The organism is Salmonella sp. SJTUF15581, assembly GCF_043356775.1.
Taxonomy (GTDB): domain Bacteria; phylum Pseudomonadota; class Gammaproteobacteria; order Enterobacterales; family Enterobacteriaceae; genus Salmonella; species Salmonella enterica.
In genome coordinates this window covers 288358-345255 of sequence record NZ_JBEUJY010000004.1, presented here as the reverse complement: position 1 = coordinate 345255, position 56898 = coordinate 288358, and the positions used below count along the sequence as shown (strand labels likewise).

At 53.1% G+C, this 56898-nt stretch carries 54 protein-coding genes and 2 pseudogenes (1 of these 56 only partly in view); 32 read left to right on the top strand and 24 right to left on the bottom strand.

Going from position 1 to position 56898, the window contains the following annotated elements:
- Together mntR and ABVN36_RS10650 are read left to right on the top strand one after the other, a co-directional pair.
- On the top strand, nucleotides 1-405 hold the 3' portion of the coding sequence (gene mntR, locus ABVN36_RS10655) for a manganese-binding transcriptional regulator MntR (RefSeq protein ID WP_000533542.1). 69 nt of this gene lie to the left of the window's left edge; the window shows 405 of its 474 coding nt (coding positions 70-474); the start codon falls outside the window, past its left edge; the stop codon is at nucleotides 403-405.
- Entirely contained in the window at nucleotides 402-1514 is a 1113-nt protein-coding gene (locus ABVN36_RS10650) for an anion transporter (RefSeq protein ID WP_023138450.1), read from the top strand. Before mntR ends, ABVN36_RS10650 begins: the two co-directional genes overlap by 4 nt.
- Before the next feature lie 43 nt (nucleotides 1515-1557).
- Here the strand turns inward: ABVN36_RS10650 and ldtB are convergent, their stop codons facing one another.
- The gene (gene ldtB / locus ABVN36_RS10645; RefSeq protein WP_001056404.1) at nucleotides 1558-2478 is read right to left on the bottom strand and encodes a L,D-transpeptidase; all 921 of its coding nucleotides are present in this window, start codon (nucleotides 2476-2478) and stop codon (nucleotides 1558-1560) included.
- 218 nt (nucleotides 2479-2696) lie between these two features.
- On the opposite strand from ldtB, the gene ABVN36_RS10640 reads away from it, so the two are divergent.
- Both ABVN36_RS10640 and ABVN36_RS10635 read left to right on the top strand, forming a co-directional pair.
- Nucleotides 2697-4289: an ABC-F family ATPase gene (locus ABVN36_RS10640; protein WP_000961479.1), complete on the top strand. Its 1593-nt coding sequence runs from the start codon at nucleotides 2697-2699 to the stop codon at nucleotides 4287-4289.
- 399 nt (nucleotides 4290-4688) lie between these two features.
- Nucleotides 4689-5432, top strand: a complete 744-nt coding sequence (locus ABVN36_RS10635) for a DUF4261 domain-containing protein (RefSeq protein WP_077908618.1) — start codon at nucleotides 4689-4691, stop codon at nucleotides 5430-5432.
- A gap of 28 nt (nucleotides 5433-5460) precedes the next feature.
- Here the strand turns inward: ABVN36_RS10635 and ABVN36_RS10630 are convergent.
- Nucleotides 5461-6175, bottom strand: a pseudogene (locus ABVN36_RS10630) (Cof-type HAD-IIB family hydrolase); the annotation flags it as partial.
- On the opposite strand from ABVN36_RS10630, the pseudogene ABVN36_RS10625 reads away from it, so the two are divergent.
- Nucleotides 6166-6249: pseudogene (locus ABVN36_RS10625) on the top strand (hypothetical protein); the annotation flags it as partial. The pseudogenes ABVN36_RS10630 and ABVN36_RS10625 sit on opposite strands and share 10 nt — an antisense overlap.
- A gap of 121 nt (nucleotides 6250-6370) precedes the next feature.
- On the opposite strand, the gene ABVN36_RS10620 reads toward ABVN36_RS10625, so the two are convergent.
- Nucleotides 6371-7636 (bottom strand): DUF1479 domain-containing protein, encoded by a 1266-nt coding sequence (locus ABVN36_RS10620; protein WP_023138447.1) that lies wholly within the window; start codon nucleotides 7634-7636, stop codon nucleotides 6371-6373.
- A 261-nt stretch (nucleotides 7637-7897) separates the two neighbouring features.
- Here ABVN36_RS10620 and ABVN36_RS10615 point away from each other — a divergent pair, with 261 nt between their 5' ends.
- On the top strand, nucleotides 7898-8707 hold the full coding sequence (locus ABVN36_RS10615) for a Cof-type HAD-IIB family hydrolase (RefSeq protein WP_000217910.1): 810 nt from the start codon (nucleotides 7898-7900) through the stop codon (nucleotides 8705-8707).
- 77 nt (nucleotides 8708-8784) lie between these two features.
- On the opposite strand, the gene ABVN36_RS10610 is transcribed toward ABVN36_RS10615, so the two are convergent.
- From ABVN36_RS10610 to moeA, 4 genes are all read right to left on the bottom strand, one after another.
- Nucleotides 8785-11217, bottom strand: coding sequence for a glycyl radical protein (locus ABVN36_RS10610; RefSeq protein ID WP_023138446.1), 2433 nt, complete (start codon nucleotides 11215-11217; stop codon nucleotides 8785-8787).
- 5 nt (nucleotides 11218-11222) lie between these two features.
- Nucleotides 11223-12122 (bottom strand): glycyl-radical enzyme activating protein, encoded by a 900-nt coding sequence (locus ABVN36_RS10605; RefSeq protein WP_000576954.1) that lies wholly within the window; start codon nucleotides 12120-12122, stop codon nucleotides 11223-11225.
- Between the two features lie 277 nt (nucleotides 12123-12399).
- Nucleotides 12400-13149, bottom strand: a complete 750-nt coding sequence (gene moeB, locus ABVN36_RS10600) for a molybdopterin-synthase adenylyltransferase MoeB (RefSeq protein ID WP_000829280.1) — start codon at nucleotides 13147-13149, stop codon at nucleotides 12400-12402.
- Nucleotides 13149-14384, bottom strand: coding sequence for a molybdopterin molybdotransferase MoeA (moeA, locus tag ABVN36_RS10595; protein ID WP_000395790.1), 1236 nt, complete (start codon nucleotides 14382-14384; stop codon nucleotides 13149-13151). Before moeA ends, moeB begins: the two co-directional genes overlap by 1 nt.
- Nucleotides 14385-14587: 203 nt before the next feature.
- On the opposite strand from moeA, the gene iaaA reads away from it, so the two are divergent.
- The 5 genes from iaaA to gsiD are packed head-to-tail and all read left to right on the top strand — an operon-like array spanning nucleotide 14588 to nucleotide 20877.
- Nucleotides 14588-15529 (top strand): beta-aspartyl-peptidase, encoded by a 942-nt coding sequence (gene iaaA / locus ABVN36_RS10590; RefSeq protein WP_023138445.1) that lies wholly within the window; start codon nucleotides 14588-14590, stop codon nucleotides 15527-15529.
- Nucleotides 15530-15539: 10 nt separating this feature from the next.
- Nucleotides 15540-17411 (top strand): glutathione ABC transporter ATP-binding protein GsiA, encoded by a 1872-nt coding sequence (gene gsiA / locus ABVN36_RS10585; protein ID WP_001120598.1) that lies wholly within the window; start codon nucleotides 15540-15542, stop codon nucleotides 17409-17411.
- A 32-nt stretch (nucleotides 17412-17443) separates the two neighbouring features.
- Entirely contained in the window at nucleotides 17444-18982 is a 1539-nt protein-coding gene (gene gsiB / locus ABVN36_RS10580; protein WP_000191439.1) for a glutathione ABC transporter substrate-binding protein GsiB, read from the top strand.
- 60 nt (nucleotides 18983-19042) lie between these two features.
- Complete coding sequence (gene gsiC, locus ABVN36_RS10575; RefSeq protein ID WP_000936066.1) at nucleotides 19043-19963, top strand: glutathione ABC transporter permease GsiC; 921 nt, start codon at nucleotides 19043-19045, stop codon at nucleotides 19961-19963.
- A gap of 2 nt (nucleotides 19964-19965) precedes the next feature.
- Nucleotides 19966-20877 carry a glutathione ABC transporter permease GsiD gene (gsiD, locus tag ABVN36_RS10570; protein ID WP_001236024.1) on the top strand — a complete coding sequence of 304 codons (912 nt, stop codon included), beginning with the start codon at nucleotides 19966-19968 and terminating at the stop codon, nucleotides 20875-20877.
- A gap of 90 nt (nucleotides 20878-20967) precedes the next feature.
- Here the strand turns inward: gsiD and rimO are convergent, their stop codons facing one another.
- Nucleotides 20968-22293, bottom strand: a complete 1326-nt coding sequence (gene rimO / locus ABVN36_RS10565) for a 30S ribosomal protein S12 methylthiotransferase RimO (RefSeq protein ID WP_000073317.1) — start codon at nucleotides 22291-22293, stop codon at nucleotides 20968-20970.
- A gap of 230 nt (nucleotides 22294-22523) precedes the next feature.
- Here rimO and bssR point away from each other — a divergent pair, with 230 nt between their 5' ends.
- Both bssR and ABVN36_RS10555 read left to right on the top strand, forming a co-directional pair.
- Entirely contained in the window at nucleotides 22524-22907 is a 384-nt protein-coding gene (gene bssR, locus ABVN36_RS10560; RefSeq protein WP_000259651.1) for a biofilm formation regulator BssR, read from the top strand.
- Nucleotides 22908-23024: 117 nt separating this feature from the next.
- Nucleotides 23025-24146: a PQQ-dependent sugar dehydrogenase gene (locus tag ABVN36_RS10555; RefSeq protein ID WP_017441945.1), complete on the top strand. Its 1122-nt coding sequence runs from the start codon at nucleotides 23025-23027 to the stop codon at nucleotides 24144-24146.
- Here the strand turns inward: ABVN36_RS10555 and ABVN36_RS10550 are convergent.
- Nucleotides 24143-24769, bottom strand: a complete 627-nt coding sequence (locus tag ABVN36_RS10550) for a glutathione S-transferase family protein (RefSeq protein ID WP_000631907.1) — start codon at nucleotides 24767-24769, stop codon at nucleotides 24143-24145. The genes ABVN36_RS10555 and ABVN36_RS10550 overlap by 4 nt on opposite strands.
- A gap of 243 nt (nucleotides 24770-25012) precedes the next feature.
- On the opposite strand from ABVN36_RS10550, the gene dacC reads away from it, so the two are divergent.
- The gene (gene dacC, locus ABVN36_RS10545) at nucleotides 25013-26215 is read left to right on the top strand and encodes a serine-type D-Ala-D-Ala carboxypeptidase (protein WP_000195712.1); all 1203 of its coding nucleotides are present in this window, start codon (nucleotides 25013-25015) and stop codon (nucleotides 26213-26215) included.
- Nucleotides 26216-26259: 44 nt separating this feature from the next.
- On the opposite strand, the gene deoR is transcribed toward dacC, so the two are convergent.
- A complete protein-coding gene (gene deoR, locus ABVN36_RS10540; protein WP_000450106.1) occupies nucleotides 26260-27018 on the bottom strand; it encodes a DNA-binding transcriptional repressor DeoR in 759 nt (252 codons plus the stop codon).
- 71 nt (nucleotides 27019-27089) lie between these two features.
- Nucleotides 27090-27698: an undecaprenyl-diphosphate phosphatase gene (gene ybjG, locus ABVN36_RS10535; RefSeq protein WP_001531378.1), complete on the bottom strand. Its 609-nt coding sequence runs from the start codon at nucleotides 27696-27698 to the stop codon at nucleotides 27090-27092.
- Between the two features lie 312 nt (nucleotides 27699-28010).
- On the opposite strand from ybjG, the gene ABVN36_RS10530 reads away from it, so the two are divergent.
- Nucleotides 28011-29243, top strand: a complete 1233-nt coding sequence (locus tag ABVN36_RS10530) for an MFS transporter (protein ID WP_001181284.1) — start codon at nucleotides 28011-28013, stop codon at nucleotides 29241-29243.
- 53 nt (nucleotides 29244-29296) lie between these two features.
- Here the strand turns inward: ABVN36_RS10530 and ABVN36_RS10525 are convergent, their stop codons facing one another.
- Together ABVN36_RS10525 and ABVN36_RS10520 are read right to left on the bottom strand one after the other, a co-directional pair.
- Complete coding sequence (locus ABVN36_RS10525; RefSeq protein WP_000023554.1) at nucleotides 29297-30112, bottom strand: Cof-type HAD-IIB family hydrolase; 816 nt, start codon at nucleotides 30110-30112, stop codon at nucleotides 29297-29299.
- Nucleotides 30109-31320, bottom strand: a complete 1212-nt coding sequence (locus tag ABVN36_RS10520) for an MFS transporter (protein WP_023138444.1) — start codon at nucleotides 31318-31320, stop codon at nucleotides 30109-30111. Before ABVN36_RS10520 ends, ABVN36_RS10525 begins: the two co-directional genes overlap by 4 nt.
- Nucleotides 31321-31487: 167 nt before the next feature.
- Here ABVN36_RS10520 and ABVN36_RS10515 point away from each other — a divergent pair, with 167 nt between their 5' ends.
- The gene (locus ABVN36_RS10515) at nucleotides 31488-32108 is read left to right on the top strand and encodes a TetR/AcrR family transcriptional regulator (RefSeq protein ID WP_023138443.1); all 621 of its coding nucleotides are present in this window, start codon (nucleotides 31488-31490) and stop codon (nucleotides 32106-32108) included.
- A 116-nt stretch (nucleotides 32109-32224) separates the two neighbouring features.
- On the opposite strand, the gene ABVN36_RS10510 is transcribed toward ABVN36_RS10515, so the two are convergent.
- Nucleotides 32225-33910, bottom strand: coding sequence for an aspartate:alanine antiporter (locus tag ABVN36_RS10510; RefSeq protein WP_001024853.1), 1686 nt, complete (start codon nucleotides 33908-33910; stop codon nucleotides 32225-32227).
- A gap of 270 nt (nucleotides 33911-34180) precedes the next feature.
- Between ABVN36_RS10510 and ABVN36_RS10505 the strand changes: the two genes are divergently transcribed.
- Nucleotides 34181-34558, top strand: coding sequence for an inner membrane protein YbjM (locus ABVN36_RS10505; RefSeq protein WP_000680850.1), 378 nt, complete (start codon nucleotides 34181-34183; stop codon nucleotides 34556-34558).
- Between the two features lie 31 nt (nucleotides 34559-34589).
- Here the strand turns inward: ABVN36_RS10505 and ABVN36_RS10500 are convergent, their stop codons facing one another.
- Nucleotides 34590-34853, bottom strand: a complete 264-nt coding sequence (locus ABVN36_RS10500; protein ID WP_000495513.1) for a GrxA family glutaredoxin — start codon at nucleotides 34851-34853, stop codon at nucleotides 34590-34592.
- A 169-nt stretch (nucleotides 34854-35022) separates the two neighbouring features.
- On the opposite strand from ABVN36_RS10500, the gene ABVN36_RS10495 reads away from it, so the two are divergent.
- The 13 genes from ABVN36_RS10495 (at nucleotide 35023) to ABVN36_RS10435 (ending at nucleotide 47241) form a co-directional block, all read left to right on the top strand.
- Nucleotides 35023-35313, top strand: a complete 291-nt coding sequence (locus ABVN36_RS10495; RefSeq protein WP_023138442.1) for a YbjC family protein — start codon at nucleotides 35023-35025, stop codon at nucleotides 35311-35313.
- Nucleotides 35297-36019 carry a nitroreductase NfsA gene (nfsA, locus tag ABVN36_RS10490; RefSeq protein ID WP_000075300.1) on the top strand — a complete coding sequence of 241 codons (723 nt, stop codon included), beginning with the start codon at nucleotides 35297-35299 and terminating at the stop codon, nucleotides 36017-36019. The genes ABVN36_RS10495 and nfsA overlap by 17 nt, the downstream gene beginning before the upstream one ends.
- Nucleotides 36020-36076: 57 nt before the next feature.
- Nucleotides 36077-36979, top strand: coding sequence for a 30S ribosomal protein S6--L-glutamate ligase (gene rimK / locus ABVN36_RS10485; protein ID WP_000684361.1), 903 nt, complete (start codon nucleotides 36077-36079; stop codon nucleotides 36977-36979).
- Nucleotides 36980-37075: 96 nt separating this feature from the next.
- Nucleotides 37076-37552: a YbjN domain-containing protein gene (locus tag ABVN36_RS10480; protein WP_001578844.1), complete on the top strand. Its 477-nt coding sequence runs from the start codon at nucleotides 37076-37078 to the stop codon at nucleotides 37550-37552.
- A gap of 348 nt (nucleotides 37553-37900) precedes the next feature.
- Entirely contained in the window at nucleotides 37901-39013 is a 1113-nt protein-coding gene (potF, locus tag ABVN36_RS10475; RefSeq protein WP_023138441.1) for a spermidine/putrescine ABC transporter substrate-binding protein PotF, read from the top strand.
- An 87-nt stretch (nucleotides 39014-39100) separates the two neighbouring features.
- On the top strand, nucleotides 39101-40234 hold the full coding sequence (gene potG / locus ABVN36_RS10470) for a putrescine ABC transporter ATP-binding subunit PotG (RefSeq protein WP_001000698.1): 1134 nt from the start codon (nucleotides 39101-39103) through the stop codon (nucleotides 40232-40234).
- A 9-nt stretch (nucleotides 40235-40243) separates the two neighbouring features.
- Nucleotides 40244-41197, top strand: a complete 954-nt coding sequence (gene potH, locus ABVN36_RS10465; RefSeq protein ID WP_000105453.1) for a putrescine ABC transporter permease PotH — start codon at nucleotides 40244-40246, stop codon at nucleotides 41195-41197.
- The gene (potI, locus tag ABVN36_RS10460; RefSeq protein ID WP_001061629.1) at nucleotides 41194-42039 is read left to right on the top strand and encodes a putrescine ABC transporter permease PotI; all 846 of its coding nucleotides are present in this window, start codon (nucleotides 41194-41196) and stop codon (nucleotides 42037-42039) included. Before potH ends, potI begins: the two co-directional genes overlap by 4 nt.
- Before the next feature lie 73 nt (nucleotides 42040-42112).
- On the top strand, nucleotides 42113-42586 hold the full coding sequence (locus tag ABVN36_RS10455; protein WP_000505788.1) for a YbjO family protein: 474 nt from the start codon (nucleotides 42113-42115) through the stop codon (nucleotides 42584-42586).
- Between the two features lie 42 nt (nucleotides 42587-42628).
- Nucleotides 42629-43756 carry a 23S rRNA (uracil(747)-C(5))-methyltransferase RlmC gene (gene rlmC, locus ABVN36_RS10450; RefSeq protein WP_001149792.1) on the top strand — a complete coding sequence of 376 codons (1128 nt, stop codon included), beginning with the start codon at nucleotides 42629-42631 and terminating at the stop codon, nucleotides 43754-43756.
- 294 nt (nucleotides 43757-44050) lie between these two features.
- Entirely contained in the window at nucleotides 44051-45394 is a 1344-nt protein-coding gene (locus ABVN36_RS10445; RefSeq protein WP_000399323.1) for a PTS sugar transporter subunit IIC, read from the top strand.
- Nucleotides 45395-45423: 29 nt separating this feature from the next.
- Nucleotides 45424-45744, top strand: a complete 321-nt coding sequence (locus ABVN36_RS10440; RefSeq protein ID WP_000655399.1) for a PTS sugar transporter subunit IIB — start codon at nucleotides 45424-45426, stop codon at nucleotides 45742-45744.
- Nucleotides 45745-45753: 9 nt separating this feature from the next.
- The gene (locus tag ABVN36_RS10435; RefSeq protein ID WP_023138440.1) at nucleotides 45754-47241 is read left to right on the top strand and encodes a sulfatase; all 1488 of its coding nucleotides are present in this window, start codon (nucleotides 45754-45756) and stop codon (nucleotides 47239-47241) included.
- A gap of 218 nt (nucleotides 47242-47459) precedes the next feature.
- Here the strand turns inward: ABVN36_RS10435 and artJ are convergent, their stop codons facing one another.
- From artJ to ABVN36_RS10405, 6 genes are all read right to left on the bottom strand, one after another.
- Nucleotides 47460-48191, bottom strand: coding sequence for an arginine ABC transporter substrate-binding protein ArtJ (artJ, locus tag ABVN36_RS10430; RefSeq protein WP_000737538.1), 732 nt, complete (start codon nucleotides 48189-48191; stop codon nucleotides 47460-47462).
- Between the two features lie 236 nt (nucleotides 48192-48427).
- Entirely contained in the window at nucleotides 48428-49096 is a 669-nt protein-coding gene (gene artM / locus ABVN36_RS10425) for an arginine ABC transporter permease ArtM (protein ID WP_000895396.1), read from the bottom strand.
- The gene (artQ, locus tag ABVN36_RS10420; protein ID WP_001001677.1) at nucleotides 49096-49812 is read right to left on the bottom strand and encodes an arginine ABC transporter permease ArtQ; all 717 of its coding nucleotides are present in this window, start codon (nucleotides 49810-49812) and stop codon (nucleotides 49096-49098) included. Before artQ ends, artM begins: the two co-directional genes overlap by 1 nt.
- Nucleotides 49813-49818: 6 nt before the next feature.
- On the bottom strand, nucleotides 49819-50550 hold the full coding sequence (gene artI, locus ABVN36_RS10415) for an arginine ABC transporter substrate-binding protein ArtI (protein WP_000756586.1): 732 nt from the start codon (nucleotides 50548-50550) through the stop codon (nucleotides 49819-49821).
- Nucleotides 50551-50567: 17 nt separating this feature from the next.
- Entirely contained in the window at nucleotides 50568-51296 is a 729-nt protein-coding gene (gene artP, locus ABVN36_RS10410; protein ID WP_000027186.1) for an arginine ABC transporter ATP-binding protein ArtP, read from the bottom strand.
- 229 nt (nucleotides 51297-51525) lie between these two features.
- Nucleotides 51526-52041, bottom strand: a complete 516-nt coding sequence (locus ABVN36_RS10405; protein WP_001270724.1) for a lipoprotein — start codon at nucleotides 52039-52041, stop codon at nucleotides 51526-51528.
- 127 nt (nucleotides 52042-52168) lie between these two features.
- Between ABVN36_RS10405 and ABVN36_RS10400 the strand changes: the two genes are divergently transcribed.
- Nucleotides 52169-52492 (top strand): heavy metal-binding domain-containing protein, encoded by a 324-nt coding sequence (locus ABVN36_RS10400; RefSeq protein WP_001160725.1) that lies wholly within the window; start codon nucleotides 52169-52171, stop codon nucleotides 52490-52492.
- Entirely contained in the window at nucleotides 52489-53319 is an 831-nt protein-coding gene (locus tag ABVN36_RS10395) for an N-acetylmuramoyl-L-alanine amidase (RefSeq protein ID WP_001202294.1), read from the top strand. The genes ABVN36_RS10400 and ABVN36_RS10395 overlap by 4 nt, the downstream gene beginning before the upstream one ends.
- Here ABVN36_RS10395 and ABVN36_RS10390 read toward each other — a convergent pair.
- The 3 genes from ABVN36_RS10390 to ltaE form a co-directional block, all read right to left on the bottom strand.
- A complete protein-coding gene (locus tag ABVN36_RS10390) occupies nucleotides 53316-54329 on the bottom strand; it encodes an NAD(P)-dependent oxidoreductase (protein WP_023138438.1) in 1014 nt (337 codons plus the stop codon). The genes ABVN36_RS10395 and ABVN36_RS10390 overlap by 4 nt on opposite strands.
- A gap of 95 nt (nucleotides 54330-54424) precedes the next feature.
- A complete protein-coding gene (locus ABVN36_RS10385; protein ID WP_023138437.1) occupies nucleotides 54425-55858 on the bottom strand; it encodes an SDR family oxidoreductase in 1434 nt (477 codons plus the stop codon).
- Between the two features lie 10 nt (nucleotides 55859-55868).
- Nucleotides 55869-56870: a low-specificity L-threonine aldolase gene (gene ltaE / locus ABVN36_RS10380; protein WP_000566421.1), complete on the bottom strand. Its 1002-nt coding sequence runs from the start codon at nucleotides 56868-56870 to the stop codon at nucleotides 55869-55871.
- Nucleotides 56871-56898: the final 28 nt, after the last annotated feature.

The following is a 56898-nucleotide window of genomic DNA, read 5'->3' as shown; positions in this document are numbered from 1 at the left end:
GAAGGATTTCGTCAGGTCAGAGAGGCGCATCGCCGTGAGTTGATAGACGATTACGTTGAGCTGATTTCCGATTTAATTATTGAGGTAGGGGAAGCGCGTCAGGTGGATATGGCGGCGCGGCTCGGCGTCTCCCAGCCGACTGTGGCCAAAATGCTTAAGCGCCTGGCATCGTTAGGATTTATTCAAATGATCCCCTGGCGCGGCGTTTTTCTGACGCCGGAAGGGGAGAAGCTGGCGCAGGAAAGCCGCGAGCGGCACCAAATTGTCGAAAATTTTTTACTGGTATTAGGCGTAAGTCCGGAGATCGCGCGTCGTGATGCGGAAGGGATGGAACACCATGTCAGCCAGGAGACATTGGATGCCTTTTTGGCCTTCACGCAACAGCATGGAACATCTGCAGAATGAATCTGGCTTTTTTACGGGCGCTGCGGCGTGACCGTTTTTTTCAGTTGTTGATCATTGTGGGGATGGCGTTAAGCCTGTTTGTTCCTTTTGCGCCCCGCGCCTGGCCTGGCGCGATTGACTGGCACACCATTATTACCCTCAGTGGGTTAATGTTGCTCACTAAAGGCGTTGAGCTGAGCGGCTATTTTGATGTGCTGGGACGCAAGATGACGCGCCGATTTCATACCGAGCGGCAACTGGCGATGTTTCTGGTGCTGGCTGCGGCGGCGCTGTCGACCTTTCTGACAAACGATGTCGCGCTGTTTATCGTTGTGCCGCTGACGATAACGTTAAAAAAACTGTGCGCGATTCCGGTCAACCGATTGATTATTTTTGAAGCGTTGGCGGTGAACGCTGGTTCGCTGCTGACGCCTGTCGGTAATCCGCAAAATATTCTGTTATGGGGACGCTCCGGCTTAAGCTTTGCTGAATTTAGCGGGCAAATGGCGCCGCTTGCCGTCATGATGATGCTGACGTTACTGCTCCTGTGCTGGTTTTGTTTTCCGGGTAGGGCGTTACAGTATCATACCGGTACGCGTTCGCCGCAGTGGCAGCCCCGTCTGGTGTGGAGTTGCCTGGGATTATATGTCGTTTTTCTTACCGCGCTGGAGCTCAGGCAAGAGTTATGGGGATTGGTGTTGGTGGCGGCTGGGTTTATTGTGCTGGCGCGCAGGGTGATAGTCAGCGTGGACTGGACGCTGCTGCTGGTATTTATGGCGATGTTTATTGATGTCCATCTGCTAACGCAATTGCCGGCGTTGCAGGGCGTTTTCAACCAGGTTGGCGCACTGTCTCACCTGGGGCTTTGGCTAACCGCTATCGGCCTGTCGCAGATTATCAGTAATGTGCCCAGTACCATTCTCCTGCTGAACTATGTACCGGCCTCGACGCTGCTGGCGTGGGCGGTGAATATCGGCGGGTTTGGTCTGCTGCCGGGGTCGCTGGCAAATCTTATTGCTTTACGGATGGCGAACGATCGCCGAATCTGGTGGCGATTTCATTTCTATTCGCTGCCGATGCTGGCATGGGCGGCGCTGGTGGGATATGGATTATTGCAACTGATGCCGTAAGAGAAGCCCGATAGTATCTATCGGGCTTCGCAGGCAGAGTCTGTCAGTTCAGACGAACCGGCATCCCGGAACGATCCTGAACCGCCTGTTGTACGACGGTCTGATCAACGTCAGGCTCGTTGGTGACGGCCAGGATACTCTTATTAAGCGTGATCGGCACCGCTTCCTTACCTTCAAACTGCGCTTCCGTCGTTGACAGCGGGTTATGCACCTCAATGTAACGGCTACCGTCCGGCTCGGTGGTGGCTTTTACCGGTTCATCGATAAACTGCACGCGGGTACCGACCGGCACATTTTCAAACAGGAATTTGATATCGTCGTTGCGCAGACGTACGCAGCCGTGGCTCACGCGAAGCCCGATGCCGAAGTTGGCGTTGGTGCCGTGAATAGCATACAGGCGACCGATGTACAGCGCGTACAGGCCCATCGGGTTATCCGGGCCCGCAGGTACGACGGCAGGCAACGGCTCGCCGGCGGCGCGATATTCAGCGTGCATTTTTGCCGTAGGCGTCCAGGTCGGACCGGCTTTTTTACGTTCAACTTTGGTCGTCCAGTTGATAGGCGTGTCTTTACCTAACTGACCGATCCCAATCGGCAGGACGATAACGGTGTTTGTGCCTTTCGGGTAGTAATAGAGGCGCATTTCCGCGCTATTGATGATAATGCCTTCGTGTACGGTATCCGGCAGGATCAGCTGCTGCGGAATATTCAGCACGGTACCGCCCTTCGGCAGGAAGGTATCCACGCCCGGGTTGGCTTCCAGCATGTTGGAGAGCCCCATCTGATACTCCGCGGCAAAATACTCCAGCGGCTGGGTATTGCCCTCCGGAACGGTGATGACCTGATTTTGCCCAATTAAACGGCTACCATCGGTAGGCAGCGGGTAAGTGACTGCTGAGGCTGTTTTACAAAAACCAACTACAGCGAAAGCCGCCGCGAAAAGCGTTGTTAATTTCATATTCATGTTATGCGAGATTCTGTGCCAAGCAGGCTAGTAGGTTGAGAATTCTGTCATGTTGGGAGCGCATTATAGGTGCATTCCAGTAAACAGGGAATTCAGATGTGTACGAAATCACGTTTTTTTCCCTTACGGTTCAGTGTAGCCCTTTGTACAGGGCGCGATCTTATTTCAGACTTGTGGCATAATAAGCGGTTTGTCACATCTTTTTTCAGGATAAGCCTGTGTTAGTTTCCAGCAACGTTACCATGCAGTTCGGCAGTAAGCCGCTGTTCGAAAACATTTCCGTCAAATTTGGCGGCGGCAACCGTTACGGCCTGATCGGCGCCAACGGTAGCGGAAAGTCCACTTTTATGAAAATCCTCGGCGGCGACCTGGAGCCGACGCTGGGCAATGTTTCCCTCGATCCGAATGAGCGCATCGGTAAGCTGCGTCAGGACCAGTTCGCTTTTGAAACATTCACCGTACTTGATACTGTCATTATGGGGCATGGCGAACTGTGGGAAGTCAAGCAGGAGCGCGACCGTATCTACGCCTTGCCGGAAATGAGCGAAGAAGACGGCTATAAAGTCGCCGATCTGGAAGTAAAATACGGCGAGATGGACGGTTATTCCGCTGAGGCGCGCGCGGGCGAACTGCTGTTGGGGGTGGGCATCCCGCTGGAGCAGCATTACGGTCTGATGAGTGAAGTCGCGCCAGGCTGGAAATTGCGTGTGCTACTGGCGCAGGCGTTATTCTCTAATCCGGACATCCTGTTGCTCGACGAACCGACCAACAACCTGGATATTGATACTATCCGTTGGCTGGAGCAGGTGCTGAACGAGCGCGATAGCACGATGATCATCATTTCGCACGACCGTCACTTCCTGAACATGGTTTGTACGCATATGGCGGATCTGGATTACGGCGACTTGCGCGTCTATCCGGGTAACTATGATGAGTATATGACGGCGGCGACCCAGGCGCGTGAACGTCTGTTGGCCGATAATGCGAAGAAAAAAGCGCAAATTGCCGAGCTGCAATCTTTTGTTAGCCGTTTTAGCGCCAATGCCTCTAAATCGCGTCAGGCAACGTCGCGCGCGCGGCAGATCGATAAAATCAAGCTGGAAGAGGTGAAAGCCTCCAGCCGTCAGAACCCGTTCATCCGTTTTGAGCAGGATAAAAAACTGTTCCGTAACGCTCTGGAAGTGGAAGCGTTGACGAAAGGTTTTGATAACGGTCCGCTGTTTAAAAATGTCAATTTGCTGCTCGAAGTCGGCGAGAAGCTGGCAGTACTCGGCACCAATGGCGTGGGTAAATCTACGCTGCTGAAGACGCTGGTTGGCGATCTGGACGCCGATCATGGCACCGTTAAATGGTCGGAAAACGCGCGTATTGGTTACTACGCGCAGGACCACGAATATGAATTCGAAAATGACCTGACGGTGTTTGAATGGATGAGTCAGTGGAAGCAGGAAGGCGACGACGAGCAGGCAGTGCGCAGTATTCTGGGCCGCCTGCTATTTAGCCAGGATGATATCAAAAAGCCTGCGAAAGTCCTCTCCGGTGGCGAGAAGGGCCGTATGCTGTTCGGCAAACTGATGATGCAAAAGCCGAATATCCTGATCATGGACGAACCGACTAACCACCTGGATATGGAGTCGATCGAATCGCTGAATATGGCGCTGGAGCTGTATCAGGGCACGCTGATCTTTGTTTCGCACGACCGTGAGTTCGTCAGCTCGCTGGCAACCCGCGTCATTGAAATTACGCCGGAGCGCGTGGTGGACTTCAGCGGCAACTACGACGATTATTTGCGTAGTAAAGGGATCGAGTAAGTTATTGTCTGTAACCCCGATAGCGTCGGGGTTACAGAATGTTAACAAGATAATTTTTATTTTTTCCGAATGCAATGTGAAAATTATATATACTCTTAATATTCGATTTTAAAATTAAATGAAAGAAGAGGAACTATCATAAAAATTGCGAATATATTTTGTGGTAAACATATTGTAATGTTATTTTCTTTATAAGAATTCAAGTGCTATTTTATATTCCTTTATTGTTCAACAAAAGGAATAAATATGAGCATTTTGGAACGCTTTTTTGGCCGTAAAGAAAAAAACTCATCTAATATACAAGGTGTTTTAGTAGCGAATGCTGAAATTGATAACCCACTAAGTTTAGTTGTTGTATTTGATACTCTCCCGGAAAATAATTCAAAAGAACTCACCCGCTTGTTGCGTAATTATCATTCCAGTATGAAACAGGCAACGTGTGAACTTGTCCCTGAACTGGATTTTTTTGGTTTAGCAGGATGGGGTAAGCATGTAATATCGATGGTTGGATTTAAAACGCCTTACCCCCAGGAATCAATCGAACAATGTGTCGCGCCAGCTCATTATCCCCAGGAAGTAAAAGAGCAAGTACAGGCAACCAGTGCAAATATTATTTTATATTATAAGGGGTATGATACTTCACCTTTAGAGCAATATGTTGCGTTGGCTGTGGTTGCAGGTGCATTAAGTAACATGGGGGCTGTCGCTGTATTAAATGAATCGGCTCACACTTCATTACCTGCGGGGGTATTTAAGTCTCAGGAGTTGGGTAAGCATAGTCTGGAAATGTTGCGTGAAGGTTTCCCGCTGACCTCTCTATTTTGTGGATTTGTGAAATATGAAGTGGAGGATATCGAAGGCGTATGGATGCGTACCTATGGTGCTGATTGCTTTGGACTACCAGATTTCGCAGCACACGCACAAGGTCATCACGAAGGGCAAAAATATTCTGATATTTTCAATAATGTTCTGCGTTACCTGCTTGAAAGTGGAGCAGAAATGGCTGCCGGGCATACCATGCAAGTCGGTAAAACGACATTTATGAAACTGCGCGATCCCCTTGACGATGAATATTACTTACAGGGGCCTGGAACCACATTAGTGGTTGAACTGATTGAAGAAGATGAGTGTAATGCTCATTGAGAAATCGGGGCGATTGCCCCGACTCTCGTTAAAGTGTAAACGGCACCTTATTTTCCAGCATAGCCTGAATCACATTCAGTGCGCCTTCATGCTTATTATTATCGGTAGCGTAACGGGCGATTTGTTTAATGTTTTCTGCGGCATTGTCCATCGCAAAGGAATAATGCGCCATTTTAAGCATCTCTGCGTCATTGCCGCTGTCGCCAATCGCTACCATATTTTGTGGCGACAGATCCCAGCGTTTCAGTAACCGCGAAATACCGTTTACTTTATGCAGTCCCGGGATAATCAGGTCGATAAAACCGAAGCCGCTGGTGACGGGCTTCATAATGCCATCGAGCGTAACGTGTAGTTTGTCGATCACTAACGGGATTTGTTCATCCGGTAGGTTGAGCGAAAACTTGAACAGTACGTCATCAATCTCCTGATAATCTTTTACGGGTTTCAGGCGATGGTAGTGTTTTGCCATCAGGGTAACGAATGCTTCTGGCGCATTTTCGCTGACATATGCACTTTGCAGACCGCAGGCGACAAAATTAAGTTGCTTATCTTTCAGCAACTCGCCAATAACAATCCGCGGGTCAGTTCGCCGTGGAACAGTTGCTTGCCATGTTCGTAAACCAGTGCGCCGTTTTCCGCGACAAAAGAGATCTCATCCTTTAGCTCAGGAAAGAGCGAAATAAGCTGGTAATACTGACGCTGGCGACAACGAACTCAATGCCGCGCTTTTTCAGTTCCTGAAATTACGCCGGAGCGCGTGGTGGACTTCAGCGGTAACTACGACGATTATTTGCGTAGTAAAGGGATTGAAAGCTAAACACTGACGCCCGGTGGCGCTGCGCTTACCGGGCTAACGTATCCTGGCGCGTAGGTTCGGTAAGACGGGTGCGCCCAGGTAAAGGGCACACCGCAGGTGAGCGGGAAGGGCGGTACGACCGTCAAACGTCCATACCTAATGCCCGCTTGCCGTGAATATTCAGATCGCGCAGCGTGAAGCGCCCTTCCCAGGTGGTTTCATAGTCCTCGCGCGGGAAATCGCCCGGTGATGCGCCTGTCTCCAGCGCCGCTTTCACCTTACGCGCATAGGCCAGGTTTTTCTCACACATTGGCGCGGCAGGAATGTACATCACATTGCCCCAGCCCTGCTGATTTTCGACGGGGGCGACGGAGTGGATGACATCGCAATGCCACCATACGGAATCCCCGGCTTCCAGCGGCGGAATGCTGGTTAACGCCGCCATCAGTAAAGGATGCCACTGTTCAGAAATCGGCAGCACCCGGCCCGGCGCGACGCCGCATAATTCATCTTCCGGGACATCATCCAGCAGCGGGCGCAGCAGAATATACGCCATCGCCTCCGGGATAGGGACGACATGAAGCAACCCCTGACCGGGCAGCATATCGGAGAGCGCGGTCCAGCCCTGGAAGGTGCGAAATACCGAGCATTTGGTGGTGTTATCCACCGTATACTCTTCAACTTCGGTACGGTGTGCCGCATTCCACGGATCGTACTGCTCGACGTTGCCGTTAAACACGCTGGCAAATACCCGCTGATAGGCTGGCAGCAGCCAGCGCTCCAGCGCGCCGGAGTCGGTATGCGCTCCCAGTCCTTTGGATGTGGTGCCCGGCGGGCGGCGACGGATGCGATCCGGGTAAATGATGCTGATATCCGGATTAAACCATCGCTTGCCGTCGTGCTCTACCTGCCATAGACGGTTGAGGAACGACTGCGCCAGCGCCATCTCTTCACTTTGGCGGGCCTGCATTTGCGCCTGCGACCAGTAGACAGGATAGATTTCAGGCCGGGAGGCGCTCAGCGTACCGAAAAAATTATCCCCCGGTCCTTTATACACCGCGTCAAAATGGTTCTTGTCCAGATAGTCGAGCATCGACTGGTCCCATGCCAGCGCCTGTTCGCGTGGAAAATGACCTTTAATCACCGCGCACCCGCGGCGCTTAACCTCGGCGCGGGTGGCATCGCTAATGTTGCCCATCGCCAGTTCGCTAAAAGGGATAATTGGCCATACCGGCTGTCCCTGCGCCTTCAGATCGTTAATTTCCGCCACCCGGGCTGCTATGGTGGCGCTCAAACGGTCGAACACCGCCTGTACGTCGCCGATTTGCGCGCGTAGCGCCTGCTTCATCTGACGAATGGCCGCTTTTGGGTCGGCGGGCAGCGTTTCGTGGGTAAAAGGAGTCGTCATATCAACCTCATCATCTTTCGTTCGAAAGTAAAATTAGTTACATGTGATACTTTAAGTTAAAATAAGGTTAATGCAAGTTTAAAATATTGCAGGGGCGCACAAAGAGGGAAGCGAGAGGAAAACGTAAGGTGGCCAGGACGCCTTAATGTCTTATGCGGCTATTCCTTTCGTTCAGCTACTTTTCATTCGAAATAAATTTGTGGTTCTGCTCACATTGTTATTAAAATGTTTCTGGTCGCAGTTACAGCCAGGAGCTTAAGTATGACCGTTAACGTTGTCGTTACCGATATGGACGGCACTTTTCTCGACGATGCCAAGCAGTACGATCGTGTACGCTTCATGGCGCAATACCAGGAACTGAAAAAACGTAATATCGAATTTGTGGTCGCCAGCGGTAATCAGTACTACCAGTTGATCTCCTTCTTCCCCGAGCTGAAAGACGAAATTTCCTTTGTCGCAGAAAATGGCGCGCTGGTGTATGAACATGGCAAGCAGTTGTTTCACGGGGAGCTAACCCGGCATGAATCGCGTATTGTGATTGGCGAACTGCTGAAGGATAAGCAGCTTAACTTCGTCGCCTGCGGTCTGAAAAGCGCTTATGTCAGCAAAAACGCTCCCGAGACTTTCGTGGCGCTGATGGCCAAACATTATCACCGCCTGCAGCCGGTAAACGATTATCACGACATTGACGATATCCTGTTTAAGTTCTCCCTGAATTTGCCCGATGAACAAATTCCGCTGGTTATCGACAAACTGCATGTATCTCTGGATGGCATCATGAAGCCCGTCACCAGCGGCTTCGGTTTTATCGACCTGATTATCCCGGGACTGCATAAAGCGAATGGCATCAGTCGTCTGTTAAAGCGCTGGAACAGGTCGCCACAGAATGTCGTCGCCATTGGCGACAGCGGTAATGATGCGGAAATGTTGAAAATGGCGCATTACTCTTTTGCCATGGGCAATGCCGCAGACAATATCAAAGCGCTTTCACGTTATCACACTGATGATAATAACCATCAAGGCGCGCTCAACGTCATTCAGGCCGTGCTTGACGGCACCGATCCCTTCTGATTAACAGGCCTGCGTAGGCCTGTTAAACGTAGCGCCATCAGGCAGTTCGGACATATTGCCGATGGCGCCAGGGAAAATTACAGCATATGTTCGGTACGGGCGATGATATCGTCCTGCGCATCCGGCGACAGCGCGGTGAAGAAGGCGGAGTAGCCTGCCACACGCACGACCAGATCGCGGTACTGGTCCGGATGTTTTTTCGCATCCAGCAGCGTTTCGCGTGACACGATGTTGTACTGAATATGCCAGCCTTTATGCACCTCAAAGAACGTCCGTAGCAGAACCATCAGTTTCTGTTTGTCGGACTCGTTTTCCAGCGTCGTTGGGTTCAGTTTCTGATTGAGCAGCACGCCGCCGAGAATGGAACCGGTAGGTAATTTGCCTACGGAACCAATCACTGCCGTCGGGCCGAGATGATCCGTACCCGATGCAGGGCTTGCGCCTTCCGCCAGCGGCGTATGCGCTTTGCGACCATCCGGGGTAGCCATAGTCGCGGCGCCAAACGGCACGTTTGCTGAGATAGAGGACGTACCGGCGTAATAGTTGCCGCCGACAGGGCCACGACCGTAGCGCGGGTTATGATATTGCTTCAGCTCATCAATATAGGTCTGATAAGCGCGCGCCAGCAGGGTATCGACGGTATCATCGTCGTTACCGTACTTCGGCGCGCCGTTAATCAGACGCTGGCGCAGCTGCTCATGGGTCAGCCCGTCAAAGTCATCGGCCAGCGCGGCGGCAAGCTGCTGTTGACCGATAACGCCCTGTTCGAAGACCAGTTTTTTCACGGCGGCGAGGCTGTTGCCCAGGTTTGCGATACCGACCTGAAGACCGGATACCCAGTCATATTTAGCGCCGCCTTGCTTGATACTCTTCGCGCGTTCAATACAGTCGTCTACCAGCGCTGAGCAGAGAATATCGTGGACGTTCTCTTCCAACATGGTGTCGACCACATACTCAATTTCGATCGATTTGCGCGTGTAGTAGCGAATTTGGGTATCCCAGGCGGCCATCACTTCGTCAAAATTGTTAAAGTTGCCTGCGGAGAGCGCCTTTTCCTGCGGCAGAAATACCTTGCCGCTGGTGGCGTCGCGACCGCCTTCCAGCGCCGCCAGCATGACGCGGGCGAAGTTAATAAAGCTCATGCCGGTGCAGCGATAACCCCATTTCCCGCCGACGGCGGTTTCGATACAGCCGATCGCCGCGTAATCGTAAGCGTCCTGCGGTTCGATCCCCAACTTGATAAATTCCGGGATGACGATTTCATCATTGTTAAACGCCGGCATCCCAAAGCCGCAGCGGATGACCTGGACGCAGGCGTCAAGGAAATCGTTACTCATTCCGGCGTGATAACGTACACTGAGGTTGGGCTGGGTAGAACGCAAACGTCCGCAGGACTCCAGAATGGCGTAAGACAGCGGATTCACTGCGTCCATTGGCTGACCGTTGATAAGATTCTGACCGCCAATGGTGACGTTTTGATACAGCGGGCTGCCCGCGGAAGCTTTGGAGTGCGAACCGGAGCGGATCTTGTTTACTTCCAGCAGTTTCAGCCAGCAGCTGTGCAGCAGTTCAATGGCGTGCTCACGATCCAGCGTCTGGTCTAGTTCGACATCGCGACGATAATAGGGGTAAAGATACTGGTCCATACGACCAAATGACACCGAGTGACCGTTAGACTCAATTTGTAGAATCAGTTGGATGAAGTAGCACAATTGCAGTGCTTGCCAGAAGGTCTGCGGCGGTTGGTGGGCGATCACCTCGCAGTTTTCCGCGATGGTAAGTAGCTCTTTACGACGGCTTTCACGGGACTCTTCGCCTGCCATCTGGCGCGCCAGCGCGGCAAAGCGCGTGATGTGCTGGCTTACCGCGTCCAGCACAATATCAATCGCCTTCAGGAACTGCTCGCCATGCAGATCTTCCAGCACGGTCAGGTTGATGCGTGAGCGGCGCTCGGCGACTTTATCGCGCAGGCCATCAAGCCCTTTTTCCAGCAGCAGCGGGAAGTTCACCGCCAGGTGCGCGTCACCGGAGGTCATATTGCCTTCGGCTTTGATAATGCCAGTCGCCAGAAGCCCTTTTTGTTCATCGGTAAACATGCCGTAGCAGCGATCCTGGACGGTTTGACCGCGCCACCACGGACAGACGTCGTGCAGAATACGTTTGTTTTCTTCACTTACGGAAAAACCTGCGCCGGGCCGGTCTGCCAGGTCGTCGATCTCTTTTTCAATCCACGAGACGGTATATTCCGGGAAAATCGGCGCGGCGCGGACTTCACTTGCCTGGTTGCCGACGATCAGTTCATCGTGTTTTATCCAGATAGTGCGTTCCGCCAGGTGATGGGCCAGCGCCAGCGCGCGGCGTACCGGAATCGGTTTATCCAGATGCTGCTGATACATTTCGGTATAATGCTGCGCGCGTTCGGTACAGACCGGCGGTTTCACGATATGTACCAGCGCGGTTTTGTGCGCCTTAATGCGGTCACTGAGCGTGTCCAGTTTCAGTTGGGTCATGATAATTATCCTCGTAGGGTCGCGGTTAAACCTTTTTGGCAGGCGTACTTCTGGGCAAAATCAAGTAACGCCGGCGCATCCAGTGGTTTATCCGGGGCATGATAGGGCTGACTGAGTAAGTGGTATTTATTGATGCCCAGCGTGTGGTAGGGCAGAAAATGAATTTCCCCGACGTGCAGTTCATCGGCGGCAAAGTCGGTAATGGCTTTAATGGTCTCCTCATCGGCATTAAATCCCTGAATCAGCGGGACGCGAATCACCATTTTTTTGCCCGCGGCGGCGAGTTTCCTGAGATTTTCCAGCACCCGCGAGGCGCTACCATCGGTCCACTGCTTAAACGGCCCGTCGGCGACATGTTTCAAATCAGCCAGAAACAGATCGATATAAGGCAGTGAGGGCGCAATGTATTTCCATGGAACATGCAGACAGGTCTCAACCGCTGTATGAATACCGGCGTCATGGCTGGCTTTAAACAGCTCTGCCGCCAGTTCCGGCTGCATAAACGGTTCGCCGCCGGAAAGCGTAAGACCGCCGCCGCTGCGATCGTAAAAAGGTTTATCGCGCAGTACCGTCGCCATGATCTCATCCACGCTTTTTATTTCGCCGCACACGGTTAACGCCTGTGTGGGGCAGCAATGCGCCAGGACTGAAAAATGGGCGTCGGTCAGTTTTTCGCGATGGATGAGCAGGCCGTTTAGCGCGCGCTCAATGACGTCCGGCGCGGCTTGCGCGCACAGGTCGCATCCTTCGAGACACAGCCGCGCGTCGTATAACAGATCCTGAGCGCGGGCGCGGCTTTCCGGGTTCTGGCACCAGCGACAGCCCAACGAACAGCCTTTGAGAAATACTACGGTACGGATACCGGGGCCATCGTGGGTAGAATAGCGCTGAATATTGAAGATCATAAACGGCCTCTCTTATTTCATATAAAGATTAAATTACTTTCGAATGAAAGTTGTCTTGATGTGCGTCAACGAATGGAGAGGTTCTGACAAAGAGGCGTTAAATGAGGTACAACATCACGGTTTGAGGCTGTGATATGGCGTTTAAGATGATGCCGCGCTGCTTGAGCCGATCGTCAGTCGGAGCTTGGGTAAGCTGGCTTTGCGTCTGATGACAGTAATTATCTGTTGATACAGCACGGCCATAAACCGTGCTTTGGTATGTTTATCCGTAAAGTGGCTACTGTCCGCAGACTTCACAGCCGGGGTTGCGCATTAACTTCATTTCGCGGAACTGACAGGTCATCGCATCGTACATGACGATTTTTCCGCTGGCAGGCTGACCGTAATGCGCCAGCAGCTTAATGGCCTCCATTGCCTGTAGCGAACCGATCACGCCAATCAGCGGCGCCATCACCCCTGCCTCTACGCAGGTCAGAGCGTTTTCGCCAAACAGACGGCTCAGGCAGCGGTAACAGGGTTCGTTTTCCCGATACGTAAAGACGGTAACTTGTCCTTCCATACGAATTGCCGCGCCGGAGATTAGCGGCACTTTCGCGGTATAGCACCCGGCGTTAAGTTGATTACGTACGCTAACGTTATCAGTACAGTCCAGTACCAGCGAATGCCCGGCAATCAGGCTGGTCATAGCGTCGTCGTCCAGCCGCGCGTTAACGGGCGTAATGGTAATATGCGGGTTGATTCGCGCCAGCGCGTCGCGGGCGGACTCTACCTTTGGCTGCCCGACCGTGGCGTCGCTGTGCAAGGTTTGACGCTGGAGATTGGAAACGGAAACGGTATCAAAATCGAGTAGCGTCAGTTGCCCGACGCCAGCGCCGGCCAGATACTGCGTTGCCGCGCAGCCGAGTCCGCCCAGCCCGACCACTAATACCCGCGCATCTTTTAACGCTTCCTGCCCTTCAAAATCGAAGCCGCGCAGAATAATTTGTCGGTTATAGCGCAGCATCTCCTGGTCGCTAAGTTCCGCCATTACAGGCCTCCGAACAGAGCATTAAACGGCTCGACTTCCACCCATTCTCCCGGCTCAACATTGCCGCGTTCACGCTCCAGCACAATAAAGCAGTTGCCCAGACTAAACGAGCTGAAAATATGTGAGCCCTGGTGTCCGGTGGTCGTGACCTCCAGTTCGCCGTTGGCGCTACGTTGCAGGATGCCGCGCTGGAAATCGAGACGCCCCGGCGTTTTCTTCAGGCGAGATGCTGTGCGTACACGCTGGCGCGGCGGTACAGCGCTTGCCGTGTTGCCGCCAAGCTTCGCCAGTAAAGGCTGAACCAGTTGATAAAACGTGAGCGCCGCAGAGACTGGATTCCCCGGCAGGCCACAGAACCAGCTATTACTGAGTTTGCCGAAGGCAAACGGTTTGCCTGGCTTGATAGCCAGCTTCCAGAAGGCGATTTCGCCCAGCTCCTCAAGGATGGTTTTGGTATAGTCCGCTTCACCAACCGAGACGCCGCCGGAGCTTATCACTACATCGGCCTGGCTGTCGGCGTCGATAAATGCGGCGCGAAGCTTACCGGGATCGTCAGGAATAATGCCTAAATTGATCACTTCGCAGCCAAGCTGTTGCAGCATCAAATGTATAGTTAGACGGTTAGTGTCATAAATTTGTCCCGCCTCCAGCGGCTGGCCCGGAAGCTGGAGCTCGTCGCCGGTCGAGAACAGCGCTACGCGCACTTTACGTACAACCTGCGCATCGGCAATTCCCAGCGACGCCAGCACCGGCAGTTCGGCAGTAGTCAGGCGCGTACCGGCCGGAAAGACCACCGCATCCTGGCGAATATCCTCGCCGCGGCGGCGGATGTTTTGTCCGCAACGAACATCGGCGGTAAAACGCACGCCGTCATCGGTTTGTTCCGTCTGCTCTTGCATAACTACCGCCTCGCAACCTGCCGGTACCGGGGCGCCGGTCATAATGCGAATGCAGGTGCCCGCAGGCCACTCTCCCTGGTAAGGCTGACCGGCAAATGCTTTGCCGGCGACGGGCAGCGGCTTATCGGCGGACAAATCCGCCACGCGTACCGCATAACCATCCATAGCTGAATTATCAAAGCCGGGGACATCAAGGGGAGATACGATATCGGTCGCCAGGATGCGGCCAAAGCAGTTCACCAGCGGCAACGTTTCTACGGCGGTGAGCGGGGTAATACGTGAAAGCATCTGGGTCAGCGCCGTTTCAAGCGGCATCAATCCGGCGGAAAATTCCATGAACATACTCCTGCGAGGCAAAATCGAATCCGGCTATTATGTCAGAAAACAGTGGCGGGCAGTATGCTACCTCGGTCTTAGAGACGGCCTTGCGCCTTTACATACCTTACGCATCTTTCTATATTCAAAAATCGAATGAATAACTCACAACAATTCTGATAGTTATAGTAAAAGTTGTGTGCCACCGTTAATGGACCCTAAAAATGAATAAAGCAGTGATTGCGATTCACGGCGGCGCAGGCGCGATTGCTCGCGCGCAAATGAGCCATGAGCAGGAGCTACGCTATATCCAGGCGCTGTCAGAGATTGTCGAAAGCGGGCAAAAGATGCTGGAAGCGGGTGACAGCGCGCTTGATGTAGTGACGGAAGCGGTGCGCCTGCTGGAAGCGTGTCCGCTCTTCAATGCGGGTATCGGCGCGGTCTATACCCGAGACGGAACTCATGAACTGGATGCCTGCGTGATGGACGGCAATACCCTGAAAGCCGGAGCCGTCGCGGGCGTGAGTCATGTTCGCCATCCTGTGCTCGCCGCCAGACTGGTGATGGAGCGCAGCCCGCATGTACTCATGGTGGGGGAAGGGGCGGAAAACTTTGCCTTTTCACAGGGGATGGCGCGCGTTTCGCCGGATATCTTTTCCACCCCGGCGCGTTACGAGCAATTGCTGGCGGCGCGTGCGGCGGGTGAAATGGCGCTCGATCACAGTGGCGCGCCGCTGGACGAAACGAAAAAAATGGGTACAGTCGGCGCGGTGGCGCGGGATAAATTCGGTAATCTGGCGGCGGCAACGTCTACCGGCGGGATGACCAATAAATTGCCCGGGCGCGTCGGCGACAGCCCGCTGGTCGGCGCCGGGTGTTATGCCAACAACGCCAGCGTCGCCGTTTCCTGTACCGGAACGGGAGAGGTCTTTATTCGCACGCTTGCGGCTTACGATATCGCCGCATTGATGGAATATGGCGGACTCAGCCTTGCCGACGCTTGTGAGCGCGTGGTGATGGAAAAATTACCGACGCTGGGCGGCAGCGGTGGATTAATCGCCGTTGATCACGAAGGTAATGTCGCGTTGCCGTTTAACAGCGAAGGGATGTATCGCGCCTGGGGATATGCCGGGGATACGCCGACCACAGGAATTTACCGGGAATAAGGAGCCGCAGGTGCCGCACAGCGATGAACTGGATAGCCGCGATGTTCTGTCCGTCAGTGGCCTGAATATCGCGTTTCACCACGAAGGGCAACAGGTAGACGCCGTGCGTAATGTGTCATTACGCCTGAAGCGTGGAGAGACTCTGGCGATTGTCGGCGAGTCGGGATCGGGAAAATCGGTGACGGCGCTGGCGTTAATGCGGCTGATTGAGCAGTCGGGCGCGAACGTGCGCTGCGGCGAAATGCTGTTGCGTCGGCGTAATCGCCAGGTGATTGAGCTGTCTGAGCAGAGTGACGCGCAGATGCGGCGTGTGCGCGGCGCGGATATCGCCATGATTTTCCAGGAGCCAATGACCTCGCTCAACCCGGTATTTACCGTTGGCGAGCAAATTGCCGAATCTATTCGTTTGCATCAGGGCGCCAGTCACGAAGAGGCGCTGGCGGAAGCGAAACGTATGCTCGATCAGGTACGGATCCCGGAGTCGCAGGCGATTTTATCGCGTTATCCGCATCAGCTTTCCGGCGGGATGCGCCAGCGGGTCATGATCGCGATGGCGCTATCCTGCCGTCCGGCGGTATTGATTGCCGATGAACCCACCACGGCGCTGGATGTCACTATCCAGGCGCAAATTCTGCAACTTATCAAAGTGTTGCAGCAAGAGATGTCGATGGGCGTGATTTTTATCACCCACGACATGGGCGTCGTGGCGGATATTGCCGATCGCGTGCTGGTGATGTATCAGGGCGAGGCCGTGGAAACCGGCAGCGTAGAGCAGATTTTCCATGCGCCGACGCATCCTTATACCCAAACGTTACTGGCCGCCGTCCCTCAGCTTGGCGCGATGCGAGGCCACTCGCTGCCACGCCGTTTCCCGTTGATTTCCGCTGACGAACCGGCCCTTTATGAATCGCAGATTGAGCAAGACACGGTGGTGGAAGGCGAACCTATTCTCCAGGTTCGGGGGCTGGTGACGCGATTCCCGCTGCGTAGCGGTCTCTTTAACCGCGTTACGCGTGAAGTTCATGCCGTTGAGAATATCAGTTTCGATCTCTGGCCCGGCGAAACGCTATCGCTGGTGGGCGAGTCCGGTAGCGGAAAATCGACGACCGGACGCGCGCTGCTGCGGTTGGTTGAATCCCGGCAGGGGGAGATTATCTTTAACGGACAGCGCATTGACACGCTGTCTGCGGGTAAACTCCAGCCGTTGCGCCGCGATATTCAATGTATTTTCCAGGACCCTTACGCCTCGCTCGACCCGCGCCAGACCGTGGGGTATTCCATTATGGAACCTTTACGGATTCATGGCCTGGGGCAGGGGGACGCTGCGGCAAAGCGCGTGGCCTGGTTGCTTGAGCGTGTCGGATTACGTCCTGAACATGCCTGGCGTTATCCGCATGAGTTTTCCGGCGGTCAACGTCAGCGCATCTGCATTGCTCGCGCGCTGGCATTGAATCCTAAAGTGATTATTGCTGATGAGGCGGTCTCCGCGCTGGATGTTTCCGTTCGCGGACAGATCATTAATTTACTGCTCGATTTACAACGGGAAATGGGGATCGCCTACCTGTTTATTTCGCATGATATGGCGGTCGTGGAGCGAATTAGCCATCGCGTAGCGGTGATGTATCTTGGTCAAATTGTTGAGATGGGGCCGCGGCGCGCCGTTTTTGAAAATCCGCAGCATCCTTATACGCGTAAATTGATGGCGGCGGTGCCGGTTGCCGATCCTTCCAGACACCGGCCGCGGCGCGTTCTGCTATCAGATGATATACCCAGCAATATTCATAAACGTGGCGAAGAGACGCCCGCCGTTTCATTACAGTTGGTCGGGCCGGGACATTATGTTGCGCGGCCGCTGCAGGATAATGCGCTCTCGCGCTTATAACATTCAGACAGGCAGGGTTTCAGGAGAACAACATGACGCAATTTATTACGCATAAATGGCTGGCGGCGCTGGGACTGGCCTCATCCATTGCGGCTTTTCCGGCCCTGGCGGCCAAAGATGTGGTGGTGGCGGTAGGGTCTAATTTCACCACGCTCGATCCGTATGACGCCAACGATACACTCTCGCAGGCGGTGGCGAAGTCATTTTATCAGGGGCTGTTTGGCCTGGATAAAGACATGAAGGTAAAAAACGTCCTGGCGAAAGGCTATACCGTTTCTGATGACGGTCTGACCTACACCATTACCCTACGACAGGGGGTGAAATTTCAGGACGGCGCGGATTTTGATGCGGCGGCGGTGAAAGCGAATCTCGATCGCGCCAGCAATCCGGATAACCACCTCAAGCGTTATAACCTGTATAAAAATATCGCAAAAACGGAGGTTGTCGACCCGGCAACGGTAAAAATTACCCTGAAACAGCCGTTCTCCGCTTTCATTAATATTCTGGCGCACCCGGCGACGGCGATGATCTCGCCGCAAGCGCTGGAAAAATATGGCAAGGATATTGGTTTTCATCCGGTCGGCACTGGTCCATATCAGCTTGAAACCTGGAATCAGACCGACTTTGTCAAAGTGAAAAAGTTCGCCGGTTACTGGCAGCAGGGCTTACCCAAGCTGGATTCTATTACCTGGCGTCCGGTTACTGACAACAATACCCGCGCGGCGATGCTGCAAACTGGCGAAGCGCAATTTGCTTTTCCTATCCCTTATGAGCAGGCCGCGTTACTGGCGAAAAATAAAAACCTCGAACTGGTCGCCAGCCCGTCCATTATGCAGCGTTATATCAGTATGAATGTGACGCAGAAGCCGTTTGATAATCCTAAGGTGCGTGAGGCGTTGAATTACGCTATCAATCGCCAGGCGCTGGTTAAAGTGGCGTTTGCCGGATACGCCACGCCGGCGACGGGCGTGGTGCCGCCGTCGATAGCCTATGCGCAAAGCTATCAGCCGTGGCCCTATGATCCGGCTAAAGCGCGCGAACTGTTGAAAGAGGCGGGGTATCCAGACGGTTTCAGTACCACGCTGTGGTCATCGCACAACCATAGCACCGCGCAAAAAGTGTTGCAGTTTACCCAACAGCAACTGGCGCAGATTGGCATTAAAGCCCGGATAACCGCGATGGACGCCGGCCAGCGCGCCGCGGAAGTCGAGGGCAAAGGGCAAAAAGAGAGCGGCGTGCGAATGTTCTATACCGGCTGGTCGGCGTCGACGGGCGAAGCTGACTGGGCGTTATCGCCGCTCTTCGCATCACAAAACTGGCCGCCGACGCAGTTTAATACCGCTTTTTACAGCAACAAGCAGGTCGACAGCGATTTAGCGGCGGCCTTAAAAACCAACGATCCGCAGGAGAAAACACGATTGTACAAAGAGGCGCAGGATATTATCTGGAAAGAGTCGCCCTGGATACCGTTGGTGGTGGAGAAATTGGTTTCTGCGCACAGTAAAAATTTGACCGGTTTCTGGATTATGCCGGATACCGGTTTCAGCTTTGACGATGCGGATTTGAAGTAAGTAATGCGATGGGGCTGGATGGCGCGCGCGTTGTCCGCCATCCGGTAAAAGGTTCGTGTGATGCTTAACTATGTTCTCAAGCGCCTGCTGGGATTAATTCCTACGCTGTTGATTGTGGCAGTGCTGGTGTTTTTATTTGTTCATTTGTTGCCCGGCGACCCGGCGCGGCTGATAGCCGGACCGGAAGCCGACGCGCAGGTGATCGCGCTGGTTCGTCAGCAGCTGGGGCTTGATCAGCCGCTTCATGTCCAGTTTTGGCATTACATCACCCATGTTTTACAAGGCGATTTCGGGACGTCAATGGTTTCCCGCCGCCCGGTTTCTGAGGAGATCGCCAGCCGCTTTTTGCCGACGCTGTGGCTGACGATAACCAGTATGATATGGGCGGTGCTGTTTGGCATGGCGATCGGCATCGCCGCCGCCGTGTGGCGTAATCGCTGGCCTGACCGGGTAGGAATGACGCTTGCCGTGACCGGCATTTCTTTCCCGGCTTTTGCGCTGGGAATGTTGTTAATGCAGATTTTTTCCGTGGATCTGGGCTGGCTACCGACCGTGGGGGCGGATAGCTGGCAACATTATATTTTACCCTCCCTGACGCTTGGCGCGGCGGTGGCATCCGTCATGGCGCGTTTTACGCGCTCCTCGTTTGTCGATGTCCTGAGCGAGGATTACATGAGGACCGCGCGGGCGAAAGGCGTCAGTGAAACGTGGGTGGTGTTAAAACATGGCCTGCGCAATGCAATGATCCCGGTCGTCACCATGATGGGACTGCAATTTGGCTTTTTGCTTGGCGGATCGATCGTCGTCGAAAAAGTGTTTAACTGGCCGGGGCTTGGGCGATTACTGGTCGACTCCGTCGACATGCGCGACTACCCCGTGATTCAGGCGGAAGTGCTGCTGTTTTCTCTGGAATTTATTCTTATCAACTTAGTGGTGGATGTCCTCTATGCCGCCATTAATCCGGCTATCAGGTATAAGTAAGGATGCGATTATTTAACTGGCGCCGTCAGGCGATTTTACATGCTATGCCGGTGGTAAAACCCGACCAGATACGCACGCCGTGGCGGGAGTTCTGGCGTCGTTTTCGCCGCCAGCATGTCGCGTTGGTCGCCGGGGGATTCGTACTGGCGTTAATTCTGGTGGCGATTTTTGCCCGTTGGCTGACGCCCTACGATGCGGAAAACTATTTTGACTACGATAGCCTGAACAATGGCCCCTCTTTGCAGCACTGGTTTGGCGTTGACTCGCTGGGAAGAGACATCTTTAGCCGGGTTCTCGTTGGGGCGCAGATCTCACTGGCGGCGGGCGTGTTCGCGGTATTTATCGGCGCGATAATCGGTACGGTGTTGGGATTGCTGGCGGGATATTATGAAGGCTGGTGGGATCGTTTTATTATGCGCATTTGCGATGTGTTGTTCGCCTTCCCCGGCATTTTGCTGGCGATTGCCGTTGTGGCGGTGTTAGGCAGCGGTATTGCTAATGTGATCGTTGCGGTGGCGATTTTCTCTATTCCGGCGTTTGCTCGTCTGGTGCGCGGAAATACCCTGGTCTTAAAACAGCAGACGTTTATTGAGTCTGCCCGCAGTATCGGCGCCAGCGACACGACGATTTTGTTTAGCCATATATTGCCGGGAACGGTCTCGTCAATTGTGGTTTTCTTTACGATGCGTATCGGTACGTCAATTATTTCCGCGGCAAGCCTGTCATTTCTCGGATTAGGCGCGCAGCCGCCAACGCCGGAGTGGGGAGCGATGCTCAATGAAGCGCGGGCGGATATGGTCATCGCGCCGCACGTAGCGCTCTTCCCGGCGGTGGCGATTTTCCTGACTGTGCTGGCGTTTAACCTGTTAGGCGACGGGTTGCGCGATGCGCTGGACCCGAAGATTAAGGGGTAAGCCAGCCCGGTGGCGTTGACGCCTGGCGGGCCTGGAACGGCCTCGTCAGGCGGGATAACACATCCGGCACCCGCGCCGGGGGAGGTGGCGTTAAACCCGACTGCCCCACAAATCATATTCGTCGGCGTTTTCCACTTTCACGCGCACGATATCGCCCGGCTTGACGTTGGTTTCGCCGTTCAAATAGACCGCGCCGTCAATTTCCGGCGCATCCGCCATGCTACGCCCGATAGCGCCTTCTTCGTCAACCTCATCAACGATCACCAGAATTTCGCGGCCCACTTTTTCCTGCAAGCGCTCAGCGGAGATTTGCTGTTGCAGTTGCATAAAGCGGTTCCAGCGCTCTTCTTTCACCTCTTCCGGCACCTGATCCGGCAGCTCATTCGCGCCTGCGCCTTCCACCGGGCTGTACTTGAAGCAGCCTACACGATCGAGGCGCGCCTCTTTCAGGAAGTCGAGCAGCATCTGGAAGTCTTCTTCCGTTTCGCCGGGGAAGCCGACAATAAAGGTGGAGCGTAGGGTCAGTTCCGGGCAGATTTCGCGCCACTGCTTAATGCGCGCCAGCTGGCGGTCAACGGAACCGGGACGTTTCATCAGTTTAAGAATCCGCGGGCTGGCATGTTGCAGCGGAATGTCCAGATAAGGCAGGATTTTGCCTTCCGCCATTAGCGGAATCACATCATCAACGTGTGGGTAGGGGTAGACGTAGTGCAGACGTGTCCAGACGCCCAGTTTTGATAACTGCTCGCACAGGCTCACCATACTGGTTTTCACCGGTTCGCCATTATGGAATCCGGTGCGGTGCTTCACATCTACGCCGTAGGCGGAGGTATCTTGCGAAATCACCAGAATCTCTTTGACCCCGGCATCAACCAGACGTTTCGCTTCGCTTAATACGTCGCCAATCGGACGGCTGACCAGATCCCCGCGCATCGACGGGATGATGCAGAACGTGCAGCGGTGATTACAGCCTTCAGAAATTTTCAGATACGCATAATGGCGCGGCGTCAGTTTTACACCCTGTTCCGGTACGAGGCTTAAAAATGGATTGTGCTTCGGCTTCGGTACGTAATGATGTACGTGCTGCAGAACTTGCTCATAGCTATGCGGCCCGGTGATTTCCAGTACTTTCGGATGCACTTCGCGGATCTGATCTTCTTTTGCGCCCAGGCAGCCGGTGACGATTACCTTACCGTTTTCGTTCAGCGCTTCGCCAATGGCTTCCAGCGACTCTTGTACCGCGCTGTCAATAAAGCCACAGGTATTAACGATAACCATATCCGCATCGTCATAGCGTGGCACAACGTCATAGCCTTCGGTACGCAGCTCAGTCAGGATGCGTTCCGAATCAACGAGGTTTTTCGGACAGCCCAGGGAAACGAAGCCGATCTTTGGCTGGTGGGTTACATTACTCATAGCTTAAAAAGTGTTCATTTATTGGAATGGTCAGGGCAGGGATTCTACAGATATCCGAACAAAAATTGTATCGCAATCTCATCAGGAGCGGCGGCATCAACCGTTGTGGTTATCAGCAAAAGGTGAAAAAGGGCAATTCTAAGAAAATTCTTGATCTCTGACACCCCTTTGTCTAAAAAACGACCATACTATTAAGTTGAACCCTGGTAGAAAAGAGGAGGAAAAAAGGTATGGTCGTTGACAGACTGAGAACCGATCTTCTCAACAAGCTGATAAACGCGCGTATCGATCTTGCCGCTTATCTGCAATTGCGAAAAGCGAAGGGGTATATGTCAGTCAGCGAAAGTGACACTCTGCGTGACAATTTTTTTGAACTGAATCGCGAGCTCCACGATCACGCTTTACGGCAGGGACTGCATCTCGATCAGGAAGAGTGGAACGCGCTGCGCCGTGCCGAAGGCGCGCTTGCAGCCGCCGCCGTTTGTTTAATGAGCGGACACCATGATTGTCCGACCTTTATTGCCGTCAACGCAGATAAACTTGAAAACTGTCTGACAACTTTGACGCTGAGTATTCAGAGTCTGAAAGCACATTCACCGCTTACACAGGTCTGAATAAGGGGGAGGCGACTCCCCCTTTTTACCGGACCGCGCCGCTTAATGTTTTGTAAAAATAAACCGACCTCTTGCGATGCTGACTACGCTTTAACGCAGAGCCCTGAAGGAGGCGGTATGCGTCGAATACTTCTCGCGATAGTTTCATTCTCTCTTTTCTCTTCATGGGCGAACGCCAATCTTGCGCCGGTGAACGTTGAGGTGCTGCAAACCCGACTCGATCACCCGTGGTCGCTGGCTTTTTTGCCGGATAACCGTGGGATGCTCATTACCCTGAAAGGGGGACAACTGCGCCACTGGCAGACGGGGAAGGGACTTTCCGATCCGCTGGCTGGCGTACCGAAAGTGTGGGCAAACGGGCAGGGAGGTTTGCTGGACGTCGTGCTGGCGCCTGACTTTGCCCAGTCGCGCCGCGTCTGGCTGAGCTATGCTGAAGCTGACCGCGAAGGAAACGCCGGTACGGCAGTCGGTTTTGGACGGCTGAGCGACGATCTTCAGCGTCTGGAGCATTTTCGTACCGTGTTTCGCCAGATGCCTAAGCTGTCTACCGGCAACCATTTCGGCGGACGTATGGTATTCGATGCGCAAGGGTTTCTTTTTATTGCCCTGGGTGAAAATAACCAGCGCGCTACCGCGCAGGATTTGGATAAATTACAGGGTAAGCTGGTGCGCCTGACCGGGCAGGGCGAAATTCCGCCGGATAATCCGTTTGTGCATCAGGCGGGCGCGCGTCCGGAAATCTGGTCTTACGGTATTCGTAATCCGCAGGGGCTGGCCATCAATCCCTGGAGCGGCGCGCTATGGCTGCATGAACACGGTCCGCGCGGCGGCGATGAAATTAACATCCCGGAAAAAGGCAAAAATTATGGCTGGCCGCTGGCCACATGGGGCGTCAACTATAGTGGTCTGAAAGTGCCGGAAGCCAAAGGTGAAATTGTCGAGGGAACGGAGCAACCGGTTTACTACTGGAAGGATTCTCCGGCGATCAGCGGGATGGCTTTTTATGCCAGCGACGTTTTTGCGCCGTGGCGGCACAAACTGTTTATCGGCGCGCTAAAAGATAAAGAGGTCATTGTGATGCGCGTCGATGGCAATACGGTGACGGAAGAAGGCCGTATTCTGGGTGACAGAAAGCAGCGTATTCGGGATGTGCGTGTCGGACCTGACGGCTACTTATATGTGTTAACCGATGAGTCCGACGGGCAGTTACTCAAGGTAAGTCCTGCAGCCACGCGTTAGGTCACCGGGATCATCACCACTTTGCGAAAAGCAGGGCGCTCGGTAAGCTGTTGATACCAGCGTTCCAGATTCGGGCGCGGCGTCCATTTCAGACCCACGTTCAGTAGGTTATAGACGAAAGGCGCAATAGCAATATCGCCGGTGCCAAAGTTATCCCCGGAGAACCACGGCTGGTGGGCCAGAGCGTCATCAAGCAGCGCAAACAGGCTATCACACTTTTCGATACCAGCTTCAATTGCCGCCTGGTCGCGTTTTTCCGGCGGGGTTCTGACCAGTCCCATCAGGATCACGCGGTGCGCCGGGCTTAACGTTTGATTCGCCCAGTCCATCCATTTTTCGCCCTCCGCACGCCGCGCCGGATTATCAACCCATAGCCGGTTCTGGCCGTATTGCGCCGCCAGATAGCGGACAATGGCATTGGATTCCCACAATAACAGGTCGGTTTCATCATCTTTAAGCAGCGGCACCAGCCCATTAGGATTCATCGCCAGATAGTCGGCATCCTGGTTAACGCCGAATTTTCCGCCTGCCAGAATTTGATCGTATGGCAGTTCCAGCTCTTCAAGCGTCCACAACACTTTTTTAACATTAGTCGAGTTGTTCCGGCCCCACAGCGTAATCATATTAACCCCTTCTGTTTTATCAGGATGATGACAGTAATCGGCCTACCGTGAGATAAACCTAACATTTACACAATGGTCTGTAAAAAAATCGTTATGAAGGAAGCGTAACGGGATGTTATTGCATAAACTTTAAAAACTTTACCAAGTTACGGTTTCTTTAACGTCGTGAGTGCGTTATTACTCACCGCACTTATTACACGGTGATGTGACGTGTGTTTTTGGAATGGATACTCGGGTGGTACTATGACGCAATACGCTTCTTCCCTTCGTAGCCTCGCGGCAGGTTCGGTTCTCTTATTCCTTTTCGCTTCGCCTGTAAAGGCAGAGGAACAAACGATCGCGCCGCCGGGCGTTGATGCGCGAGCCTGGATCTTAATGGATTACGCCAGCGGTAAAGTACTGGCGGAAGGCAACGCCGATGAGAAACTCGACCCTGCCAGTTTGACAAAAATTATGACCAGCTACGTGGTGGGCCAGGCGCTGAAGGCAGGGAAAATCAAGCTGACCGATATGGTGACGGTGGGCAAAGATGCCTGGGCGACGGGGAACCCGGCGCTACGTGGGTCGTCGGTGATGTTTCTGAAGCCAGGCGATCAGGTGTCGGTTGCGGATCTTAATAAAGGCATCATCATTCAGTCAGGTAATGATGCCTGTATCGCGCTTGCCGACTACGTCGCCGGAAGCCAGGAGTCCTTTATCGGCCTGATGAACGCCTATGCGAAACGACTGGGATTAACGAATACAACCTTCCAGACGGTACACGGTCTTGATGCGCCAGGGCAGTTCAGTACCGCTCGCGATATGGCGTTGCTCGGCAAGGCCTTGATTCACGATGTGCCTGACGAATACGCCATTCATAAAGAGAAAGAATTTACTTTTAATAATATTCGTCAACCAAACCGCAACCGCCTGTTGTGGAGCACCAATCTGCATGTCGACGGCATGAAAACGGGGACAACGGCTGGCGCTGGGTATAACCTTGTCGCCTCCGCCACCCAGGGCGATATGCGCCTGATCTCTGTCGTGCTGGGGGCGAAAACGGACCGTATTCGTTTTAATGAGTCAGAAAAACTGCTGACCTGGGGTTTCCGCTTCTTTGAAACGGTCACGCCGATTAAACCTGACGCGACATTCGTGACGCAACGGGTCTGGTTTGGCGATAAGCGTGAGGTCAATTTAGGGGCGGGCGATGCGGGGTCAGTGACGATTCCACGTGGGCAGCTTAAAAACCTGAAGGCCAGCTTTACGTTGAACGAACCACAGCTCACGGCGCCGTTGAAGAAAGGGCAGGTTGTCGGCACCATCGATTTCCAGCTTAACGGAAAATCCATTGAGCAACGCCCGTTAATGGTGATGGAAAACGTCGAGGAGGGGGGATTTTTCAGCCGGATGTGGGATTTTGTGCTGATGAAACTCCATCAGTGGTTTGGCAGTTGGTTCTCGTAAAATAACTCCGTTGCCGGGTGCGCGTCGCATCCGGCTACGGGCGGTTAATACATCAGAGTAATTTGTTGCGCTTTAGCGTAGGCCACAAAGGCCTCATCGGGACGGCGGTCGCTGATAATCGTATCAAAGCGTGATAATTCCCCCATCCGCGCCGGACGTACCTTGCCGAATTTACTGTGATCCACCACCAGTACATGGCTCTGTGCCATTGTCATTGCCCAATGTTTTACCGGCAGCTCTTCCAGATTAAAGCAGGTAGCGCCTTTACTGGTATGAACGCCGGCGGCGGAATAAAACGCGATATCCGGACAAATATTGTTTAACGTTTCATGGAAATCAAGCGGCTTGAAAATGGCGTTGCTGGCGTGAAACTCCCCGCCGCTGAGGATGGCGCGGCAATGGGGTTTGTCCTGCAGCGCCAGAAAGGTATTAAGTGAATAGCACACCGCCGTAAAGGGAAGGTCATTATCAATGGCTTCAATGATCCACGGCGTGGTGGTGCCGCAGTCAATAAATACTGTCTGATGCGCTTGTACCAGGCCCGCAGCCAACTGAGCGGCTCGGCGTTTTTCTTCCACCAGACGAGATTTTTGATCGCTTAACAGATAATGACTGGCGCTGCGGGGCTCCAGTACGATATAGCCGCCCAGCAACACGACAGGCGCGCTTTTATGGTTCAGGTCGCGACGAATGGTCATTTCAGAGACGCCCAACAGGGTCGCGGCTTCTTTAAGATGAAGTTTATCGCTGCGTTTTAAGGCCTGCAGCAATTGACCAATACGCTCGTCGCGTCGCGTTTCCATAGTTCCCCTGGAGAGTTAAATAAGCGCTCCGCACCATACAGAGCGCTTAATATTACTCTTTTTTTCGCTGGTTAGTCACGTACCCAGCCTTTTCGAATGGGCAATGCGAAACAGAAACGGTAACAACGTTGCAGCGCCTGGTAGAGCGGCGCGCCGTACCATTGCCAGATCAGCTGTGCGCTCAGGCAGCCAAGCATCGCTACCAGCAGCGCGCCAATCATATCTAACGGCCAGTGTACGCCGAGATAGACGCGCGACCAGGCGATGGTAATAGCTATCGCCATCATCACGATGCCTGACCAGAGGCGGTGCCAGAACAAAAACGCCAGTGCAAAGGTAAAAATCACCGTACCGTGATCGCTGGGGAACGAGTCATCGGCGGCATGATGCAGGAAGTTATAGCCGATATGATCGACAAACGGACGGTCGTGCGGGAAAAGGTGTCCCATTGTCCAGGAGACCGCCAGACTGATAATCAGCGCGATGCCGATTTTAACGATCAGCTGGCGCTGGGCGCAGACCCGATCGCGGGGCCCCCACAGCCAGAGTACCACGGCTAAGAGCGGGACGATGTTGATGACATCTTTGGCGATAAAGATAGCGAGCGAAATCGTCCACTGCGCGGAATCAGGCGTGGCGTTAATAAAATAAAACAGCGAGTTGTTAAGGTTTTCCAGCATAACATCCAGGCTCGGAGCAATGAAATCAAAAGGGATAGCCAGCTCATCCCCGTGCAAACTGAGCATAAATGCAGCGTAACAGAGAGGAAAAGCAGTATTGTCTTATTTGGCGGCAACATGAAGAGATTTAAGACAATGGCATAAAATAATGTCGATGATAACGGCGCAAACTTAAATTAACCTTAAAGTACGCAAGCGCTAAGCGGCTTTCTGTAAAAATGTGCGCTATTTCCCTTGCAGCCTCATAATTCGCTATCTCAGTTCCCCGACTTTCATTACACTCTGCGCGGTTTTTATTGGCGAAGAGATGGTATGCAGAATCGTTTACAATCAGGCGGCAGGCTGGGACGTCAGGCGCTGCTTTTTCCTCTCTGTCTGGTGCTGTACGAGTTTTCTACTTATATTGGCAACGACATGATCCAGCCGGGTATGCTGGCGGTGGTTGAGCAGTATCAGGCGGGCCTGGACTGGGTTCCGACGTCCATGACCGCTTATCTGGCGGGCGGTATGTTCTTACAGTGGCTGCTTGGCCCGTTGTCTGACCGGATTGGCCGTCGTCCCGTGATGCTGGCGGGCGTCGTGTGGTTTATTGTCACCTGCCTGGCGACGTTACTGGCGAAAAACATCGAACAATTTACATTCCTGCGTTTTTTGCAAGGGATTAGCCTGTGTTTTATCGGCGCTGTAGGGTATGCCGCGATTCAGGAATCCTTTGAGGAAGCGGTGTGTATAAAAATTACCGCGCTGATGGCGAACGTGGCGTTAATCGCGCCGCTACTGGGACCACTGGTTGGGGCGGCATGGGTGCATGTTCTGCCGTGGGAGGGGATGTTTATTTTATTTGCCGCACTGGCCGCTATTGCCTTTTTCGGGCTACAGCGCGCAATGCCGGAGACCGCCACGCGGCGGGGCGAAACGTTGTCATTTAAGGCGCTGGGCCGGGATTATCGGTTGGTGATAAAAAATCGGCGGTTCGTCGCAGGGGCGTTAGCGCTGGGATTTGTCAGCCTGCCGCTGTTGGCCTGGATTGCGCAGTCGCCGATTATCATCATTAGCGGCGAACAGCTCAGCAGCTATGAATATGGTCTGCTGCAGGTGCCCGTTTTTGGCGCGCTCATTGCCGGTAATCTGGTGTTGGCGCGTTTAACCTCCCGGCGTACGGTTCGCTCGCTGATCGTGATGGGCGGCTGGCCTATCGTCGCGGGGCTGATCATCGCCGCGGCGGCGACGGTGGTTTCATCCCATGCTTATTTATGGATGACGGCGGGATTAAGCGTATACGCTTTTGGCATTGGGCTGGCGAATGCCGGACTGGTGCGTCTGACGCTCTTTTCCAGCGATATGAGTAAAGGAACGGTCTCGGCGGCGATGGGAATGCTACAAATGCTGATTTTTACCGTTGGCATTGAAGTCAGTAAACACGCCTGGTTAAGCGGCGGCAATGGGTTATTTAGCCTGTTTAATCTGGCAAACGGTATTCTTTGGCTACTGCTGATGCTGGTCTTCTTAAAAGATAAGCGGACGGGGAATTTGCAAACAGTCTGAGAGAGCGGCTACGCCTGATAAGCTTTCTGTTATCAGGCATAGAGAGGCATCCGCTAGACGTTGAACGGCGGCTCGTTGTTTAATACGCTGTCGATGATATCCAGCACGCCTTCCTGGTTGTTCGATCCGGCGCGGTATTTCGCCGCCGCCGCGACCGCCTCGCTGGCGTGCGACATGGCAAAACTAAACCCGGCCTGACGCAGCATCTCAATATCGTTGCCGCCGTCGCCGAATACCACCACTTCACTATCATGAATGCCCCAGCGCTGCTGTAACAGACGCAGGCCGTTGGCTTTATGCACGCCGGGAATTATTAAATCAATACTGCCATAGCCGGTATGAACGGGGACCATGATATCGCCAATGGCGTCGTGCAGCGCCGCCTGTACTTCCGGTATCCGTTCATCGGTAATATTAAGGCCGAATTTGAAAAAGACATCGTTGATATTATTAAAATTATCCACAAACTCCAGACGATGATAATACATTGCCGCAACGGCTTTTAACGCATCGTTGTACCGTTTCAGCGTATAGGCGCTGTTTTTTCCACAGGCGATAATCTCCACATCGGCGCGTGTGAGCAGGTGTTCGACAACCGTCTGGAAGTCGGCTTTTGTCAGCTCGCCGTTAAAAATATCCTCTCCTTCGCTGACCACCCAACCGCCGTTTTCCGCGACAAAAGCGATTTCGTGCGCAATTTCCGGAAAGAACGAGATTAACTGGTAATACTGGTTGCCGCTGGCCACGACAAAGCGAATGCCTTGCCGCTTCATTTGTTGGTACTGCGCCATAAACCGGTCACGGTTATAGGTTTTTTGATCGCTCAGAAACGTGCCGTCCATGTCGACGGCGATTAATTTGATACTCATGCGTTATGCTCCATCACCGGTTGCGGAGTCGATACAGGTTTGGCGACGGCCTTCGCCACCAGCGCCGCCAGAATAACCAGCGCCAGCACAACCATCATGGCGCTGCGTAATCCATAATGTTCTCCCAGATAGCCCAACAGCGGCGGCCCGACCAAAAACGCCAGATAGCCGGTCGTGGCGACAACGCTCACGCGCGTCGGCGCGTCGGGACCGGTATCGCTGGCGGCGGAAATGGTCAGCGGGAAGCCGAGCGAAGCGCCTAAGCCCCAAAGAATGACCGAGACGCCGGCGACCCAGTCGCTATCGACAAAAATAATCAGGCCAATGCCCAGCGCTCCCATCAACGCGCTGGCGCGAACAACCGTCACCCGGCTATAGCGGTCAATAAACCAGCCGCCGGTAAAGCGGCCAACGGTCATACCAAGCGTGAAACCGGCGTAGATCAGAGAGCCGGAGGTTGGGCTAAAACCGTGTCCGTCTACCATCAGTAGCGGCAGCCAGTCATTCGCAGAGCCTTCGGCGAATGCCATTGCCAGCACCACCACGCCAATAAGCAAAAGCTGGATGTCCCGATAAAAAGGTAATCCTTTTTCCTGAAGGTGAGCATCTTCCGATGCGTTTTTACCCGTACCGTCAGGGATCGCCCGAATGGCGATAAAAATGGGCGCGATCGCCACGGCAGCCGCGAGGATGATATGGATGTTAGCCGGGACGCTTAATGCGGTTAACGCCATGCCGACACCAGCGCCCGCCAGCGTGCCGAAACTGTAGAAACCATGCATCATCGGCAGAACGGTTTTATTCAGCTCGCGTTCGACCGCCGCGCCTTCGACATTAATCGCCACTTCGGCGGCGCCAAAACTGGCGCCGAAAACGGCTAATCCAAGGGCAAAAATCAGCGGCGAGGCGCACCACAGCGCGACGCTAAGAATAACCATCCCGGTTACTGCGCAGGTCATCGTCGTGCGAATAACCTTCCGGGTGCCAAATCGTTTCACCAGCCAGGCGGAACAAAGAATACCGCTCATTGAACCGATAGAAAGCCCGAATAAGACCGCCCCCATTTCCGCGGTAGAGACGGAAAGAATATCCCGAATAGCAGGCGTTCGGGTTGCCCAGGAGGCCATCAGCAGTCCGGGTAAAAAGAAGAACATAAACAGCGCCCAGGTACGGCGTTTTAAGGTGTTACGTGAGGAGAGGACGGTCATAGCGTCAGGCCAGAAAATAGAAGCGAGAGGTAAACATTAGCAAGCTTGTGTACATTTGTACATATCGTCGTCATACTTCGTTGTGCAGACAGTTTTTACTGTCTGTTTTTTCAGCGTAAGCGGCAGGCTACTATCGCCTGCATCCTGAATGAGATGTGGAACTCATCATGAAAGAAAATGCCGTAAGACGCGCCAATGATCCTAAGCGACGGGAAAAAATAATTCAGGCCACACTGGAAGCGGTAAAGACTTATGGCGTTCATGCCGTGACGCACCGGAAAATCGCCGCTATCGCTCAGGTGCCGCTTGGCTCGATGACCTACTATTTTGCCGGTATGGATGCGTTATTGAGTGAAGCTTTTACACTTTTCACCGAGAACATGTCGCGTCAATACCAGGATTTTTTTGCGCAGGTGACGGATGCGGAGGGGGCGTGCCAGGCGATAACGGAAATGATTTACGGCTCGCAGGTTACGACGCCGGATAATATGGCGTTAATGTATCAGTTATATGCCTATGCCAGCGATAAGCCAGCGTTAAAAATAGTCATGCAAAACTGGATGCAGCGTAGCCAGAATACGCTGACGCAGTGGTTTGACGCACAGACCGCCCGCGCGCTGGATGCGTTTATCGAGGGGATGACGCTGCATTTTGTAACGGATCGAACGCCGCTGGCGCGTGAAGCGATTTTACAGATGGTAAAGCGAATCGCCGGAGCGTCAATGTCGTGTCACTCTGCGTCAGGCAACAAAAAACCCACCAACCTTGAACCGAAATGGCGGGGTTGATGGGCTCCACAAAATGGGGACATCAAAGAAAAGCAGTGGCAATAGGTATGACTGATGCTTTAACGAAAAGTTCGACCTATTGGCAAAATTTTTTCACTTAAAGGCAAACTTCAGTTTTATCCTAACCCCGGCCAGATGATGACAATAAGCGTCCCCGCCAGCGTTAGCAGAACGTTGGCGATAGCGTAAGTCCCCGCATAACCCAGCGCTGGAATATTACTGCGCGCCGTATCGCTAATGATTTCCATCGCCGGGGCGCAGGTACGCGCGCCCATCATGGCGCCGAACAGCAGCGCCCGGTTCATGCGCAGCACATAAGCGCCAAACAAGAAGCAGATCACCACCGGTACCAGGCTGACGACAAGCCCGGCGATCAGCATTTGTCCGCCGACCGCGCCCAGACCGTTGCTGATACCGCTGCCAGCGCTTAAACCAACGCCTGCCATAAATACCATCAAGCCGAATTCTTTCACCATGTTAAGCGCGCCCTGCGGAATATAACCAAAGGTAGGATGGTTAGCGCGCAGGAAACCGAGCATGATCCCGGCGAACAGCAATCCGGCCGCGTTGCCGATGCCGAAACTAAAATTGCTGAACTGGAAGGTAATCATCCCGATCATTAACCCGATGATAAAAAAAGCGCAGAAGGCGAGCAGGTCCGTCACCTGACTATGGATCGAAATAAAACCAATGCGATCGGCGATGGTTTTTACGCGTCTGGCGTCGCCGCTCACCTGTAACACGTCGCCTTTATTCAGCACGACGTTATCGTCGATAGGCATTTCGATCTGGCTGCGGATGACGCGGTTAAGGAAGCAGCCATGATCGGTCAGCTTGAGCTGAGCGAGGCGGCGACCGACCGCATTGTGGTTTTTCACCACAATTTCTTCCGTTACGATGCGCATATCAAGCAGATCGCGATCAAACACTTCCTTACCATTACGGAAGCTGGGATCGAGCCTGGCGTGCGCGTCCGGATAGCCGACTAGCGCAATCTCATCGCCCATTTGCAGCACCGCATCGCCATCCGGATTCGCCAGAATACCGTTACGGCGAATACGTTCGATATAGCAGCCTGTCTGGCGGTAAATACCCAGCTCGCGCAGGTTTTTACCGTCAGTCCAGGCCACCAGTTCCGGACCAACCCGATAGGCGCGGATAACCGGCAAATAAACCTTGCGATTAGCATCGGTATCCAGACCGCGCTCGCGGGCAATTTGCTGGGCGCTGGTTTGCAAATCCTGATGCTGCAGTTTAGGCAAGTAGCGCGCGCCCACGATCAGACTGACCAAGCCAATCAGATAGGTCAGGGCATAGCCCAGGCTCAGATTATCAAGAGCGGAGGAGAGTTGGGTGCTGGCGATGCCGGAATGTCGCAGGGTATCGCCTGCGCCAACCAGCACGGGCGTGGAAGTCATTGAGCCGGCCAGCATACCGGCCGTCAGGCCGATATCCCAGCCGAATAGCTTACCAAGGCCTAAGGCGATTAGCAGAGCGCTACCGACCATGACCAGGGCAAGCATCAGATAATTTTTACCGTCGCGAAAAAAAATCGAAAAAAAGTTGGGGCCAGCCTCGACGCCGACACAAAAAATAAACAGCATAAATCCCAGATTTAGCGCGTCGGTGTTAATACTAAAGTGTTGCTGCCCTAATAATAGAGAGACCACTAAAACGCCAATGGAATTACCAAGTTGGACTGAACCCAGACGTAACTTGCCAAGACACAGGCCAAGAGCCAGGACCACAAATAATAACAGGATGTAATTCCCATTTAACAAATCTGCGACGTTTATATTCACGGAGACTAACTTCTTGTTTACGAGTAAGCTGTTGAAAGAAATGGTAATTTACGCTACTGTTTTTATCATGAATTAAGGGTGCAATCGTATTGCATACAGCATCCAAATAAAAACAACACAACAATATATCCTGCTAGTTTAATCTTATTGCGTACTAACGGCTATAAGAATCGTGCAGGTGTGTTTTTGGCATGGAATGCCACATGACTTTATCTGACTGGATGCCTCACGGCGGAAAGCGTGTTCGATAGAGAGTGTCAGGAGGAACGATTGAAACATAAACACGGGTGGGCAAGCGTTGTCTGCTGCTTTGTACTCTTTATTGTGGTGTGTCTTTCATTAACTATGCATGTACAAGGCGCTTTTCGCGCGGCAGGGCATCCTGAGATTGGACTGTTATTTTTTACGTTACCTGGCGCGGTGGCCAGTTTTTGTTCTCACCGACGCGAGGTGATCCGACCGCTGATCGGGGCGATGCTGGCGGCGCCGTTTTGCCTGGTGTTAATGCGCGTGGTATTTATGCCTACCCGATCGTTTTGGCAAGAACTGGCGTGGTTATTTAGCGCCGTATTCTGGTGTGCGTTAGGCGCGCTCTGCTATTTGTTTATTAGCAGCCTGTTTAGCCACCGGCGAAAAAAACGCCGATAGCGCCCTCCGGCAGAGGGCGTTGCCAGAGCAATCAGGCGAAAAGATTCAGATTTTCTTTTGCCCATGCTTCAAAATCCGTACAGCCGCCGATATGTTTTTGATCGACAAAAATCTGCGGTACGGTTTCTACAGGTTTACCTACGGTTTTTTCCAAATCCGCTTTAGTAATGCCTTCAGCATGGATATCAATATAGCGGTAGTTGAAATCGTCGCGTTCTTTGCTCAGTTTTTCCGCCAACTCTTTTGCACGCACGCAATAAGGGCACCCTGGGCGGCCAAAAATAACAGTAAACATATCTCTCCTCGAACATAAAGCCAGACGGCGAACAGGTGTTATCATGCCGCGATTTACGGCAGATGAAAAGCAGGTTACGCCTGTTCCTTTGATAACCCAGGGCTATATCTGTTAAGCACGCCGGACCAGAACGTTCTACACTGTGCGTCAGTTAACCGGGAGGCTTGATATGCGCACGATTGGCGTGTTACCCAAAAGCATACTGATACTGGAATGCCTCGGTATGATTTTGCTGGCGCTTGCTCTGCTATCGCTTAATCATTACCTTACGCTGCCCGCGCCGTTCAATACGTCGCTGGCTGGCGTATTGATGGTTTTCCTCGGCGTCGTGTTGATCCTCCCCGCCGCGGTGGCGATGATGTGGCGTATTGCGCAGTTACTGGCGCCGCAGTTGATGAAACGTCCACCCGACATTTCTTCCCGTTCAGATAGAGAAAAGCATAATGAGTCCGACCATTGAACTTCTTTGTGGCCATCGTTCTATTCGCCATTTCACCGATGAACCCGTGACTGACGCGCAGCGAGAGGCCATTATTGCCGCCGCGCGCAGCACGTCCAGTTCCAGTTTTTTACAGTGCAGCTCTATTATCCGTATTACCGATCGGGCGCTGCGCGAGGCGTTAGTGCCCCTGACGGGCGGGCAAAAGCATGTGGCGCAGGCCGCTGAGTTCTGGGTATTTTGCGCCGATTTTAATCGTCATTTGCAGATCTGCCCTGACGCGCAGTTGGGGCTTGCCGAACAACTGCTGCTCGGTGTCGTCGATACGGCGATGATGGGGCAAAATGCGCTGACGGCGGCGGAATCACTGGGGTTAGGCGGCGTGTATATCGGCGGCATCCGTAACAATATTGAATCTGTTACAGAACTGTTAAAATTGCCGAAGCATGTATTGCCGCTCTTTGGCCTGTGTTTGGGATGGCCTGCGGATAATCCGGATCTGAAACCGCGCCTGCCTGCCGAGCTTGTGGTTCATGAGAACCAGTACCAACCGCTTGATGAAAAGCTGCTGGCGCGCTATGACGAGCAGTTGGCTGAGTATTATCTGACCCGCGGCAGTAATACGCGACGCGATACCTGGAGCGATCATATCCGTCGCACCCTGATTAAAGAAAATCGCCCATTTATCCTTGAATATTTGCATAAACAGGGCTGGGCGACGCGCTAAAACCTGCGGGCCAGTGTATGATACGCGGGCTTTTCAGGGTTTTCAGCGAGGTGCAGGGTGAAAATTGCCATATTGTCCAGGGATGGAACGCTCTATTCTTGCAAACGTCTGCGCGAAGCGGCGATGCGGCGCGGCCATCTGGTCGAGATACTCGATCCTCTTTCCTGCTATATGAATATTAATCCGGCAGCGTCGTCGATCCATTACAAGGGGCGTCGTCTGCCCCATTTTGACGCCGTTATTCCCCGTATTGGTTCGGCCATTACCTTTTATGGTACCGCTGCGCTACGTCAGTTTGAGCTATTGGGTAGCTATCCGCTGAATGAATCCGTCGCCATTACCCGCGCGCGCGATAAGCTGCGATCGTTACAACTTCTGGCGCGCCAGGGGATCGATCTTCCCATTACCGGGATCGCCCATTCGCCGGATGATACCAGCGATCTTATTAAGATGGTTGGCGGGGCGCCGCTGGTCGTGAAGCTGGTAGAAGGCACGCAAGGGATCGGCGTGGTATTGGCGGAGACGCGTCAGGCTGCTGAAAGCGTTATTGATGCGTTTCGGGGGCTCAATGCCCATATCCTGGTTCAGGAATACATTGCCGAAGCTAAAGGATGCGATATTCGTTGTCTGGTCGTCGGCAATGAGGTTGTGGCGGCGATTGAGCGGTGCGCGAAAGCCGGTGATTTTCGCTCCAATCTTCATCGTGGCGGGGTGGCCAGCATCGCGACGATCACGCCCCGTGAACGGGATATCGCCATCAAAGCCGCACAGACGCTGGGGCTGGATGTGGCGGGTGTCGATATTTTACGCGCCGCGCGCGGGCCGCTGGTGATGGAAGTGAATGCCTCGCCGGGACTGGAAGGTATCGAAAAGACTACGGGCGTGGATATCGCGGGGCGAATGATTCAGTGGATAGAACGTCACGCTACGCCTGAATTTTGCCTTAAAATCGGCGGCTAATCGCAATCGTGGATTCCGCCGTAGTACGAAGCACGCTTTTTGCGTAAGCTGTGCCGGTAATTTTTTCATCGTCATCGTAAGAGGTAGCACATTATTATGATATCACTGGTCGTTCCCACTCTGGATACGTTGCGTCAATGGCTCGACGACCTGGGCATGAATTTCTTCGAATGTGATACCTGCCAGGCGCTGCATTTGCCGCATATGCAGAATTTTGACGGCGTCTACGATGCTAAAATCGATTTGGTGGACAACACCGTTCTTTTTTCCGCGATGGCGGAGGTCAGGCCTTCCGCGTTGCTGCCGCTGGCGGCCGATCTCTCTGCTATCAACGCCAGTTCGTTGACGGTAAAAGCCTTTCTCGATATGCAGGATGATAATCTGCCAAAACTGGTTGTGTGCCAGTCTTTATCCGTTATGCAAGGCGTCACCTACGAACAGTTCGAATGGTTTGTTCGCCAAAGTGAAGAGCAGATTTCTATGGTGATCCTTGAGGCCGGGGCGCATCAGCTTCTGTTTAACGCGGAAGAAGACGCGCAAAAAACCAGCGTGGTTGACCATTTTCTTCACTGATCCCTCCCAATAATCAGGCAGTCGCTGCCAGCGCGGCTGCTGTTTACGTTTTTTTATGCTACCGTTAACCTTTATTTAAAGAATTATTCACCTCCTTTCTGACCATTTCGCTTTATCACATAGACAAAACCTGCATAAAAAATTGATAAAAGGCGTTTTTTAATCTGGGCTATAGCCTCAAACCTTAGCTAAAGTTATTCTTGCGAAGCTTCTATAGCGAGCTTGATGGCAGGGAGGGCGACCTCTCTTCTTCATTTGTATCAAATGAAAAGGTATGCACATTTCAGGCATGTTTTAAACCACGCCTAATGGGTTCATTTGTTAACGGATTTCAGAAGGAAAGCGATGATGACCGCCTTAAAGAAAAAATGGCTATCGGGTCTGGTTGCGGGTGCTCTGATGGTCGTCTCTGTCGGCACGCTCGCTGCCGAACAAAAAACGCTGCACATTTATAACTGGTCAGATTATATCGCGCCGGACACGGTGGCGAACTTTGAAAAAGAGACCGGGATTAACGTTATCTATGATGTCTTTGACTCTAACGAAGTGCTGGAAGGCAAGTTAATGGCAGGCAGCACCGGGTTCGATCTGGTGGTGCCATCGGCCAGTTTTCTTGAGCGCCAGCTCACCGCGGGCGTTTTTCAGCCGCTGGATAAAAGCAAACTTCCCGGCTGGAAAAACCTCGATCCTGAACTGCTGAAACTGGTAGCGAAGCACGATCCTGACAACAAATACGCCATGCCCTATATGTGGGCCACGACGGGCATTGGCTATAACGTTGATAAAGTGAAAGCGGTGCTGGGGGATGATGCGCCAGTGAATAGCTGGGATTTAGTCCTCAAGCCGGAAAATCTGGAGAAGCTAAAAAGCTGCGGTGTCTCTTTCCTTGATGCGCCTGAAGAAATTTTTGCCACCGTGCTGAACTATCTGGGTAAAGATCCGAATAGCAGCAAAGCGGATGACTACACCGGCCCGGCAACCGATCTGTTGTTGAAGCTACGGCCAAACATTCGCTATTTCCACTCCTCGCAATACATTAACGATCTGGCTAATGGCGATACCTGTGTGGCCATCGGCTGGGCGGGCGATGTCTGGCAGGCCGCTAACCGGGCGAAAGAGGCGAAAAATGGCGTCAATATCTCTTTCTCGATCCCCAAAGAGGGGGCAATGGCGTTTTTTGATGTGTTTGCCATGCCGGCTGACGCCAAAAATAAAGACGAGGCCTACCAGTTCCTTAATTATCTGCTGCGCCCTGATGTGATTGCCCATATTTCCGATCACGTTTTCTACGCCAATGCGAATAAAGAGGCGACGGCGCTGGTCAGCCAGCAGGTGCGCGATAACCCGGGAATTTATCCGCCGGCGGATGTGCGGGACAAGTTGTTTACCCTGAAAGTGCAGGAGCCGAAGATTGATCGCGTCCGCACCCGCGCATGGACGAAGGTGAAAAGCGGTAAGTAATTTATTAACGGTATGGCCTGATAAGCGTGCGCTATCGGGCATTCCACCGTTTGTATCGTTTGATTGTGTTATGCCGGAGAGCGCCTTGTGAATGATGTCCCCCACCGCCCGCAGGTGAAAACCCGTAAAGCGCTGACGCCGCTTCTGGAAATTCGCAACCTGACGAAGTCATTCGACGGGCAACATGCTGTCGATGATGTCAGTCTGACTATCTATAAAGGCGAGATTTTTGCCCTGCTGGGCGCGTCAGGTTGTGGAAAATCGACTCTGCTACGGATGCTGGCAGGTTTTGAACCGCCGAGCAGCGGGCAAATTATGCTCGACGGCGTCGATCTGGCGCATGTTCCGCCGTATCAGCGTCCGATTAATATGATGTTTCAGTCCTATGCGTTGTTTCCGCATATGACGGTAGAGCAGAACATCGCTTTTGGTCTGAAGCAGGACAAACTGCCGAAGGCGGAGATTACCAGCCGCGTCAATGAGATGCTGGGTCTGGTGCACATGCAGGAGTTTGCGAAACGTAAGCCGCATCAGCTTTCCGGCGGTCAGCGTCAGCGCGTGGCCCTGGCGCGCAGTCTGGCGAAACGTCCTAAGCTGCTCTTGTTGGATGAACCGATGGGCGCGCTGGATAAAAAATTACGCGACCGGATGCAGCTTGAAGTGGTGGATATCCTTGAGCGCGTCGGCGTGACCTGCGTCATGGTGACGCACGATCAGGAAGAAGCGATGACGATGGCGGGGCGCATTGCCATCATGAACCGTGGAAAATTTGTGCAAATTGGCGAACCGGAGGAGATTTACGAGCATCCGACGACCCGCTACAGCGCCGAATTTATCGGATCGGTAAATGTTTTTGAGGGCTTACTGAAAGCGCGTGAAGAGGACGGTCTGGTCATTGACGCGCCCGGTTTGGTTCATCCGTTAAAAGTCGATGCAGATGCCTCTGTCGTTGATAATGTGCCGGTATATGTGGCGCTACGTCCGGAAAAAATCATGCTGTGTGAGTCGCCGCCTGCCGATGGCTATAATTTCGCCGTCGGCGAAGTGGCGCATATTGCGTATCTCGGCGATCTGTCTATTTATCATGTGCGGCTAAAAAGCGGGCAGATGATCAGCGCTCAACTGCAGAATGCGCACCGTTACCGGAAAGGGTTACCGACCTGGGGCGATGAAGTGCGTTTGTGCTGGGAAGCGGATAGCTGCGTGGTCCTGACGGTATAAGGGGGAAACATGAGCACACTTGAACCTCCGGCACGCATTAGTAAACCTGGCGGCGCGGCGCTATGGTTGGCGCGAATGCAAATGAAACATGGGCGTAAGCTGGTTATTGCTTTGCCTTATATCTGGCTCATTCTGCTGTTTTTATTGCCGTTTCTTATCGTCTTTAAGATAAGCCTGGCGGAAATGGCGCGGGCGATCCCGCCGTATACCGATCTGCTGGAATGGGCTGACGGTCAGTTGTCGATTACGCTCAATCTCGGTAATTTTTTGCAACTGACCGACGATCCGCTTTATTTCGAAGCCTATCTGCAATCGTTACAAATTGCCGGTATTTCCACAATCTGCTGCCTGCTGCTGGGCTACCCGCTGGCGTGGGCGGTGGCGCACAGCAAGCCCTCCACGCGCAATATCCTGCTGCTGTTGGTGATCCTGCCCTCGTGGACGTCTTTTTTAATACGCGTCTATGCCTGGATGGGCATTTTGAAAAACAACGGTGTGCTGAACAATGTGTTGCTGTGGCTAGGGGTTATCGATCAGCCGCTGACGATCCTGCACACTAACCTGGCCGTCTATATCGGCATTGTTTATGCGTATCTGCCGTTTATGGTTCTGCCCATTTATACCGCATTAACGCGTATTGATTATTCGCTGGTGGAAGCGTCGCTGGATCTCGGCGCCCGACCGCTGAAAACATTTTTTAGCATCATTGTCCCGCTCACCAAAGGCGGAATCATCGCCGGCTCGATGCTGGTTTTTATCCCGGCGGTGGGCGAGTTTGTGATCCCGGAACTGCTTGGCGGGCCGGACAGTATCATGATTGGTCGCGTCCTGTGGCAGGAGTTTTTCAATAACCGCGACTGGCCGGTGGCTTCTGCGGTCGCCATTATTATGTTGCTGCTGCTGATAGTACCGATCATGTGGTTCCATAAACATCAGCAAAAAAGTGTGGGGGAGCACGGATGAATAACTTACCGGTCGTTCGCTCGCCCTGGCGCATTCTGATTCTGGTGCTGGGGTTTACTTTTCTCTATGCGCCGATGTTAATGTTGGTGATTTACTCGTTTAACAGTTCGAAGCTGGTGACGGTGTGGGCGGGATGGTCGACGCGCTGGTATGGCGAGCTCTTTCGGGATACCGCCATGATGAGCGCAGTGGGACTAAGCCTGACAATTGCCGCCTGCGCGGCGACGATGGCGGTGGTGCTCGGTACTATCGCCGCGGTGGTGATGGTGCGATTTGGACGATTTCGCGGCGCAAACGGCTTTGCGTTTATGATCACCGCGCCGCTGGTGATGCCGGATGTGATTACCGGGCTGTCGCTGCTGCTGCTGTTTGTCGCGCTCGGTCATGCTATCGGCTGGCCCTCCGATCGCGGGATGCTGACCATCTGGTTGGCGCACGTCACTTTCTGTACCGCCTATGTGGCAGTGGTGATCGCTTCGCGATTACGCGAACTGGATCGTTCGATTGAAGAGGCGGCGATGGATCTTGGCGCGGCGCCGTTGAAGGTCTTTTTCGTCATTACGTTACCGATGATCATGCCAGCGGTGATCTCGGGCTGGCTGTTGGCCTTTACGCTTTCCCTTGACGATCTGGTGATTGCCAGCTTCGTTTCCGGTCCCGGCGCCACCACGCTACCGATGCTGGTTTTCTCCAGCGTGCGCATGGGCGTGAACCCGGAAATCAACGCGCTGGCGACGTTAATCCTCGGCGTGGTAGGAATCGTCGGATTTATTGCCTGGTACCTGATGGCGCGAGCGGAAAAACAGCGGATTCGCGATATCCAGCGTGCAAGACGCGGCTGAAGCCACTAAAATCTTCCACTATGGCAATGCGTTGCCGCGCGGGTCGCGGCATCATTTTCAGGGAAGACATTCATTGGGATTTATAAAGCAATCAACCTCATCACATGCCCGTTTAAATGTGCCTACGCTGGTGCAGGTTGCGGCTATGGCGATTATTTTGATTCGCGGTCTCGATGTGCTGATGATTATGAATACCCTCGGCATACGCGGGATGGGCGAGTTTATTCATCGCAGCGTGCAGACGTGGAGCTTAACCCTGGTCTTTCTGGCCAGCTTAGTGCTGGTCTTTGTTGAAATTTATTGTGCGTTTTCGCTGGTGAAAGGCCGTAGCTGGGCGCGCTGGGTGTACCTGGCGACACAAATTATTGTGAGCGGATATCTGTGGGCGGCGTCGTTAGGCTACGGATATCCGGAGTTGTTTAGCATCGCGGGAGAATCGAAGCGTGATATCCTGCATTCCCTGGTCATGCAAAAACTCCCCGATCTTTTAATTCTGTTTCTGCTGTTTATTCCCGCTCCCAGCCGTCGGTTCTTCCGGCTGCAATAATGTGTATAATCGTCGCCCCGGATAATATGAAGGTTTTTTGGTATGCAGTGCGCACTCTATGACGCGGGTCGCTGCCGTTCCTGTCAATGGATTACGCAGTCGGTTAACGAACAACTTTCCGCAAAAACAGCCGATTTACATCGTTTGCTCGCCGGGCTGCCTGTTGAACAGTGGTGCGCGCCGACTGGAGGCCCGGAACAGCATTTCCGCAACAAAGCGAAAATGGTCGTGAGCGGTAGTGTAGAAAAACCGCTCTTCGGGATGCTGCATCGCGACGGTACGCCGGTCGATCTTTGCGGCTGCCCGCTGTATCCCGCCTCCTTTGCCCCCGTATTCAGCGCGCTAAAACCTTTTATTGCCCGGGCCGGACTCACGCCTTATAACGTGGCGCGAAAACGTGGCGAACTGAAATACCTGTTGCTGACGGAAAGTCAGTTCGATGGCGGCATGATGCTACGCTTCGTGTTGCGTTCAGAAACCAAACTTACGCAACTGCGCGCGGCGTTACCGTGGCTGCGTGCGCAACTGCCGCAGCTCAGGGTGATCACCGCAAATATTCAGCCGGTACATATGGCGATTATGGAAGGGGAGACGGAAATCTACCTGACGGATCAGCAGGCGCTGGCGGAACGTTTTAACGATGTGCCGCTGTGGATTCGTCCGCAAAGTTTCTTTCAGACCAACCCTACGGTCGCCAGCCGATTATATGCGACGGCGCGCGACTGGGTAGGGCAACTGCCGGTACGCCATATGTGGGATCTTTTTTGCGGAGTGGGCGGATTCGGCCTGCACTGCGCGACGCCGCAGATGCAATTAACCGGTATTGAGATCGCGCCGGAGGCGATTGCCTGCGCGAAGCAATCCGCTGCCGAGCTGGGATTGACCCGCCTTCATTTCCAGGCGCTGGATTCCACTCAATTCGCCACCGCCCAAGGCGAAACGCCCGACCTGGTATTGGTGAATCCTCCCCGCCGCGGCATTGGCAAGCCGTTGTGCGATTACCTTGCACAAATGGCGCCGCGTTTTATCATTTATTCGAGCTGTAACGCGCAGACGATGGCGCAGGATATTCGTCATCTGCCGAACTACCGTATTCAACGTGTTCAGCTTTTCGATATGTTCCCGCATACCGCGCATTATGAAGTGTTAACACTGCTTTGCAGGCTGTAGCGCCAAAAGCCAAACATACAAAATATCTATATTAACTATCTAATTATCCATAAATAATAATAACCATGATCGATCGATAAAAAACTCCGATCGATCATGGTTATATATTACTCTATTTTTGCAAATCAAATCACAAATAATCACTTTAAATCTTTTAATGACTAATTTTGATTATTACAGTGCGTGTAAGGCAAAATTAGACAAGGTGGTTTATCGGGTAACTTTCAATAGCATCAGCGAAGCAATACGTAACGTCAGTAAAGGGGTCAATCATGACAACGAATAGGCACGCTTATGGAGGGCGTTCAGACGATGTTTGCCAAATTTATAGATGTTATTCAAACGTTTTTAACTGAACCGGCAATATTAATTGGGATATTAGTCGGTGTTGGCTATGCGCTGGATAAAAAGACGCCTATAAAAATTATCACCGGTATGATCAGCGCGATGGTCGGTTTGATGATGGTGTTATTTGGCGGCTTTCAATTTTCAGCCACTTTTAAACCGGTTGCAGAGGCAGTCAGCAAGGCTTATGGCGTGCATGGATACTTAATGGATTCATATGCCATGAAAGCCGCGACGCAAATAGCGCTGGGCGATAATTTCGGCTATGTAGGATACGTTTTTGTACTGGCGTTTTTTACTAACCTGTTATTAGTTTTATTTGGCCGTTATACCGGCGCAAAAGGTATATTTCTTACCGGTAATACCGGGGTCTCTCATTCACAGGCGGTACTGTGGTTAATCGTCTTCTGGCTGGGGTTCGGTTGGGTACAATCCATTGTGATTGCCGGGGTATTGACCGGGGTCTTTTGGGCGTTTTCAACTACGCTTATTGTTAAACCCATCGCCAAAGTGACCAATAACGCCGGTTTTACCATTGCGCATAACCAGATGCTGGGACTGTGGTTTTTCTCGAAATTCGCGCATAAATTCGGCGATCCGGAAAAGCATGACGCCGAAAACCTGAAACTTCCCGGTTGGTTAGCCATTTTTAACCACAACGTGACGGCAATCGCCATTGTGATGACGCTCTTCGTTGGCGGTTTTCTATTGGCGACAGGGATCGATAACGTACAGTTAATGGCGAAAGGCAAACCCTGGTATATCTATATCATCAATCTGGGCCTGCAATTCTCTATGTATATGGTCATCTTGCTGCAGGGCGTGCGGATGATGGTAGGTGAAATTAACGGTTCGTTTAAAGGATGGCAGGATCGCTTTATTCCTAACGCCATACCGGCTGTGGATGTTGCTGCTTTATTACCTTTTTCGCCGAACGCGGCCACGCTGGGATTTGTCTTTTGTACCTTCGGCACGATTTTTTCCATGGGCATTCTGCTGCTCATCCATAGCCCTATTATGGTATTGCCTGGTTTTGTTCCGCTCTTCTTTTCCGGCGGTCCCATCGGCGTATTAGCCAACCGAATGGGGGGATATCGTTCCGTTATTATTTGTACTTTCCTGTTAGGGATTATTCAGACTTTCGGTACGGTATGGGCCATTCCTTTAACCGGGCTGGCAAAAGAAGGTGTGGGCTGGACGGGAATATTTGACTGGGCGACTCTGTGGCCTGCAATTTGTGAATTACTGAAATTTATTGCTTCAACGTTCCATCTTGGTCCTTATTCCATTTAATTGATTCGGTTTATATAAAGGATTTTATTATGAAAGATTCTGTAAATATTTTATTCGTATGCGGTTATGGCGTAGGCAGTAGTGTAATGTTACAGACTGTTGTTAAAAAAGCGTTAGCAAAATATGACTTCTCTTTTGATATGGAGCATACGGCAGCGGGAGAGGTCGGTGGATTTACCGACTGGGCAGATATTTATGCGATTTCGAAAAAATTGCTTGATGTTGTTAGCCTCGATCCTAAACACGGACAATATCTCATTCCCATTGAAAATATCATGGATGGCGAATCAATAGGCAAACAGATTTACGATGTGGTAGAGAAAAATTTTCCGCACCTGCTCAACAAATGAGGGTGAGTCATGAAAGCGATTATTCTGCTGTTTGACAGTCTGAATAAAAACTATTTGCCGCCCTATGGTGATTTGCTAACGAAAGCGCCTAACTTTCAACGCCTGGCGGCACATGCCGCCACCTTTGACAATAGTTATGTCGGCAGTATGCCCTGTATGCCAGCGCGTCGGGAACTGCACACCGGGCGCTATAACTTTCTGCATCGTGAGTGGGGGCCGCTGGAACCCTTTGATGATTCCATGCCGGAATTATTGAAAAAAGCGGGGATCTACACCCATCTTATCAGCGATCATCTGCATTACTGGGAAGACGGCGGCGGTAACTACCATAACCGCTATAGCTCCTGGGACGTAGTACGCGGTCAGGAGGGCGATCACTGGAAGGCGAGCGTTGGCGAGCCGCCCATTCCGGAAGTACTGCGCGTTCCACAAAAACAAACCGGAGGCGGCGTTTCCGGGCTATGGCGTCATGACTGGGCGAACCGCGAATACATCCAGCAGGAAGCCGATTTTCCCCAGACGAAAGTTTTTGACGCCGGGTGCGATTTTATCCATAAAAATCATGCCGAAGATAACTGGTTATTGCAGGTTGAGACGTTCGATCCGCATGAGCCGTTTTATACCACCGAGGAATATTTATCGCTCTATGACGATGAGTGGCAAGGCCCGCATTATGACTGGCCGCGCGGCAAAGTCAGTGAAAGCGAGGAGGCGATAGCGCATATTCGCTGTCGTTATCGGGCCCTGGTTTCCATGTGCGACCGCAATCTGGGACGTATCCTTGATCTGATGGATGAACACGATCTCTGGCGCGATACGATGCTGATTGTCGGTACCGATCACGGCTTCTTGCTGGGGGAGCACGGTTGGTGGGCTAAAAATCAAATGCCCTATTATAACGAGGTGGCGAATAACCCGCTGTTTATCTGGGACCCGCGCAGCGCGGTATGCGGAGCGCGACGGCAGTCGCTGGTGCAGATGATTGACTGGGCGCCAACGCTACTGAATTATTTTCAGCAACCTATTCCCGCAGATATGCAGGGCCAACCGCTGGCGAAAGTCATTGCCAGTGATGAACCCGTCAGGGAAGGCGCGCTGTTTGGCGTGTTTAGCGGACATGTTAATGTTACCGACGGACGCTATGTTTATATGCGGGCCGCGCAGCCGGGGCGTGAGCATGACATTGCGAACTACACGTTAATGCCGATCAAGATGAATGCGCGTTATGATGTGGATGAACTGGGAAAATTATCTCTGGCACCTCCGTTTAACTTTACTAAAGGGCTTCAGGTATTACGTATTCCGGCCAGGGAAAAATATAAAGGTGTGAATAGCTTTGGTCATCTCTTGTTTGATCTCAGAGACGATCCGCAGCAGCAACATCCTATTCATGATGAGGCCATCGAAGCAAGGATGATCAACTTACTTATCCGTTTGATGAAAGAAAATGATGCTCCGGCGGAGCAGTATCGCCGTCTGGGTCTGGATGTTGTCTAAAAACGTAACAATGTTGTAAGCCGGGTACGCGTCAGCGTCACCCGGCAAGTATTAGTCCGAATCGCCTGTTGATGCAGGCGTTTGAGACTGATGACAAACTGTAGAATGCCCAATGGCGCTGCGCTTATCAGGCCAGGATAGTTTCCGATGGCGGCCCGTGGGCTGAATAAGGTATTTATACTGCCATTTCGCAACACGGTGGGCTAATCACATACGTCTTACTGCGGGAACCACTGATCGCTGATTTTCTGATAAGTGCCGTCCGCTTTAATGGCGGCCAGCGCATTATTCAGTTTTTCCAGCAACGCCTTATTGTCCGGGCGCACCGCGATGCCAAGTCCGGTACCGAAGTATTGCGGATCGGTCACTTTCTCTGTTGCCGGACCCAGTTGCGGATTCGTTTTCAGCCACTCATTGACCACTGCGGTATCGCCAAAGACGCCGTCAATACGGCCATTTTTCAGGTCGATAATCGCATTCTGGTAGCTGTCGTAGGCCACGGTTTTGACCTCCGGATGTTTATCCTGGAGATATTTTTGATGCGTGGTGCCATTTTCCATACCGATACGCTTACCTTTTAGATCGGTAAAGGTTTTATAGGTGTCTTTTTTGGCAATCACCAGAGCGGAGTTCGCATAATAGGGATTGCTAAAGGCGACCTGCTTACTGCGCTCCGGGGTAATGTCCATTCCGGAAATGACGGCATCATATTTTCTGAATTTCAGCGCCGGGATAAGACTATCGAAAGCATGATTGGTAAAAGTACATTCTGCCTGCATTTGCTTGCATAATGCGGTTGCCAGATCGATATCGAAGCCCACAATTTTATTACTCGCATCCAGGGATTCAAACGGGGGATAGGTGGCGGAAACCCCGAAATTGATTTTTTCAGCGGCGATGCTGCCAGTGGCGAAAGAGGCGAGTAATGCAGCCAGAACTAACTTTTTCATGATGTCACTCCCGTAATCTTATGATTATGCGCCGTGTCTGCGGCATAGATTTACAATGCCATTAATTGAATTTGTATGCAATAAAAATGAGTAAATATTTTATGATGGATAAAAAAAGACGGACAGGTTAACCACTTGTCCGTCGGATTTATTCAAAATTATGCATCGTAGGCTTGATAAGCGCAGCGCCATCTGACCATTGTCGAACGGCGGCGAGAATGCCTTATCCTGCCTGGTTAATTGCGCCGCTCAAACGCCAGGGCTTTACGCTCAATCAAACGCATCATCAGCGTCAATAGACCGTTGACGACCAGGTAAATTACGCCTGCCGCGCCAAATACCACCACATCGTAGGTACGACCATAGAGCAACTGACTGTACCCCATGACTTCCATCAAGGTGATGGTATAGGCCAGCGAGGTACTTTTGAAGACCAGTACCACCTCATTAGAATAGGAGGAGAGGGCGCGTTTAAACGCATAGGGCAACAAAATCGCCAGCGTATCTTTCTTACTCATCCCCAGCGCGCCACAGGACTGCCACTGACCTTCCGGAATCGCGCGAATCGCGCCATAAAATAGCTGCGTCGTGTAAGCGGCGCTGTTTAGCGACAACGCGATCAGTGCGCACAGCCACGGTTCAGACAGTAGATGCCAGAGTAGTGGATACTCTTGCAGGGTCGGGAATTGACCGGGTCCGTAGTAGATCAGGAAAATTTGCACCAACAACGGCGTACCGGTAAACAACGTGATATAGCCGCGCACCAGCCACACCACGAACGGCGTTTTTAGCGTCAGGATAATGGTAAAAACTAACGCCAGCACCAAAGCGACGGCAATAGAAGCCACGGTCAGCGTCAGGCTGGTGTGTAGCCCTTTTAGCAGTTCAGGTAAGTACTCAAGCATTAGTCCGGCCTCCGCTCAAAACGTGTCGCGCGCAGGTCTATGCGTTTGAGAATGTACTGACTGATCAGCGTAATGACCAGGTAAATAGCCGCCGCAATAATGTACCAGTTAAACGGTTCCTGGGTGCGTGTGGCAATACTTTTGGTCTGCAACATCAGATCGTTAACGCTGATAAGGCTGACCAGAGCCGTATCTTTTAGCAACACCAGCCACTGATTACCCAGCCCTGGCAGGGCGTGACGCCACATCTGCGGCATCACCAGACGGAAAAAAATCGCCGTCTTTGATAATCCCAGTGCCTGACCCGACTCCCACTGACCAGACGGAACGGCTTTCAGCGCGCCGCGTAGCGTCTGCGACGCATAGGCCGCATACAGCAGGGACAACGCAATCACGCCGCACAGGAACGGACTGACGTCAAAGTTCTCAATCTCCATTTGCACCGGGATCTGCGTAAAGCCGAGATGGAGGGTAAACCCGTCAGATAGCGTAAGCAGGAGTTGCGAGGAGCCGAAATAGATAAACAGCACCACCAGAATTTCCGGCAGACCGCGCAAAATAGTGACCAGCGCGGAGCCTATCCAGGCAATCGGGCGCCATTTTACGGACTCCCAGACGGCAAAGAACATGGCTAACGCGAGGCCAATGATCAGCGCGCAGACGGCAAGGCCGACGGTCATCCCGGCGGCGCTTGCTAAAGGAAAAAATTCGTTCATCAAAGATTACTTCTGGAACCATTTGTTATAGATGGTCTCGTAAGTCCCATCTTTCTTCACTTTTTCCAGCGCAGTATTGAATTTCTGCTGCAGCTCGGTGTTGCCCTGACGTACCGCGATACCCAGGCCGGTGCCGAAATAATCTTTATCGGTGACTTTATCGCCGACCGGCGCCAGCTTAGGATTGGCTTTCAGCCATTCGGTCACGACCGCCGTGTCGCCGAAAACAGCGTCGATACGGCCATTTTGTAGATCCAGCTTCGCGTTCTGATAGCTGTCATACGGTACGGTGGTGATTTCCGGATGCTTATCCATGATGAATTTCTGGTGCGTCGTACCGTTCTGTACGCCGACTTTCTTACCTTTCAGTTGATCAACGCTGGTGTATTTGCCCTGCTGACCCACAAACAGCGCGGAGTTGTCGTAATATGGCGTGGTAAACAGCACCTGCTTTTCACGTTCCGGCGTGATATCCATTCCCGCCATTACAGCGTCGAAGCGGCGGAATTTCAGGCTGGGGATCAGGCTGTCGAACGCCTGATTGGTAAAGGTACAGGAGGCGTCGATCTCTTTACATAGCGCGTTGGCCAGGTCGACGTCAAAGCCGACAATCTTGTTATTAGCATCCATCGATTCGAACGGCGGATAGGACGCTTCGGTCGCAAAACGAATGGTCTGGGCTGCTGTAGCGGAAAGGCTAAAGCCTGCAATTAGCGCGGCAATCAGAACTTTTTTCATTGTCATTGTCCCGAATCTTAGTGAGAGAGATAGTTTTTGAACGCTTCGGTCTGAGGGTGGGCAAAGCAACCCGCATCACCGTGCTCGACGATGTGACCATTTTCCATATAAATCACACGACTGGCGGTCTTACGCGCCACTTCGACTTCATGCGTAACGATCACCTGAGTAATGTTCGTTTCCGCCAGCTCATGAATAATGCTGACGATTTGAGCGGTAATTTCCGGGTCCAGCGCGGCGGTCGGTTCATCAAACAGCAGCACCTGCGGCTCCATCATCAGCGCGCGGGCAATCGCGACGCGCTGCTGCTGACCGCCGGAAAGGTGCAACGGATAACGATCGCTATATGGCTTCAGACGTAGACGCTCCAGCAGCTTTTCTGCGCGCGCCAGCGCCTGATCTTTTGTCAGACCCAGTACGCGGCAGGGCGCTTCAATCAGATTCTGCACAACGGTGAGATGCGGCCAAAGATTATATTGCTGAAAGACCATTCCGACATTTTGACGTAGCTCACGAATCGCCTTATCGGACGGCGTTTTCGTAAAGTCAAAATGGTTCCCGGCGATAGTCAGAGTGCCGGAGCGCGGCATCTCAAGCAGATTGAGTACACGCAGCAGCGAACTTTTACCCGCCCCGCTTGGGCCAAGCAACACCAGCGTTTCGCCTTCGGGGCAATCCAGCGTGATATCGAACAGCGCCTGATGCGCGCCGTAAAAGCAATTAATGCCGTTTAATTGAATACTCATTGACACTCGTATACAGGCAGTCTGATAGCTATTGAAGCCGCAGATAGTACCTTTCGCAGAATAGTTATGCAATATTTATGCGTTAAAAGTTAAATATATCCCACATTCTTCCCTAAACATAGCACAAAATAGCAGGAGGAATAGTAGGTAAGAAGAATTGTCGGCATCCCGGGCAGAATGCCAGACAATTTACGGGGTTATGGGTGCAAAAGCGGGGGAATACTGGCTGTTAACGGTTTTCTATCGACTGGCGCAGCGTACCGGCAGGGGCATGGACATCTCCGCCCAGATAGCGAACGTCGTCAATCACCCAGCATGAGCCTTCGTGAATCATAAGCACTTCATCCTGCCAGCTTTGATCGCCCTGTTTTAACGCCACCCGCAGAGGAATGTTGCGCGCATCTCGGTTCGGAATGGTTGATGCGCTGGCGACGTTGGCGCTATCCGGCAGCGTAGCGCGGCTGGAGAACAGATCGCCGCTCATCAACTGGCGGTGCTCCGTATCGCGGCTGGCGTCGGTCAACAATTTCGCCAGGTTATCACTCAAGTAGGGGCGAAGCGCGGCGATATCATTGCTGTGGTGTTGAATACGGTAGTCGTAAAATTGTTGAGCCACGCTGTCCGGGCCGCCTTCCACACACGCGCCGATACGCGGGCCATTATCTTTGTAGGCGGGAGTGACGGTCGTACAGGCGCTAAGCAGAAGCGCGCACGGGATGAGCAAAGAGAGTTTAGAATAGCGCATGATGATTTCCTTATAGGCGATCGAGCAAAAACCGATCTACGATAATCAATTATATCCTTTCAATGATAGCGTATCAGCTTGATAATGCGTTTGAGATCGTGTGCTTAGCTAACCCGGGAGATTCACTATGCAGTTTTCAACAACCCCAACGCTGGAAGGACAAAGCATCGTGGAGTATTGCGGTGTGGTGACGGGCGAAGCCATTTTAGGCGCCAATATTTTCCGCGATTTTTTCGCCGGCATTCGGGATATCGTCGGCGGACGTTCCGGCGCGTATGAGAAAGAGCTGCGTAAAGCGCGTGAAATCGCTTTTCAGGAACTTGGCGAGCAGGCTAAAGCGTTGGGCGCCGATGCGGTGGTAGGCATCGATATTGATTACGAAACTGTCGGTAAGGATGGCAGTATGCTGATGGTCAGCGTCAGCGGAACGGCGGTGAAAACGCGCCGATGAGAGCGCTACTGTGGCTGGTGGGTCTCGCGTTGCTGTTAACAGGCTGCGCGAGCGAAAAAGGAATTATCGATAAAGAGGGATATCAGCTTGATACCCGACATCGGGCGCAGGCGGCCTATCCGCGCATTAAAGTCCTGGTGATTCACTATACGGCGGAAAACTTTGACGTTTCGCTGGCGACGTTAACGGGTCGCAACGTCAGTTCGCATTACCTGATTCCCGCAACCCCGCCATTATATGGCGGTAAACCGCGCATCTGGCAACTGGTGCCGGAACAGGATCAGGCCTGGCATGCGGGCGTCAGTTTCTGGCGAGGCGCCACGCGTCTCAATGATACGTCTATTGGCATTGAGCTGGAAAATCGCGGCTGGCGAATGTCCGGCGGGGTGAAATCTTTCGCGCCGTTTGAATCCGCGCAAATTCAGGCATTGATTCCGTTAGCGAAGGACATTATCGCGCGCTATGACATCAAACCGCAGAATGTGGTGGCCCATGCGGATATCGCGCCGCAGCGTAAAGACGATCCCGGCCCGCGCTTCCCGTGGCGCGAGCTGGCGGCGCAGGGGATTGGCGCCTGGCCTGACGCCCAGCGTGTGGCGTTTTATCTGGCTGGACGCGCGCCGTATACGCCAGTCGATACCGCAACGGTGCTTGCGTTACTCTCGCGCTATGGCTATGAAGTCAAAGCCGATATGACGGCGCGCGAGCAGCAGCGGGTGATTATGGCGTTCCAGATGCACTTCCGTCCGGCGCAATGGAGCGGTATCGCAGATGCCGAAACGCAGGCGATTGCCGAAGCATTACTGGAGAAGTACGGCCAGGATTAACGCGGTAAATTTCCGTGATCGCGCAGCCAGGCGGCGGTGCGCTCAATGCCTTCGTCCAGCGTGACGATGGGCTGGTAGCCCAGCTCGTCCTGCGCGCGAGTCGTATCGAGCGTAAAATCAAAATTCAGTTTTGACACGCCGTAATGCGTTAGCGGAGGCTCTTTGGCGGATTTTTTGCCGAAGCGCTCCATACTGCGGGCGATCATATCCAGCATCGGGTAAGGCACAGAGCGAATGCGGCAGTCGATAGACAGTTCATCAATTAACTTTTGTACGATGCTGCGTAAGGTGCGGTTTTCGCCGTTAGTGATGTTATAAGCGCGGCCAGAAGGCAGATGATCGCAGCCCGGCTGGCTGGCCAGCCACATGGCGTGGATCGCATTTTCATAGTAGGTCATATCGACCAGCGCGCTGCCCCCGTGCGGTAATAAGACGCTACCGTAATGGTGCATCATATGCGCCAGACGTGGGATAAATACTTTATCGTGCGGGCCAAACAGGCTTTGCGGACGCAACACCGTAAAACGTGTTTGCGGATTAGCCTGCGCCAGCAGATTAATCACCTCTTCACCGGCGGCTTTACTGCGGGCGAACTCATTGGCAAACCGATGCGGACGGAAATCTTCTTTGATATCACGGTGATGGCGGTAATCAAAATAGAGTGAGGGAGAGGAGATATGAATAAAATTGCGCACGCCCCAGGCGACCGCCCATTCTCCCAGGCGGCGGGTGGCGCGAACATTCGCCAGATCGAAAGCTTGTTGGGTTCCCCACGGCGAGGTAAAGCTGGAGCAGTGCCACAACGTGTCGATCCCGGCGAGCATCACTTTAGCCTGCGAGGAGACCAGTTCGGTTAAATCCGCATGGACGAATTCCGCGCCCATTTTTTCAAGCAGCTTGCCCATCGCTTCATTGCGACCCGTCGCTCTGACGCTGATGCCTTTATTGCGCAAAAATTCAACCGCGTTTCGACCTAAGCCGCTGGTGGCGCCGGTAACCAGTACCTTCATATCAATCCACTGTGTTTAATAAACCGTCGTGCGCATTCTTCCGTGAATTACGTCGGTATGCAATGGGAAACACGAAAGAATACAGCAACTTTTTCTCATTTTTCTGTGATTTGTTCTGCAAGTCGGGCAATACGCCTTGCCATTCCCCGGAAAATAAACAGGTGCGCCGGGATCATCAGTAGCCAGTAAATCAGGCCCGGCATTCCGTGTGGATGCCACCAGGCGCGCACGTCAATTTCGCGGTAGCGACCTTTATCGTGCAGCGTGAAGCTAAGCCGCCCCAGACCCGGCGCTTTCATGCCAAACAAGAGCGTGAGCTGTTTTTCTGGCTCGACAATGATCACTTTCCAGCTATCTACCGTATCGCCAGGCTTGAGCAAGGTATGCGACGGGCGGCCTTTCGCCAGTTTATGCCCCACCAGACGGTCCATCGCGGCGCGCGTCTGCCACAAAATATTGCCGAAAAAATAGCCCTCTTTGCCACCCAGCCGATTTACGACCTGCCATAGCGCCGATAGGCTGGCCGGGGTCTGCGCGGTAAAGCCCGCCTGCTTTGGAAAATAGCCGTATTCGGGACGCCAGCGGGCGAAGGCCAGCGTGTCGTAGCCCCAGTCGCTGGAGTTCACCAGTTTTTCTTCTTCTTTCAGCGTGCGGCGAACGGCGTCGTCAAAGGTGATAAGCGTTTGGGGGATCAACTTTTTTAACGCGGCGTCATCGGCCAGCAAATCGTGCCTTAACCCCTGGATTAAGGCTTTTGCGGTAGTCGGCGGCACGGAGGTAATAACGTTTAAAAACCAGACCGAAATCCAGCGGGTCGGAAAAGGCACCGGGATCAGCGGACGCCGTTTACCGCTGACGGCCATAAAACGTTCAAACTGCTGCTGATAACTTAATACCTGCGGTCCGGCGGCTTCCAGAATACGATGCTCGCGCGCAGGGTGGTCCAGCAAGCCGACCAGGTAGTAGAGTAAATTTTCCAGAGCGATGGGCGTGGTGCGCGAACGCACCCAGCGCGGCGGCGTGAGTATTGGCAGGTTGTAAACCATGTCACGCATGACTTCGAAGGCGGCGGAGCCTGCGCCGACGATGATCCCGGCGCGTAATTCCGTCACCGGCACGCCTGCGTCGCGCAGCGTGTCAGCCGTAAGCTGGCGGGCGCGCAGGTGATCGGATTGCTCATGCGTCGGCGCCTGCAGTGAACTGAGGAAAATAAGTTGTTTAACCGGCGTCTGGCGCAGCGCGTCGCGCACGTTGAGCGCCGCCTGACGCTCATGGGCGATAAAATCGCCGCCTTCGCCCATGCCGTGTACCAGATAGTAAACGGTATCAATGTCGCGAAGCAGCGCGGGTAAATTTTCCGGCCAGTGCAGATCGACCTTATGACAACTGACGTTGGCGAGGCGCTGTTTTTCCAGACGTTCCACGCGCCGCGCCGCCGCCCGCACCTGATGCCCTTGCTGACTTAGCGCAAAGACCAGGTGCTGGCCGATATAGCCGCTGGCGCCGAGAACCAGAATGCGTTGCGCCACGTTGCTCTCCTTAGCGGGCTAAAAAGGCGCGCCAGTGGGCGACGACGTCGGCAAGCTGTTCGCGAGAAACATCCAGATGCGTCACCAGACGCACAATCGGCGCGGCGTTAATCAGGATATTCCGTTCCCGTAAATAGTCGCCAAGCGCGGCGGCCTGTGCTTCGCCAACGCGAACAAACAGCATATTCGTTTCGTGGCGCATGACCTCCGCGCCCGCTTCGCGAAGCTGCTGCGCCAGCCAGGCGGCGTTGTCATGATCCTCTTGCAGACGCGCCACGTTATGCTTCAGCGCATACAGTCCGGCCGCTGCCAGAATCCCGGCCTGACGCATTCCGCCGCCGACCATTTTACGCCAGCGCGTCGCGCGTTTAATGTAATCGCGGTTGCCGACCAGCAGCGAACCGACCGGCGTTCCGAGACCTTTTGACAGGCAGATGGTAAAAGAGTCGCAATACTGCGTAATCTCTTTTAACTCACAGCCGTAGGCAACCACCGCGTTAAAAATTCGGGCGCCGTCAACGTGCAGCGCCAGTCCACGTTCGCGGGTAAATGTCCAGGCGTCTTTCAGATACGCGCGCGGCAGCACTTTCCCGTTATGTGTATTTTCCAGACTGAGCAAGCGCGTGCGCGCGAAGTGGATGTCATCCGCTTTAATCTTCGCCGCCACGTTCTCCAGCGGCAGCGTACCGTCCGCGGCGGCGTCGATGGGCTGCGGCTGAATGCTGCCGAGCACCGCAGCGCCGCCAGCTTCATAGAGATAATTATGCGCGCCCTGGCCAACGATATACTCTTCGCCGCGTTCACAATGGCTAAGCAGCGCGACCAGATTGGCCTGGGTGCCGGTGGGTAAAAAAAGCGCCGCTTCTTTACCGGAAAGGTCGGCGGCGTAGCGCTGAAGGGCGTTAACGGTAGGGTCATCGCCGTATACGTCGTCCCCGACTGGAGCGGTCATCATCGCCTCGAGCATGGCGCGGCTCGGTCGGGTAACGGTATCACTGCGTAAATCAATCATGGCACATCCCTGGATTTTAAAAGGTGAT

What these genes read in the sequence shown, in the direction of transcription:
- ABVN36_RS10400 (WP_001160725.1), top strand. Translation starts at nt 52,169, where the DNA reads ATGCAGTTTTCAACAACCCCAACGCTGGAAGGACAAAGCATCGTGGAG.
- iaaA (WP_023138445.1), top strand. Translation starts at nt 14,588, where the DNA reads ATGAATAAAGCAGTGATTGCGATTCACGGCGGCGCAGGCGCGATTGCT.
- ABVN36_RS10440 (WP_000655399.1), top strand. Translation starts at nt 45,424, where the DNA reads ATGAAAGATTCTGTAAATATTTTATTCGTATGCGGTTATGGCGTAGGC.
- ABVN36_RS10530 (WP_001181284.1), top strand. Translation starts at nt 28,011, where the DNA reads ATGCAGAATCGTTTACAATCAGGCGGCAGGCTGGGACGTCAGGCGCTG.
- artP (WP_000027186.1), bottom strand. Translation starts at nt 51,296, where the DNA reads ATGAGTATTCAATTAAACGGCATTAATTGCTTTTACGGCGCGCATCAG.
- ABVN36_RS10610 (WP_023138446.1), bottom strand. Translation starts at nt 11,217, where the DNA reads ATGACCCAACTGAAACTGGACACGCTCAGTGACCGCATTAAGGCGCAC.
- bssR (WP_000259651.1), top strand. Translation starts at nt 22,524, where the DNA reads ATGGTCGTTGACAGACTGAGAACCGATCTTCTCAACAAGCTGATAAAC.
- dacC (WP_000195712.1), top strand. Translation starts at nt 25,013, where the DNA reads ATGACGCAATACGCTTCTTCCCTTCGTAGCCTCGCGGCAGGTTCGGTT.
- gsiB (WP_000191439.1), top strand. Translation starts at nt 17,444, where the DNA reads ATGACGCAATTTATTACGCATAAATGGCTGGCGGCGCTGGGACTGGCC.
- ldtB (WP_001056404.1), bottom strand. Translation starts at nt 2,478, where the DNA reads ATGAATATGAAATTAACAACGCTTTTCGCGGCGGCTTTCGCTGTAGTT.
- rimO (WP_000073317.1), bottom strand. Translation starts at nt 22,293, where the DNA reads ATGAGTAATGTAACCCACCAGCCAAAGATCGGCTTCGTTTCCCTGGGC.
- ltaE (WP_000566421.1), bottom strand. Translation starts at nt 56,870, where the DNA reads ATGATTGATTTACGCAGTGATACCGTTACCCGACCGAGCCGCGCCATG.
- gsiD (WP_001236024.1), top strand. Translation starts at nt 19,966, where the DNA reads ATGCGATTATTTAACTGGCGCCGTCAGGCGATTTTACATGCTATGCCG.
- ABVN36_RS10555 (WP_017441945.1), top strand. Translation starts at nt 23,025, where the DNA reads ATGCGTCGAATACTTCTCGCGATAGTTTCATTCTCTCTTTTCTCTTCA.
- ABVN36_RS10500 (WP_000495513.1), bottom strand. Translation starts at nt 34,853, where the DNA reads ATGTTTACTGTTATTTTTGGCCGCCCAGGGTGCCCTTATTGCGTGCGT.
- deoR (WP_000450106.1), bottom strand. Translation starts at nt 27,018, where the DNA reads ATGGAAACGCGACGCGACGAGCGTATTGGTCAATTGCTGCAGGCCTTA.
- ABVN36_RS10550 (WP_000631907.1), bottom strand. Translation starts at nt 24,769, where the DNA reads ATGATTACGCTGTGGGGCCGGAACAACTCGACTAATGTTAAAAAAGTG.
- gsiC (WP_000936066.1), top strand. Translation starts at nt 19,043, where the DNA reads ATGCTTAACTATGTTCTCAAGCGCCTGCTGGGATTAATTCCTACGCTG.
- moeB (WP_000829280.1), bottom strand. Translation starts at nt 13,149, where the DNA reads ATGGCGGAACTTAGCGACCAGGAGATGCTGCGCTATAACCGACAAATT.
- ABVN36_RS10605 (WP_000576954.1), bottom strand. Translation starts at nt 12,122, where the DNA reads ATGATCTTCAATATTCAGCGCTATTCTACCCACGATGGCCCCGGTATC.
- ABVN36_RS10435 (WP_023138440.1), top strand. Translation starts at nt 45,754, where the DNA reads ATGAAAGCGATTATTCTGCTGTTTGACAGTCTGAATAAAAACTATTTG.
- ABVN36_RS10650 (WP_023138450.1), top strand. Translation starts at nt 402, where the DNA reads ATGAATCTGGCTTTTTTACGGGCGCTGCGGCGTGACCGTTTTTTTCAG.
- potH (WP_000105453.1), top strand. Translation starts at nt 40,244, where the DNA reads ATGAGCACACTTGAACCTCCGGCACGCATTAGTAAACCTGGCGGCGCG.
- ABVN36_RS10515 (WP_023138443.1), top strand. Translation starts at nt 31,488, where the DNA reads ATGAAAGAAAATGCCGTAAGACGCGCCAATGATCCTAAGCGACGGGAA.
- ABVN36_RS10445 (WP_000399323.1), top strand. Translation starts at nt 44,051, where the DNA reads ATGGAGGGCGTTCAGACGATGTTTGCCAAATTTATAGATGTTATTCAA.
- ABVN36_RS10480 (WP_001578844.1), top strand. Translation starts at nt 37,076, where the DNA reads ATGATATCACTGGTCGTTCCCACTCTGGATACGTTGCGTCAATGGCTC.
- ABVN36_RS10495 (WP_023138442.1), top strand. Translation starts at nt 35,023, where the DNA reads ATGCGCACGATTGGCGTGTTACCCAAAAGCATACTGATACTGGAATGC.
- ybjG (WP_001531378.1), bottom strand. Translation starts at nt 27,698, where the DNA reads ATGCTGGAAAACCTTAACAACTCGCTGTTTTATTTTATTAACGCCACG.
- artM (WP_000895396.1), bottom strand. Translation starts at nt 49,096, where the DNA reads ATGCTTGAGTACTTACCTGAACTGCTAAAAGGGCTACACACCAGCCTG.
- ABVN36_RS10615 (WP_000217910.1), top strand. Translation starts at nt 7,898, where the DNA reads ATGACCGTTAACGTTGTCGTTACCGATATGGACGGCACTTTTCTCGAC.
- ABVN36_RS10525 (WP_000023554.1), bottom strand. Translation starts at nt 30,112, where the DNA reads ATGAGTATCAAATTAATCGCCGTCGACATGGACGGCACGTTTCTGAGC.
- rlmC (WP_001149792.1), top strand. Translation starts at nt 42,629, where the DNA reads ATGCAGTGCGCACTCTATGACGCGGGTCGCTGCCGTTCCTGTCAATGG.
- artJ (WP_000737538.1), bottom strand. Translation starts at nt 48,191, where the DNA reads ATGAAAAAGTTAGTTCTGGCTGCATTACTCGCCTCTTTCGCCACTGGC.
- nfsA (WP_000075300.1), top strand. Translation starts at nt 35,297, where the DNA reads ATGAGTCCGACCATTGAACTTCTTTGTGGCCATCGTTCTATTCGCCAT.
- ABVN36_RS10395 (WP_001202294.1), top strand. Translation starts at nt 52,489, where the DNA reads ATGAGAGCGCTACTGTGGCTGGTGGGTCTCGCGTTGCTGTTAACAGGC.
- ABVN36_RS10620 (WP_023138447.1), bottom strand. Translation starts at nt 7,636, where the DNA reads ATGACGACTCCTTTTACCCACGAAACGCTGCCCGCCGACCCAAAAGCG.
- artI (WP_000756586.1), bottom strand. Translation starts at nt 50,550, where the DNA reads ATGAAAAAAGTTCTGATTGCCGCGCTAATTGCAGGCTTTAGCCTTTCC.
- potF (WP_023138441.1), top strand. Translation starts at nt 37,901, where the DNA reads ATGACCGCCTTAAAGAAAAAATGGCTATCGGGTCTGGTTGCGGGTGCT.
- artQ (WP_001001677.1), bottom strand. Translation starts at nt 49,812, where the DNA reads ATGAACGAATTTTTTCCTTTAGCAAGCGCCGCCGGGATGACCGTCGGC.
- moeA (WP_000395790.1), bottom strand. Translation starts at nt 14,384, where the DNA reads ATGGAATTTTCCGCCGGATTGATGCCGCTTGAAACGGCGCTGACCCAG.
- ABVN36_RS10405 (WP_001270724.1), bottom strand. Translation starts at nt 52,041, where the DNA reads ATGCGCTATTCTAAACTCTCTTTGCTCATCCCGTGCGCGCTTCTGCTT.
- ABVN36_RS10390 (WP_023138438.1), bottom strand. Translation starts at nt 54,329, where the DNA reads ATGAAGGTACTGGTTACCGGCGCCACCAGCGGCTTAGGTCGAAACGCG.
- ABVN36_RS10520 (WP_023138444.1), bottom strand. Translation starts at nt 31,320, where the DNA reads ATGACCGTCCTCTCCTCACGTAACACCTTAAAACGCCGTACCTGGGCG.
- potI (WP_001061629.1), top strand. Translation starts at nt 41,194, where the DNA reads ATGAATAACTTACCGGTCGTTCGCTCGCCCTGGCGCATTCTGATTCTG.